Source organism: Echinicola salinicaeni, assembly GCF_014280965.1.
GTDB lineage: Bacteria > Bacteroidota > Bacteroidia > Cytophagales > Cyclobacteriaceae > Echinicola > Echinicola salinicaeni.
Window position 1 is genome coordinate 115,344 of sequence record NZ_JACODZ010000008.1, and the last position, 57,671, is coordinate 173,014.

General features: G+C 38.1%; 48 protein-coding genes (2 of these 48 cut by a window edge). 25 read left to right on the top strand and 23 right to left on the bottom strand.

Annotation, left to right across the window (positions count from 1 at the left end):
• From H7U17_RS16205 to H7U17_RS16240, 8 genes are all read left to right on the top strand, one after another.
• Window positions 1-2,468: the 3' portion of a PKD domain-containing protein gene (locus H7U17_RS16205; protein WP_186757806.1), read on the top strand. The gene continues 1,798 nt to the left of window position 1, outside the view; 2,468 of the gene's 4,266 nt are visible here — the last part of the coding sequence; its start codon lies off the left edge, out of view; its stop codon occupies window positions 2,466-2,468.
• A complete protein-coding gene (locus H7U17_RS16210; protein ID WP_222439222.1) occupies window positions 2,469-4,133 on the top strand; it encodes a contractile injection system tape measure protein in 1,665 nt (554 codons plus the stop codon).
• Between the two features lie 5 nt (window positions 4,134-4,138).
• Complete coding sequence (locus H7U17_RS16215; RefSeq protein ID WP_186757808.1) at window positions 4,139-5,620, top strand: eCIS core domain-containing protein; 1,482 nt, start codon at window positions 4,139-4,141, stop codon at window positions 5,618-5,620.
• Window positions 5,621-5,667: 47 nt separating this feature from the next.
• Complete coding sequence (locus tag H7U17_RS16220; protein WP_186757809.1) at window positions 5,668-9,246, top strand: eCIS core domain-containing protein; 3,579 nt, start codon at window positions 5,668-5,670, stop codon at window positions 9,244-9,246.
• 8 nt (window positions 9,247-9,254) lie between these two features.
• Entirely contained in the window at window positions 9,255-10,124 is an 870-nt protein-coding gene (locus H7U17_RS16225; RefSeq protein WP_186757810.1) for a tetratricopeptide repeat protein, read from the top strand.
• Window positions 10,125-10,128: 4 nt separating this feature from the next.
• Window positions 10,129-10,950 (top strand): N-acetylmuramidase domain-containing protein, encoded by an 822-nt coding sequence (locus H7U17_RS16230; protein WP_186757811.1) that lies wholly within the window; start codon window positions 10,129-10,131, stop codon window positions 10,948-10,950.
• A 70-nt stretch (window positions 10,951-11,020) separates the two neighbouring features.
• Window positions 11,021-12,328, top strand: a complete 1,308-nt coding sequence (locus H7U17_RS16235) for an ATP-binding protein (RefSeq protein ID WP_186757812.1) — start codon at window positions 11,021-11,023, stop codon at window positions 12,326-12,328.
• Between the two features lie 99 nt (window positions 12,329-12,427).
• On the top strand, window positions 12,428-12,808 hold the full coding sequence (locus tag H7U17_RS16240; protein WP_186757813.1) for an endonuclease domain-containing protein: 381 nt from the start codon (window positions 12,428-12,430) through the stop codon (window positions 12,806-12,808).
• Window positions 12,809-12,917: 109 nt separating this feature from the next.
• On the opposite strand, the gene H7U17_RS16245 is transcribed toward H7U17_RS16240, so the two are convergent.
• Complete coding sequence (locus H7U17_RS16245) at window positions 12,918-13,334, bottom strand: OsmC family peroxiredoxin (RefSeq protein WP_186757814.1); 417 nt, start codon at window positions 13,332-13,334, stop codon at window positions 12,918-12,920.
• A gap of 175 nt (window positions 13,335-13,509) precedes the next feature.
• On the opposite strand from H7U17_RS16245, the gene H7U17_RS16250 reads away from it, so the two are divergent.
• Window positions 13,510-13,905 carry a group III truncated hemoglobin gene (locus H7U17_RS16250; protein WP_186757815.1) on the top strand — a complete coding sequence of 132 codons (396 nt, stop codon included), beginning with the start codon at window positions 13,510-13,512 and terminating at the stop codon, window positions 13,903-13,905.
• A gap of 397 nt (window positions 13,906-14,302) precedes the next feature.
• On the opposite strand, the gene H7U17_RS16255 is transcribed toward H7U17_RS16250, so the two are convergent.
• From H7U17_RS16255 to H7U17_RS16275, 5 genes are all read right to left on the bottom strand, one after another.
• Window positions 14,303-15,769, bottom strand: coding sequence for an SLC13 family permease (locus H7U17_RS16255; protein ID WP_186757816.1), 1,467 nt, complete (start codon window positions 15,767-15,769; stop codon window positions 14,303-14,305).
• An 880-nt stretch (window positions 15,770-16,649) separates the two neighbouring features.
• Window positions 16,650-17,804 carry a DNA cytosine methyltransferase gene (locus H7U17_RS16260; RefSeq protein WP_186757817.1) on the bottom strand — a complete coding sequence of 385 codons (1,155 nt, stop codon included), beginning with the start codon at window positions 17,802-17,804 and terminating at the stop codon, window positions 16,650-16,652.
• Window positions 17,794-20,085 carry a hypothetical protein gene (locus tag H7U17_RS16265; protein WP_186757818.1) on the bottom strand — a complete coding sequence of 764 codons (2,292 nt, stop codon included), beginning with the start codon at window positions 20,083-20,085 and terminating at the stop codon, window positions 17,794-17,796. Before H7U17_RS16265 ends, H7U17_RS16260 begins: the two co-directional genes overlap by 11 nt.
• Entirely contained in the window at window positions 20,078-22,735 is a 2,658-nt protein-coding gene (locus tag H7U17_RS16270; RefSeq protein ID WP_186757819.1) for a sensor histidine kinase, read from the bottom strand. Before H7U17_RS16270 ends, H7U17_RS16265 begins: the two co-directional genes overlap by 8 nt.
• Before the next feature lie 1,195 nt (window positions 22,736-23,930).
• Complete coding sequence (locus H7U17_RS16275) at window positions 23,931-24,953, bottom strand: HEPN domain-containing protein (protein ID WP_186757820.1); 1,023 nt, start codon at window positions 24,951-24,953, stop codon at window positions 23,931-23,933.
• 784 nt (window positions 24,954-25,737) lie between these two features.
• On the opposite strand from H7U17_RS16275, the gene H7U17_RS16280 reads away from it, so the two are divergent.
• From H7U17_RS16280 to H7U17_RS16295, 4 genes are all read left to right on the top strand, one after another.
• A complete protein-coding gene (locus H7U17_RS16280; protein ID WP_186757821.1) occupies window positions 25,738-26,166 on the top strand; it encodes a helix-turn-helix domain-containing protein in 429 nt (142 codons plus the stop codon).
• 847 nt (window positions 26,167-27,013) lie between these two features.
• Entirely contained in the window at window positions 27,014-27,478 is a 465-nt protein-coding gene (locus H7U17_RS16285; RefSeq protein WP_186757822.1) for a hypothetical protein, read from the top strand.
• Window positions 27,479-28,595: 1,117 nt separating this feature from the next.
• Window positions 28,596-29,360, top strand: a complete 765-nt coding sequence (locus H7U17_RS16290; RefSeq protein ID WP_186757823.1) for a hypothetical protein — start codon at window positions 28,596-28,598, stop codon at window positions 29,358-29,360.
• A gap of 215 nt (window positions 29,361-29,575) precedes the next feature.
• Window positions 29,576-30,331: a sulfite exporter TauE/SafE family protein gene (locus tag H7U17_RS16295; RefSeq protein ID WP_186757824.1), complete on the top strand. Its 756-nt coding sequence runs from the start codon at window positions 29,576-29,578 to the stop codon at window positions 30,329-30,331.
• Between the two features lie 132 nt (window positions 30,332-30,463).
• Here H7U17_RS16295 and H7U17_RS16300 read toward each other — a convergent pair whose 3' ends face one another.
• A complete protein-coding gene (locus H7U17_RS16300; RefSeq protein ID WP_317172753.1) occupies window positions 30,464-30,925 on the bottom strand; it encodes a carboxymuconolactone decarboxylase family protein in 462 nt (153 codons plus the stop codon).
• 62 nt (window positions 30,926-30,987) lie between these two features.
• The gene (locus H7U17_RS16305) at window positions 30,988-31,584 is read right to left on the bottom strand and encodes a Crp/Fnr family transcriptional regulator (protein ID WP_222439223.1); all 597 of its coding nucleotides are present in this window, start codon (window positions 31,582-31,584) and stop codon (window positions 30,988-30,990) included.
• Window positions 31,585-31,837: 253 nt separating this feature from the next.
• On the opposite strand from H7U17_RS16305, the gene H7U17_RS16310 reads away from it, so the two are divergent.
• Window positions 31,838-33,130, top strand: coding sequence for a lamin tail domain-containing protein (locus H7U17_RS16310; RefSeq protein WP_186757825.1), 1,293 nt, complete (start codon window positions 31,838-31,840; stop codon window positions 33,128-33,130).
• A gap of 189 nt (window positions 33,131-33,319) precedes the next feature.
• Here the strand turns inward: H7U17_RS16310 and H7U17_RS16315 are convergent, their stop codons facing one another.
• Complete coding sequence (locus H7U17_RS16315) at window positions 33,320-34,741, bottom strand: hypothetical protein (RefSeq protein ID WP_186757826.1); 1,422 nt, start codon at window positions 34,739-34,741, stop codon at window positions 33,320-33,322.
• Between the two features lie 495 nt (window positions 34,742-35,236).
• Here H7U17_RS16315 and H7U17_RS16320 point away from each other — a divergent pair, with 495 nt between their 5' ends.
• Both H7U17_RS16320 and H7U17_RS16325 read left to right on the top strand, forming a co-directional pair.
• Window positions 35,237-36,109 carry an alpha/beta hydrolase family esterase gene (locus tag H7U17_RS16320; RefSeq protein WP_186757827.1) on the top strand — a complete coding sequence of 291 codons (873 nt, stop codon included), beginning with the start codon at window positions 35,237-35,239 and terminating at the stop codon, window positions 36,107-36,109.
• A 169-nt stretch (window positions 36,110-36,278) separates the two neighbouring features.
• A complete protein-coding gene (locus H7U17_RS16325; RefSeq protein WP_186757828.1) occupies window positions 36,279-37,298 on the top strand; it encodes a zinc-dependent alcohol dehydrogenase in 1,020 nt (339 codons plus the stop codon).
• A 184-nt stretch (window positions 37,299-37,482) separates the two neighbouring features.
• Here the strand turns inward: H7U17_RS16325 and H7U17_RS16330 are convergent, their stop codons facing one another.
• Entirely contained in the window at window positions 37,483-37,749 is a 267-nt protein-coding gene (locus tag H7U17_RS16330; protein WP_186757829.1) for a hypothetical protein, read from the bottom strand.
• 197 nt (window positions 37,750-37,946) lie between these two features.
• Between H7U17_RS16330 and H7U17_RS16335 the strand changes: the two genes are divergently transcribed.
• Window positions 37,947-38,285 carry a zinc ribbon domain-containing protein YjdM gene (locus H7U17_RS16335; protein ID WP_186757830.1) on the top strand — a complete coding sequence of 113 codons (339 nt, stop codon included), beginning with the start codon at window positions 37,947-37,949 and terminating at the stop codon, window positions 38,283-38,285.
• Window positions 38,286-38,357: 72 nt separating this feature from the next.
• Here the strand turns inward: H7U17_RS16335 and H7U17_RS16340 are convergent, their stop codons facing one another.
• Window positions 38,358-38,861, bottom strand: coding sequence for a hypothetical protein (locus H7U17_RS16340; protein ID WP_186757831.1), 504 nt, complete (start codon window positions 38,859-38,861; stop codon window positions 38,358-38,360).
• 314 nt (window positions 38,862-39,175) lie between these two features.
• Between H7U17_RS16340 and H7U17_RS16345 the strand changes: the two genes are divergently transcribed.
• From H7U17_RS16345 to H7U17_RS16355, 3 genes are all read left to right on the top strand, one after another.
• The gene (locus H7U17_RS16345) at window positions 39,176-39,526 is read left to right on the top strand and encodes a hypothetical protein (RefSeq protein WP_186757832.1); all 351 of its coding nucleotides are present in this window, start codon (window positions 39,176-39,178) and stop codon (window positions 39,524-39,526) included.
• Between the two features lie 509 nt (window positions 39,527-40,035).
• Complete coding sequence (locus H7U17_RS16350) at window positions 40,036-41,184, top strand: Gfo/Idh/MocA family protein (RefSeq protein WP_186757833.1); 1,149 nt, start codon at window positions 40,036-40,038, stop codon at window positions 41,182-41,184.
• Window positions 41,185-41,260: 76 nt separating this feature from the next.
• A complete protein-coding gene (locus tag H7U17_RS16355) occupies window positions 41,261-41,968 on the top strand; it encodes a pseudouridine synthase (RefSeq protein ID WP_186757834.1) in 708 nt (235 codons plus the stop codon).
• A gap of 67 nt (window positions 41,969-42,035) precedes the next feature.
• On the opposite strand, the gene H7U17_RS16360 is transcribed toward H7U17_RS16355, so the two are convergent.
• The 4 genes from H7U17_RS16360 to H7U17_RS16375 form a co-directional block, all read right to left on the bottom strand.
• On the bottom strand, window positions 42,036-42,758 hold the full coding sequence (locus H7U17_RS16360) for a hypothetical protein (protein WP_186757835.1): 723 nt from the start codon (window positions 42,756-42,758) through the stop codon (window positions 42,036-42,038).
• Window positions 42,759-42,907: 149 nt separating this feature from the next.
• On the bottom strand, window positions 42,908-43,396 hold the full coding sequence (locus tag H7U17_RS16365) for a DUF4625 domain-containing protein (protein ID WP_186757836.1): 489 nt from the start codon (window positions 43,394-43,396) through the stop codon (window positions 42,908-42,910).
• 8 nt (window positions 43,397-43,404) lie between these two features.
• Complete coding sequence (locus tag H7U17_RS16370; RefSeq protein ID WP_186757837.1) at window positions 43,405-43,833, bottom strand: DUF4625 domain-containing protein; 429 nt, start codon at window positions 43,831-43,833, stop codon at window positions 43,405-43,407.
• 7 nt (window positions 43,834-43,840) lie between these two features.
• Complete coding sequence (locus tag H7U17_RS16375) at window positions 43,841-46,072, bottom strand: TonB-dependent receptor (RefSeq protein WP_230981456.1); 2,232 nt, start codon at window positions 46,070-46,072, stop codon at window positions 43,841-43,843.
• Window positions 46,073-46,286: 214 nt separating this feature from the next.
• Here H7U17_RS16375 and H7U17_RS16380 point away from each other — a divergent pair, with 214 nt between their 5' ends.
• A complete protein-coding gene (locus H7U17_RS16380) occupies window positions 46,287-47,777 on the top strand; it encodes a M28 family peptidase (protein WP_186757838.1) in 1,491 nt (496 codons plus the stop codon).
• Window positions 47,778-47,858: 81 nt separating this feature from the next.
• Here the strand turns inward: H7U17_RS16380 and H7U17_RS16385 are convergent, their stop codons facing one another.
• The 4 genes from H7U17_RS16385 to H7U17_RS16400 form a co-directional block, all read right to left on the bottom strand.
• Entirely contained in the window at window positions 47,859-48,131 is a 273-nt protein-coding gene (locus tag H7U17_RS16385; RefSeq protein ID WP_186757839.1) for a GlsB/YeaQ/YmgE family stress response membrane protein, read from the bottom strand.
• Window positions 48,132-48,359: 228 nt separating this feature from the next.
• Window positions 48,360-49,310: a DUF4097 family beta strand repeat-containing protein gene (locus H7U17_RS16390; RefSeq protein ID WP_186757840.1), complete on the bottom strand. Its 951-nt coding sequence runs from the start codon at window positions 49,308-49,310 to the stop codon at window positions 48,360-48,362.
• Entirely contained in the window at window positions 49,297-49,701 is a 405-nt protein-coding gene (locus H7U17_RS16395; RefSeq protein ID WP_186757841.1) for a TM2 domain-containing protein, read from the bottom strand. The genes H7U17_RS16390 and H7U17_RS16395 overlap by 14 nt, the downstream gene beginning before the upstream one ends.
• Window positions 49,694-50,029 carry a DUF2752 domain-containing protein gene (locus H7U17_RS16400; RefSeq protein ID WP_222439224.1) on the bottom strand — a complete coding sequence of 112 codons (336 nt, stop codon included), beginning with the start codon at window positions 50,027-50,029 and terminating at the stop codon, window positions 49,694-49,696. The genes H7U17_RS16395 and H7U17_RS16400 overlap by 8 nt, the downstream gene beginning before the upstream one ends.
• Window positions 50,030-50,238: 209 nt before the next feature.
• Here H7U17_RS16400 and H7U17_RS16405 point away from each other — a divergent pair, with 209 nt between their 5' ends.
• From H7U17_RS16405 to H7U17_RS16420, 4 genes are all read left to right on the top strand, one after another.
• The gene (locus H7U17_RS16405) at window positions 50,239-51,150 is read left to right on the top strand and encodes a TolB-like translocation protein (protein ID WP_230981457.1); all 912 of its coding nucleotides are present in this window, start codon (window positions 50,239-50,241) and stop codon (window positions 51,148-51,150) included.
• Window positions 51,151-51,281: 131 nt separating this feature from the next.
• Window positions 51,282-52,580, top strand: coding sequence for a tyrosine--tRNA ligase (gene tyrS, locus H7U17_RS16410; protein ID WP_186757842.1), 1,299 nt, complete (start codon window positions 51,282-51,284; stop codon window positions 52,578-52,580).
• A gap of 356 nt (window positions 52,581-52,936) precedes the next feature.
• The gene (locus tag H7U17_RS16415; protein WP_186757843.1) at window positions 52,937-53,638 is read left to right on the top strand and encodes a TetR/AcrR family transcriptional regulator; all 702 of its coding nucleotides are present in this window, start codon (window positions 52,937-52,939) and stop codon (window positions 53,636-53,638) included.
• A 227-nt stretch (window positions 53,639-53,865) separates the two neighbouring features.
• Window positions 53,866-54,633, top strand: coding sequence for an SDR family NAD(P)-dependent oxidoreductase (locus H7U17_RS16420; protein ID WP_186757844.1), 768 nt, complete (start codon window positions 53,866-53,868; stop codon window positions 54,631-54,633).
• 2 nt (window positions 54,634-54,635) lie between these two features.
• On the opposite strand, the gene H7U17_RS16425 is transcribed toward H7U17_RS16420, so the two are convergent.
• From H7U17_RS16425 to H7U17_RS16440, 4 genes are all read right to left on the bottom strand, one after another.
• On the bottom strand, window positions 54,636-55,559 hold the full coding sequence (locus H7U17_RS16425) for a YihY/virulence factor BrkB family protein (protein ID WP_186757845.1): 924 nt from the start codon (window positions 55,557-55,559) through the stop codon (window positions 54,636-54,638).
• Between the two features lie 281 nt (window positions 55,560-55,840).
• On the bottom strand, window positions 55,841-56,401 hold the full coding sequence (locus tag H7U17_RS16430) for a 1-acyl-sn-glycerol-3-phosphate acyltransferase (RefSeq protein WP_186757846.1): 561 nt from the start codon (window positions 56,399-56,401) through the stop codon (window positions 55,841-55,843).
• A complete protein-coding gene (locus H7U17_RS16435) occupies window positions 56,398-57,201 on the bottom strand; it encodes a patatin-like phospholipase family protein (protein WP_186757847.1) in 804 nt (267 codons plus the stop codon). The genes H7U17_RS16430 and H7U17_RS16435 overlap by 4 nt, the downstream gene beginning before the upstream one ends.
• On the bottom strand, window positions 57,191-57,671 hold the 3' portion of the coding sequence (locus H7U17_RS16440) for an MBL fold metallo-hydrolase (protein WP_186758022.1). The gene runs 362 nt beyond the window's last position; 481 of the gene's 843 nt are visible here — the last part of the coding sequence; the start codon falls outside the window, past its right edge; it ends in the stop codon at window positions 57,191-57,193. Before H7U17_RS16440 ends, H7U17_RS16435 begins: the two co-directional genes overlap by 11 nt.

Here is a 57,671-nt window from a genome sequence, read left to right on the forward strand (position 1 = left end):
ATAAAACTGAATCAAGGTCAAGTATTCAAGAAAGTATAAGTAAAAACATCAGTTCAGATTCAGAAAGTCTAGGCATTGTCTTTGACAGCACCATCAAAAAAGAGGATAATCCTTATTACAGCTATAATGATATCAAGGTAGCTGCAGAGAAAGAAGCAGTAAATTATATCAAGGATATAGAGATTTCAGAAGACTATAAAATGGCCTTTATAGATAAGCCCATAGAGATAATTGCTGCCTCCTATGATATATCAAATTATATCCCTGAGCGACTATTTGAATTGGATGATTTCTATATTGACCAATATGAAGCTTCCATTGAAAGTTTGTGTAAGAAGTTAGTAGAGTTTAGCAAAAGCCTTGAGAAATTGGATATAAGTGATCGATTAAAGTCCTACTATCAGTCACAAGCCCTTTTCTATTCATCCATTTGTTGTGCTGCCAATAAATTAAAAATCTTGCAAGCCGAGATCGATTCAAGAAAGCAAACCATTTTGGAAGGTCTTCAATTAAGTAATTTTTTCGAACACCATCCTGGATTGGATCATCAAGCTGGTGTAACAAAAGGTGGGACATTTGTTATGGTTTATTATAGCAGGGAACCTAGGAAAGTAGAAAAAGCTATATCCGGTCTGAGCATCATGGAAAAATGGGGCGGATATAAGGAGGCTGTTTATGAAAAGTCCGATTATAATAGTATCGCGGAAAAATATGAACTATTCAAGGATCCCACCAAATTAGAAGATGATTTAGCCACCCTAAAAAAAGCATTAGCTGGAGAGACAAGCATATCCAATATAGCAGTACCGAGCAAAGGTCAATTAAAAAGTAGCCTAAAAGATGGTACTGTAATGGCTGATTTTATGCTGCCATATAGATGTTGCTCTGATTGTTCACCTATCAATTTCGTAGTTCCACGTCCAGTAGTATATCTGAACCTAAGTGAAGACACCTATTGTCTAGGCTTGGAGCAAGCTCCTATTGGATTTGAGGTGATCCCTGTGGGAGGCACTATCAAAGTCGTAGATGAAATACCTGGTGTTATCGTTGGTGAAGATGCGATTAGTATTGATGCTAGTCTGTTTCCTGTTGAGCACTTAGGTCAAGCGATCAATTTTACGGTAAATGATGAACCTACTACAGCAGAAATTAGGGTTTTCCAAAGCCCTGTATTTGCTTTGAACTTACCTGATAATCCAGTTACCGATCCTTATTTATTGCTTTCTGCTTCTCCTGTCTTTGAGGATGCAGAATATTCCTGGGATTTCGGTGACGACAGACAGTCTACAGAAAAGAGTCCTCAAGTAAGTTATCAATTGCCTGTAAACGGTGAAAACAAGGTGACCGTTAGCCTCACTATTACACCTAAAAATGGCGCTTGTCCAGCTACGGTAACCGGAGAAATCATTTTTGAAGAAGCAGTAGAAGAGATTGACTTGGACCTTAAGCCAAGAGAGATATGTAGAGATGCTCAAGTCAGCCCAATACCTTTTACGGTAGTTCCCGAAAATGGAGTAGTCAGTGGGGAAGGGGTTCAAAACACAGCCAATGGTTATGTATTTAACCCACTATTGGTAAGTGATATCAATCTAGGAAAGGATTTGAATTTTAAAGTCAATGGTCAAGAAACAGATTTAACCGTAAGGGTATATGAAAGACCTACCATTAACTTTAGTTATACATTAGATGTTGATCCTGCCTCTGGTAACAAACTGCTTTCACTAAAAGTAGATACACCATTCCCAACGGGTACCCAATACCATTGGTTCTTGGACAACAAAGCCTTGGACCCAACGACGGCTACGGGCATGAAGCAAGAGCTTCCTGCTGAATTGGATAGCATATCAGTAAGGGTAATGGTGGAATTGGATAATGTCTGTAAACAAGGGAGTAGTGAAACCATAACGATTGATCTTAATGAAGGAGCAGGAAACTGTATAGATGAAGGAACTAGGTTTATCCAATCTGGAGCGGAAAGATTTAGTGCCTTTTTACAAACTGAAGAATTCAAAAAAGTAGATGATTGGGGCAAAGGCATTATCACCGACGCTATAAATACCATAAACTTGATTGCAAAGGATGCCCCGAATTTTGTTTCTGGTAAGCAAAATGGACAATTAGAAAAAATACTATTACCTCAAATTCAAGCCTTAACGGACTATATGGTAGAAATGAATAGTGGAAATGGTCCTGGAATGGCCCCTGCCAAAGAACTGTTTGAATTTTATATTCAATTATTTTATACCCTTATCAAGTGTCAAGATAGAAGCAATTATGATGAATTTAAAGCTGAATTTTCAAAAATTCTTCAAGTGATGACTTCAATGATGAAACGACTGGTTGAATTTAAAGTGATTTGGGATGCTGATAAAAGCATGCAGACTTACTATAAAAATTTAATCGTGGAATTTGATGGAGCGGACTATATACAGGCCGCTATTAAGGACCAATCTCAATTGATCACTTAATTGGAAAACAAGGCATCACATATTATCCATAAAATCTATTGCGAGGTACTTGACTCAAGTCCCGAAAGAAGCCAAATGCTCAAAAACAATTTGGCGGAATGGTTAAAGTCTGAATTATTGCCTTTGCTGGAGCGCTATCTGAATCAAATGGATAGAACCATAGACAATGCCCACTATCAAATTCCCAATTTGGAAATAAATATAAATAGTTCCTCAAAGGTGTTTGAAGGCTCCAAGGCTTCTATGGACCAGCTGGCAAAAGACCATCTTCTGTCACAGTTGAGAGAGCAATTGGAACAACAATTTCAGCAACTCGAAAACAAAGTCAGCCAAGCCAAATCGATTTCGAAAGCTAGCCGTGAACATGATAGTTTATCAAAGGATAATCATTTAGGCTTATCAAGTCTAGATAGGGAAATAAAAAGTATTATACAGATACTGGAAACAGGTGAAAAACCTTGGTGGCTAAGTGATCAGGAAAACATCGAGCTATTTAGTGATTGGACTCAAATAAACCCCGTCAAGCACATTCTTATCCATCCAAATTTTCACAAATTACTGGAAAGAAGTGGAAGAGAAGTTGATTTAAGAAGAAGATTTTTAAAGCAATTCAATTACCAGCAAATCAAATGCATCCTTTCTGCATATTATTCAAAACAAGCAATATTGACTAAAGGTCAAGATATATTATCACAGTGGCCAAAAGATATATCTAATCCACTGAAATCATTGATAATGGGTGATATATGGAGATTATTGCTTTCAGAAAGGACCGAATCAGAAATAGAGTCTTCTTTTACAAAATCAATCCATGCCATAAAAAGCATTGCGACTGCTGAACAGAAAAAGTTGCTTATCATCTATCAAACCAGCTTTAAGGTCGCATTCGAAAAATATAGCTATAAGGAAATAGGTAAATCCAATTGGTATAGCGAATTATCAAATGCCATCGAAAAACCTGAATCTTTCATTCATTCATTACTTAAAAAAGAAGGAGAAAATAAAGCTGGGCAAGTGAGAGCATCAAACAGTCCAGAAAAAGGTGTCTTGAATGATCTTGATAAAAAATCAAGCCCTCCAGAAAATGGTGATCGTCCAAATCTTGATAACCAAAGCAAACGTGCTTTGCTACCTCAGGAAAATGACCATTTATTGGATGACAAGTTTGCCGATAAGGAATTCCATCTAGATCAGGCAGGTTTGATTCTTTTGCACCCATTCTTTAAGGAACTTTTCACCAACTGTAAATTAATCAATCAGCAAAATGAGTTTATAGATCAAGAGAGGGCAGTTCATTTATTACATTACTTGGCCACCAAGGAAGAAATGGCATTTGACCATGATTTAATATTTGAAAAATATTGCTGTGGACTTCCTAAGGACCATATAGTAAGCAGAGAGATAATATTATCGAATAAATTGAAAGATCATGCAGATGAATTATTGAACGCTGTAATTGGTCATTGGAAAGCATTAAAAGGTACAGGGCTGGATACTTTGAGGGCAGAATTTCTATGTAGAAAAGGTAAGCTGGATACTCGAGGAAAGCATTCAAAACTGATCATTGAGAGAAAAACCCAAGATATATTATTGGAAAAATTGCCTTGGAGTATCGGAATGGCAAAGTTTCCATGGAAAAGAGGATTATTATTCATTGAATGGTAAGGGCTATGAGAGAATTAAAAAAAAGGAATAAACCAGGGCAATCCAACCAAGGGCTAATCAATAGAAAGGAAGAAGGCCAAAAAGATTTTTTTGGCGTGCAAGCCAAACTAGAAATGGGCAAACCGGGCGATAAATATGAGCAAGAAGCAGATGCCATAGCAGATCAAGTTGTCAACAATACTGCTGCTAAAAATGACCCGATTCAACAAAAAGGAACGGAGGAAGAATTACAGCAAAAACCTTTGGCCTCATCGATTAGTATGGTACAAAAACAAGATTTAAAAGAAGAGCAAGAACCCGTTCAAGGGAAATCCGGTGAAGAGGAACAAAAAGAGCCGCTTCAAAAAGCCGAGGAAGAGGAAGTTCAGGCGCAAGAAGAGGAAGAAGCCATGCAAACGAAACCTGAGGAGGAAGAAACTGTCCAATCCCAGGAAGAAGAGGAAGCCGCGCAGGCTAAAGCTGAGACTGCTTCCAGCAAGCAACAAGGTGCCAATCATATTGAACCTAGCCTCAATCAAAGTAAGGGTTCTGGCAGACAAATGGATGCAGATATCAAAAATGAAATGGAATCAGGCTTTGGAGCAGATTTCAGTCATATTAGGATCCATACCGATGAACGGGCAAATCATATGAATAAAGCCATAGGTGCCCAAGCATTCACCCATGGTAATGATATCTATTTTAAATCCGGAAAATACAGTCCTGAATCGTATAAAGGCAAACAGCTTTTGGCCCATGAACTCACACACACCGTACAGCAAAAAGGCATGGTACAAAAGAAAATTCAAAGAAACTGGAGCAAGAATGAAAACTATAAATCCTATGATGGCAAAACCATCAAAGCTGATCTAAAATTGAAATTTGAAGGAGCTGTACTCAATAAAAGCAGTAATGCCTCGCTTAATACTGCAGGTTTGGCCAGTGCTGCCAAAAGCCAAATTGAAAATAGCTTTAAAGGGAAATTAAGAAAAAGCATTTTTGGTATTGATGTAGTATATGATGTCAGCACCACTGCCAATGTCAGGGTGATCAATAAACTTACCGACCTCAATTTTATGTCTGAGCATTTGATAGTTGTGCTAGACGATAGCCATCCCAAGGTAAACGGCACTTATGGTAGGGGACCATTTTACGGCACCATAGTTTACTTAAATGAGAAACATACTCCAGGAATGATTTCAGGATCCGATAAAAACACCATTCCTCATGAGGTTGGACATACAGCAGGATTGAAGCACTTAATGGAAAAAAGTGACGAATCTGGAATGATAGGTAAGCTGATCAAGGAAATGCACCATCATCAAAATAAGGATAATATGATGTGGAGAGGAGGGGGCCATCCAAGTTATTCCATGGCCGATGCAGATCAAAAACTGGTAAATACCAATCCTGAACAATTGGATAAAGTCAGAAAAAACCTCAATAATAACGAGCTCAACAAGATCAATGTATTCAATTTCATCGATCTAATGAAATTGGGCAATTAGTTATCAACAGACTTTTTAGTATGTACCGTTAGAGCCAAATTTTACCAATGAAATCTTTCAACTCAAAAACCGATTCCAGCAAAGGAAAAGCTGCCCAAAGTCAAGCTGATAGCTTCTTTCAGGCTAAATTAAACATGGGTCAAGCAGGGGACAAGTATGAGTTGGAAGCAGATCAAATGGCGGATCACGTAGTTGAAGGTATCAATGATCCTTCAGCAAACCATGGTGCAGACACCGCTGTTCAAACACAACAAGAGGAAGAAGTTCAAACAAAGGAAACAGCAGAGGCTGAAGTTCAGGAAAAGCCCCTTGCAGAAACAGTAACACCAGTAGTACAAGCGCAGGTAGAAGAAGAACAGGTTCAGGAAAAAGAAGAGGAAGAAGAACTCCAAAAGCAAGAAGAAGAGGAAATACAAAAAAGCCCTGAAGCAAGCGATGAAGGGGAGGATGACAATTCTGAAGGTAATGTACAAGCCAAATCAGACCAGAGTAATACCGTTTCCCCAGGACTCGAAAGTCAAATTAAATCCAGTACTGGAGGAAGTCCCATGGATGCCCATACCCAATCCAATATGGAAAGTGGATTTGGGGCTGATTTCAGTGATGTCAAAGTCCATACGGACAGTACAGCAGTTCAAATGAGCCGAGACCTCGGTGCACAGGCTTTTACCCATGGCAACGATATCTATTTTAATGAAGGAAAGTATGACCCGGGAAGTACCTCTGGTCAGCACCTACTTGCCCACGAACTGACCCATACCATACAGCAGGGAAGCAGTTCTTCGGTACAGGGCAAGATGGTGCAGAAGGATGGGGAAGAGGAATCTTCATTCAGCCCAGACACTTTCACTATAAATGATGTAAGAGGTTTAAATCTTGAGGTCATTATATCAAATAGCGATACAATAGTAATTGATAAATTTCCTATGGGGGCATATAAAGTTCCTATCCATAATCGTCAACGCCCCTTTTCAAGACCTAAAAATTATAGAAGAGAATCTAACGAAGAAAACAATAGTCAAAGATCACTTTGGACAAATAATTTAAAATCTTCTTCAGCAATAGTTGACTTTGTTGAATCAAATGTAAGAACTCAGTTTAGAGAAGATATCAGAGATAGCAAAATTTATATATTTAAAGTTCCAGGGGGACAAGGTAATCAATATAGAAGAATTATAGGCCAACCTGAAGCCATCAAAGAAGAGCTTACTCTTCCTTCTTGGCGAAGCAATGGTAGTCGACGGTGGTTCCAAATAGATCATAAACAAGAATTACAACTAGGAGGTCAAAATGAAGTGAATAACTTAAATCTATTGAATGAGGATTCCAATAGAGCCTATGGTTTTTCAATCAATAACACTATCAGTATGATAGCTGGAAAAATAGGTGATCATGAAAAAGAAAATCCATCCGGACCAAGATCTAATTTGAAAAATGCCACAGTCGTAAAACAACATTGGAATTTAAGATTCAATAATGCTGTTAACGATCCCACATCAAGAGCTGACGCCAACCCAAGTCACTGGGATTATGATCAAATATATTCAGGTGAACACCTACAATCCACAAACGACATTAGTTTGGAGTCTATTGATTCCTTAGGAGATGAATCTAAAGTTTTTATTTTTCCATTTACTAACGGTGGTGTTGGAAAGCAATTCAACAATAATACTTCTTTAATACAAAATGAAAAATTATGGCTTAACCCTTGGGTAATTACATCCAAGACATTTAATACAACCCAAGGCAGTGAAAATACCGACACCTTAGGTGATTTTCACCTCGAGTTAAAAGAAAATGAAGTAGCTAATGCTGTAGATTCAACACCTCTGACTATTAATAGATACAGAGGTTCTCGTTTTGCTGGTTATTTAGATGTAAATAAATTTTTTCTCCAGCAATATTCAAACCGAGCCTTTAATATCAAAAAATTTAGTCCTGTTACTTTTACTGGAGCAAATTTTTATGGTAATAATGGCCCTGAAATTACAGGTAAAGTACACCCTACACTTTCTTTAATTGAAGGTACTGATTTGGATTTAAGTATTAGAGCTGGAGATATAGAAATAAGCAAGACTTTTGATATTGGCAGTTTCAATTTCCCCCGTCCATTCGAAATATCTGATTCTAGTTTATCATTATTTGTATCTACTGAAAGAGGACTTGGCATAGAAGGTCAGGTCAACTTCGGCATTGACCAAGTGGGAGAGGGCCATATCGGTGCGGCTGCTTCTACTTCAGGTGGATTTGAATTGGAAGGTGCCTTTAACTTTGATTCGGAACTATTTGATCCTGCAGAGATCAATGTAGAATATAAGGACAATATTTGGACCATTGGCGGTGAAATAGGCATTCCTGAAGGGAAGGTAAGAGGAGTCAAAAGTGCCACCATTACCGCATCCTATAGTGAAAATAATTTCACCGCAACCGGTGAGGCAGAACTAGACATCCCCGGTATTGAACGTGGGTCAATGACCGTGGAATATGGTGAAGAAGGCTTTTCCATTGGCGGTAATTTTGATTTGAGCTCAGATATTCCTGGCATCACTGGAGGTAATGTGGAAGCCCGCGTTTCCAAGGAATCAGGGGCAGAGGAGTATGATATTTTTGTTACAGGAACTGCCCAACCGGATATACCAGGCATTACGACTTCCCTGAGCGTTACCTATGAAAATGGGGCCTTGACCATTGAAGGATCGGCTTCCTACAGTCGGGGAATGCTGAGCGGAACCGTCAATGTAGGCGCTACCAATAGGGCCATTGGAGATGACGGGGAACCCACCGGAGAACCCGATGATACCATGCGGGTATATGGCGGTGGTAGCCTGACCTTACAACTCACTCCTTGGCTGGCAGCCACTGCAGGGGTGAATTTCACCCCTGAGGGAGAAATTGAGGTCACTGCCAGGCTCTCCTCAGATAGCTATGAAGTATTCAGAAGAAGGGAGATCAATAGGAACCTCTTCAGTGTTCCTACCATAGAAATACCACTTTTCGCCATTCCATTGGGCCCGAGAAGTATAGGCTTGGTAGCCCAAATAGGTGGTGGCTTGGACTTTACTGCAGGTTTTGGACCTGGGGAATTAAGAAACCTATCTGCAGAAATCACCTATAATCCAGAAAGGGAAGAGGAAACTACTGTAGCAGGCCATGGGGAATTTGCTATCCCTGCAGATGCTGGATTGACTCTTAGAGGGGATTTAAGTTTAGGGGTCAGTGTGGCTATTGCCAGCCTTAGTGGTGGCATTGAGTTAGCAGGAACCCTAGGACTGGAAGGCGAGGCTGCCGCCGAAGTAGACGTCAACTGGAGCCCTCAAACTGGTCTGGCATTGGATGCTGAAGGCAGGATAACGGTCAATCCAAAATTCACCTTTGACATCAATGCTTTTGCAAGAGCCAGCTTAGGTATCGGTTGGTTTTCCATTTCCGAAACATGGAGGCATAATCTTGCCTCTTATGAATGGGGACCGGGCATTCAGTTTGGAGTGGTATTCCCTGTCCATTACAGGGAAGGAGAACCCTTCGATATGTCCTTTGATGATATAGAGGTGATTTATCCGGATTTGGATGTCATCGATATGGCCAAAGGATTAGCCAGAGATGTTAAAAACGATTTATTTGATTAAATTATAAAATGGAAAAAGACAAAGCTATATCACTCAATAACCAGGGCGTAAAGCATTTTCTCAACCAAGATTTTGAGCAGGCAGTAACATGCTATAAAGCTGCTTTTGAGCTTGATCCTAATAATGCCTCATTATTAAACAACCTCGGACTGTATCACCATCAGCAAAAAGATTTTGAAAAGGCCATTGAGTATTTTGAATTGGCCATCAAACAAGAAAGAAAGCCCAATTTTTTAATCAATGTAGGGAACTCTATGGCCATGATGGGTAAAAACCAGCAAGCCAAAAAAAACTATTTAGCTGCAGCTGAAAAAGATCCCAAACATGCCAATGCCTGGCTTTCTTTGGCGAAATTGGCCAATTATGAGGGGAACTTGGAGGAAGCTGCCCATTATTGGGAAACATTGCTGAGCATAAGCCCCCAGGAAAGCTATCTGATCGAGCTAGCGAAAACCCTGATCTTGAAGAAGGAATATGAAAATGCCTTGAACCTATTGTACCAACAGGGAAAAGATAGCGATTCAGGAGCCCTTTGGTTTCAAATTGGTAGATGCGAATTTCAATTAAGAAATCATGGCTTGGCAGAAAAGGCCTTAAAAAAAGCTTTGGCTGCAGCTCCTGACCAACAAGATTACAGGTACTATTTGGCCATCAATTATTTGGCTACAGGTAATGTGGAAGAGGGCTTAAAGCATATTAACCTGCTTTTAAAGCTAAACCCAGAAAATGCACAAATATTAACCGAGAAGGGCATTATCCTTTGTAGTCTTCATCAATATGAAGAAGCCTTAAAGCTTTTTGACAGTGCGCTGAAAATTCAGCCAGAAAATAAAAAAGCCCAGCATTACAAAAATCTAGTGGAGAACCAAACATCCTAACATCATGCAAACCCTAAGATACCGTTCCAGAGGACCTGAAGTCCAATATTTAGAGGAAATTTTATCAGGCCTGGGATATGATATTATTGTTTCCAATTATTTCGATTTGAAAACCCATCATGCCGTCATGGATTACCAAAAAAAGAATGATTTGGTGGTGGATGGGATTGTAGGTATTAAAACATGGACCAAATTACTGGCCAAAAACCCAACTGTACTGGGACAGCACAGCAAACTATTGTCCGAACAAGATTTAGTGAACTTTGCCAAGGAATATGATCTCGAACTGCCAGCAGTAAAAGCTGTGAACGAGGTAGAAAGTAGCGGAAAAGGATTTTTACCAGATGGCAGGGCCAAAATCCTATTTGAAGGCCATGTTTTCTGGAGGCAACTGAAAAAGTTAGGTATAGATCCGAGCAATTATGCCAATGAAGAAACCAAGGATGTTTTATACTCCAAATGGACGAGAAGCCATTATAAAGGTGGTGCAGGCGAATACCTAAGACTACAAAAAGCAGCTGAAATCAACCATAATCCCGGCTTTAAGGAGGCAGCTTATAAATCCGCCTCCTGGGGCGCATTCCAAATAATGGGCTACCACTGCGATAGCTTAGGTTATTCCTCCATAGATGATTTTGTGGCTAAAATGCAATTACATGAGAGAGAGCATTTAAAAGCCTTTGGGAAATTCTTAGCTGTCAATAATTTGATCAAATACTTAAAAGAAAAAAACTGGGCCAAATTTGCCAGAGGCTATAACGGACCGGGTTATGCCCAAAATAAATATGATATCAAAATGCAAAAAGCTTACGAAAAATATAGTTGATAGTATGGAGTCTTGAGTCTTACTTAAGGCAGCAGACGGGACACTAGAGTTTTACAAAACGAGGCCACAGATGAACGAGTTATTACAGTTTTTAAATATCGCTATTCGGTCCAGGTTGGATTTTGAATTGGGCAAAAGCAAAGCATTGGAAAAGCCCCAGATGGACCTTCATTTGAATAAGGAAGCCTCCCTGGGTAAATTTATATTTGAGCATGATATAAAAAACCAAGACCTCTTATTGCTTATCTTAGCGCTCGTTCCCCATATTGATCCAGGTTTTTTCAATAGGATCATACAGGATTATTTTCCAAAAGGAGGGGAGTTTCCAGAATTTGGTGGGGTAAAAGCCAAGCACCATAGGGGGATTATACCCACCGGAGAAACAGCCCTTTATATATTAGCGGGCAATGATCCTGAGACCCGAAAGAAATATTTTCCCTTATTCCATCAATCCAAATTATTCCAAAAAGGGATTCTATATTTAGATGAATGCGACAGAAATGAGCCCCTATGGTCTACAGCCCTGCTAATGGATAATGAATATGCAGAACTATTTACCACCGAGCATATCAATAAGCCCAAATTGAGCAATAATTTCCCTGCCCAATTGATCAGCACTGACCTGGAATGGGAGGATATTGTGCTCAACAGCAAAACCTTGAACCAAATTCAAGAAATAGAAGAATGGCTCAAACATGAACAAACCTTATTGCATGATTGGGGAATGAAAAACAGGCTTAAACCTGGTTATCGGGTCATGTTTTTTGGTGTTCCAGGAACAGGCAAAACCCTTACAGCTAGCTTATTGGGTAAATACACCAATAAGGATGTCTATAGAATAGATTTATCCTTGGTCACCTCCAAATACATTGGGGAAACCGAAAAAAATCTGTCATCCCTATTTGATAAGGCTGCCAATAAGGATTGGATCTTATTCTTCGATGAAGCTGATGCTATCTTTGGCAAAAGGACCAATGTCCGCGATGCCCATGACAAATATGCCAACCAGGAAGTTTCCTACTTACTCCAAAGAATTGAAAGTCATCCTGGCCTTGTGATCTTGGCCTCCAATTTCAAAAGCAATATAGATGCTGCCTTCACCCGAAGATTCCAAAGTATCATTGAATTTCCAATGCCAGTGGCTGCCGAGCGATTGGTACTTTGGGAAAAGAACATCCCTCCAAAAGCCGCACTGGCAGAAGGACTCGACCTTAATACTTTAGCAAAAAAGTACGAATTGTCAGGAGCCAATATTGTTAATGTCATCCAATTCGCCAGCCTCAAAGCCTTGGCCAAAGAGCAGCAGGTTTTAGAACACGAAGACCTACTTGCCGGAATCAAAAAAGAGTTGGTTAAGGAAGGGAAGATGGTGAATTAATTTCCCGTTCTTTTCAAATACTGGGCGTAGCATATGCTACGCCCAGTGTTTGGTATATGTAAATTTAATACTCGTTTAATGTAATTAAATCTATGGCAAATGGGGTTTAAAAAAATCATATATAATGTACCATACTTAAAAGCAAAAAGAAAAGTTCTCAGAAACAATGGAACGCCCGCCGAGGCTACTTTATGGAAAGCACTAAGCAATAAAAAACTAAAAGGAAGGAAATTTAGAAGACAGTACAGCGCAGGTAATTATATATTAGATTTTTACTGCCCATCCGAAAGATTGTGTATTGAATTAGATGGAGCTTATCATTTTACTGAGGCAGGATATGAATATGATAAGGAAAGAACAAAATATTTAGAAAACCTAAATATTAGCGTAATAAGGTTCAGAAATGAGGAAGTATTCAATTCACTTGAAAGCGTTTTATCCGAAATCAAACGAAATTTCACCACCCCTGACCCCTCCTAAAATTTAGGAGGGGAACTTAATCATTATATTTATATAAATCATATTTTGAAAGATAATCTATGCTCCCCTTTATTTAAGGGGAGCTGTCCAAAGGACTGAGGGGTTAATTTCATACCAGCTTCGCATCCAGGGTGATTTCTGTATCCAGGGATTTGGAGATGGGGCATTCTTCTTTGGCTTCTTTGGCGGCTTTTTGGAAGTCAGCATCGCTCATCCCTTCAACAGAAGCACTTAATTTTAGATGGATATTGCTGATTTTGCCATCTTCAAAAGTCACTTTTGCCTCTGTATCTATATTGGATGCAGTAAATCCCTTCTCATTGATCACAAAGGCCAGCTTCATGCTAAAACAGCCAGCATGAGCAGCACCTACCAGTTCTTCCGGATTGGTACCTTTTGCGTCGGCAAATCTGGCATCGGTCGAGTATTTTGCTTCGGATAAAACACCGCTTTGGGTACTGATGGTGCCTAAACCATCTTCTCCTTTTCCTTTCCAGTTGGCGGATGCTCTTCTTGTAAATTTCATATTATGGTCATTTTTTAGGTTGTAAAACTATAATTTACGCTTAAGTATCGACCTTAACAAGACTTTACTTTTTTTAAAGTAAGAAGTACAAGGTACAAAGTAGGAAGAAGGGAACAAATCTGTCTCCCATCTCATATCTCATGTCTGACGTCTAAATAATCACTAACTTTACACCATGGCAAAACACGATATCCGAAATAGGGAAGATGTAGAAAAGCTGGTGCATACTTTCTACGCACAAGTAAGGGAGCATCCTAATCTGGGACCTATCTTTAATGGCATTGTCACCAATTGGCCTGAGCACTTGGAGCGACTCTCTGATTTCTGGGAAATGATTTTACTACAAAGCGGACCAGGTAAAAACAAATTCAACCCACTCAAGGCCCATAAGGAAGTTGACCAGAAAACAGGGCAGGGGCTTAGCCAGGTTCATTTTGGCAATTGGCTGGAACTCTGGTTCACCACCTTGGATAGGCTTTTTGAAGGCAAAGTAGCCGACCATGCCAAGGAACATGCCAGGAATATGGCAAGTATACTTTTTCTGAGGATTTATGAAGCAAGAGACAATTGAGATATTAGACGCTAGATGTTAGACGTTAGATTTAAGAGTAAAGAACAAAGATTTAAAATGTCCCTGATAGTCCTCGGGGCAGGCTATGCTGACAAAGGAAGGATTTCTTTAGTTAATAGTTACTGGAAGAGATGCTTTCCCGATAATCGGGACAGGCTCTATCGTCAGCATGACATCGATATATATAGAAAAGGCTCCGTATTAATGATCTGTACCCATCTGTTACCTTATTTTTCCCCTTGGTCAGATTATTTTCAACGAAATCAAATATCAACCGAAATCCAGTCTTTTATCTTTTGTCTAGCTTCTTTTATCTTTTTTATCTTGTCGCAAGCTCTTCGTGATGACCTAACCTGACTCCAATCTCAATACTCAGGAATCATGACTAAATACTAACTTAAAAGGGATAAACCTTCAAATCCAATCCCCATAATACCGGCATCAGGTAATAGACAAACAGGCTGATAAAGATAATCGACAATATATTCATCCAGAGTCCAGCCTTGGCCATGGCTGGGATAGTGAGATAGCCCGATCCAAAGACCACCGCATTGGGTGGAGTGGCTACAGGAAGCATAAAGGCACAACTTGCTGCCATGGTGGCACCGACCATCAGACCATAGGGATGGACACCCAAAGCCAAGGCTACCGAACCTAAAATCGGCAATAGCATGGATGCCGTGGCTACATTAGAGGTGATTTCAGTTAGGAAATTCACGGAGGCTACAATAACAAAAAGGAAAATCAGGAAATGGATGTTTTGTAGCGCCTCAAAATGCCCTCCCAACCAAGCTGCCAAACCGGTCTCTTTAAAGCCTGCTGCCAAGGAAAGTCCACCGCCAAAAAGCAATAAGATGCCCCAGGGGATATTTTCGGCTGTTTTCCAATCCAATAATCGCTTGTTTCCCTGACCAGAAGGAATGATAAACAATAATAAAACACCGCCCAAGGCAATAATGGTATCATTTAGAAAGGGGAGGAGCCCCTGCAATAAAAACACCCTAGTGATCCAACAAAAACTCACCAAACTAAAGACCGCCAAGACCCTTTGTTCTTGTTTTGATATTTTTCCCAAAGCCTGGAGTTGCCTTTGAATTTCATCCTTACCGCCAGATAGGGACATATTAGCTGGAAAAGGATAAGCAATTTTTACCAAATACCACCAACAAATCCCCAATAGTATCAAGGATACTGGCAATCCAATCATCATCCATTCCGCAAATCCAATTTCAATACCATAAAGTTCCTTTATGATTCCCACAAAAACGATATTGGTAGGTGTCCCTATAATCGTAGCCACTCCGCCGATAGAAGCACTATAGGCAATTCCCAACATCAGGGCTTGTCCGATCATGGTTTCGTTAATTTTTGTACCGGAAATCCCTTCCGACAACTGATGGACCACCGCCACCGCAATGGGCAGCATCATTAAGGAGGTGGCCGTATTAGAAATCCACATGGACAAAAATGCCGTGGCCAGCATAAATCCTAAAACGATCAAACGCATATCTGTACCAATAAAAGCGATGATGGACAGTGCAATACGCTTGTGTAGGTTCCATTTTTCTATGGTGACGGCGATCATAAAGCCGCCCATATAAAGTAATACTTTAGGGTCAGCATAAGGACTGGCCGTATCATCCATGGACAATGCACCGGTAAGGGGAAATATCAATAGCGGCAATAGGGCCGTTGCTGCAATGGGAATGGCTTCAGAAATCCACCAAATCGCCATCCAAATGGCCAGTGCCATCACCGCCCGGGCATCGGCCGATAAACCCTGTGGATGAAAAAATAAAAGAATCAATGTAAAAGCCAGCGGTCCCAGAATTAATCCGACACGCCTCCAAATAGGGTTATTCATAAAGATTGATTGCTAACAAGACAAAGTAAAGTCCCAATAATAAGGATTATTGTCGGTATTTGGTAATCGGTAATCAGTAATCGGTAATCAGTAAACGGTAATCAGTAAACGGTAATCAGTAAACGGTAATCAGTAAACGGTAATCAGTAAACGGTAATCAGTAATCAGTAATCGGTAATCGGTAATCGGTAATCGGTAATCTGTAGTCAGTACACGCTGTCATTCCGACTGAGGAGGAATCTCTTTTACTAATCGTTTAACCACAGATGAATTGGGGTAGATGAATTGGATAAACACAGATATTTCCACGTCATTACGATCCCGGTTAGGCAGGAGAAGCAATCTTATCTAAAGGATATGAAATGATCAGTAAACGGTAATCTGTAATCGGTAATCTGTAGTCAGGACACGCTGTCATTCCGACGAAGGAGGAATCTCTTTTTCTAGGCGCGTCATTGCGAACGTAGTGAAGCAATCTCGTTCTATGAGTTACCAGATCGAACCATCAAAAGGGGAGCAAACCACAAATCAGCAGAAAGCTTGCAGCATAGGGCTATGGATCAAAATATAGGAGGTGTTGAATTCTTTATTTAACATAATGTAAATTATATAACTATTAGAATGATTTGCGACCAGCTCTGCTGATTAACATAAAACCAGTTATGACTATTCCTGTGACATAACGTTAAAGATTTTATGTTAAAGCCAATCATGGATTGGTAAAAACAAACGCTGATATTGAGAGTCTAATTTTTTAGGCCAACACATAATAGAGTTTCTCTCCAACCGAACACACAACAGATTTGCCAGGCTCTGTGATTCGTTATTTTGAAGTATTCAGCACCAATGGTCAGATTGTTTCAAATATTGAATTCTTCAATTATAAATTATAATAGTTCATTAAGGTCCGCTTTATCTCACTTGCAATTAACTCTGCCTTTGCTGTTGGAACACCATTGCTGATTAGTTTAAATTTAGGTGTAAGTGGCATTTCTGAAGGTAATTCGTACTCGTCTGGAACTGTTTGCAACCTTAATCCTTCTCTAACAGTTAATCTTCTTGCTTTTGTAGGATGTAAATGAACTTCATTATTTCCATACGCAACTGTAGGGCTATATCTGAATCTATGTAAACGCTTAAAAGATTTCCTATCTGTATCACCTTCTGGTACAATCTGAAATCTATTTGATCTTGGAATAAAATATTCATTTTGATTAGGATGATTTGTAGTTAAATCCGCTAAAACATAGTTAGTGCATAATTCAGAATGACCATTTAGAGCATAACTAGTAATTTTGTTACCAAAATCCCATTTCTTTGGAAAATCTAATTTTTTTGGATTTTTATATTTAGGTTCTGGCCATCTGAAAACCTGTTTGTCATGATGGTTGTATTTCAGCAATTCATTGTCTACTTCAATATTATACCCAGCTTTTTTTAGTGAGTTGATAATAGTTTTTTTAAAAGCCACTAACGCAATTCGTGGCCTGTCTTGAGGATAACCATACTCTAAAACATTTAATAAATCGTGCCAGACATAATAACCAGATTTTTCAATATCCTTGACGAATTCATTAAATGATTTTCTGTGCCTTTTAGTCTTATAAAGACCTTCAACATTTTCAAAAAACAAAAAATCGGGTTTAATTTTTTTGACTATACTGAGATAACTATATATGAGCCTTCCCCTCTCCCCTTCTATTCCTCCATTTTTACCTCCTACTGAATAATCTTGGCAAGGTGGCCCTCCAATTATACCAGTTATCCCTTTATGTTCATTTTTTAGTCGCAATTGTTCTTTGCTACTGGATGCATCAACACTTCTTAGAATTTCATTATGAGAAACAATTTTATTTTGAATATAATAATTCTTTGAATTTTCGAAATACTTTTTCAAGCCATGATTATACGCTTCAATAAAGTATGACTCAATTTCAACTGCTTCATTTATCTGAAAACCTTGATTTATAAAACCAATATCAAGAAATCCGCCTCCTGAAAAAAGTGATAAAATTTCAAACGTTTTATTCTTCATATCGTTCTCTTTCTAATACTCCATTTACAAGTTGAAGTTTTACTTTTTTATCAAATATTTTAACACCTAATTTTAATTCTTGAACTGTTAATTTCCTGGTTGCATAACCTGCTTCATTAACAAAGGAATGAACACAATCACTATTCAATATTTGAAAATTACCATCCTCACTCGGTTTAACTTCTCCAAATAAATCTTTAAAGCTAAACTCCTGTTTTTGAACATAGTTATTATCACCAAAGCGATATTTATGAGTCAAATGATATTCTAACTGAGACTCTTTAACAAGTATATATTGATTAGTTTCCTTTGAAGTCAACCTATCATTGATACAAAAGGACAACAAGTTCTTATAATCACTAAGGGCATCTTGAATATCAGAAAGCCTAAAATACTCATTACCATTTGCAGCCCATAATTCAAAGTTATCGAGTACCCTAGTAGACTCCACGTCACCTGGTAAATCAAATGTCAACTTTACCTGTCTTATAAGCTCTGGAGAATTATCTATTAGATTTAAATCAATCCTCCCCTTGTTATTGAGGTAATTATTATATAACGAATCGAAGTATCTACCTTTCAATCTGGATACTCTATTCAATCCATAACTATACTTATCACCTAATTTTTTAAATTTGGTTTTAGAAAATTCAATGGGATCATTAAATCTCATTGCAGTGTACAACTGCATCACTTTAACTTCTCCTAATTTTTGGTAGTCACTTCTTAATTCATCATAGTATTTGTCATTATTTTCAGGTAGAATAAACTTGATATGATCTCTTAAATCTTCATTTGGATCAATCTCACACTCTCCATTATCATTGTACATACACAAATCTAAAACTGATAAATCAGCATAGTATATATTCGGTGTTGATATTTCTACCCTGATTGGTTTATAATAACCATCTGTTTTATCTCTAAAATTATTTATATAAACATATTTATTTTCTCCCACCAATTTTATTTCATATTTTGTTTTTGGAGTCTCAGGTGCTAATTCTATTTTAAATAATTCAGCAATTTTAGCCTTTCTTGTATTATTCTTTCTCAGTAACAAATCACAGAGTTGTCCCACAAGTATAAAATATGATCCATCCTTCTCCCATATATCACCAGGAGCTATTGGCATATGTTTTTTATTGACATTATAATCAAAAAGCTCAAAAGTATTTATCTCTAAAAGTTCATCTCCTATTTCTGATGTTTTTGGATGATCATCTAAATACCCGTGCTTAAAAAATGCTGATAATCCAGCAATTAATTTGTAATCAGCAACTTCAATGTCATCAAATTTTTTTTGTTTAGCTAAATCGAACCAATATTTCGTTGCATCATATGATGGTATACCCTCATTATGTGATTCGGATATTATGTATTTAATATTTTTCTGGTTTCGTAAAGCTAACTTAAATGCTTCTTCAGAACTATCAATTTTCTTTTTTCGTAATGAATTAAAAACTTCAGCAAATGCAGACTGAGCAAGACTTTTCGTCATTTTATCAATAATCTGATCAGAACCCTTAGTAATTTCTTCAATGAAAAAATCTTCATATTTTATTAGTTCTTTTTCGTCTGGATCTGGCCTACTTGTATATAAGCAAGCTATAAATCGTAATTCACTATTATCCTTATATGCACCAACTAAATCATCAATAATGAATTCCTTTCCAACTTCATTCGCACTACCAGTGCTTAGTGATTTATCAACTATAGCCAAACAAAAATTACTAGATGTTCTTTCAACACTTTTCAGTATATCGGCATAAAAAGAATCTTTATTAGAGCCAGGTGTTTGTTTATAGTATAAAATCTGCACTCCCTCTATTCCATTTAATTCAGATAGCAATTGTCTATAGTGAGCGTCATTTATATTCAAATAAATTCCATATTTTGCAAATATTGCCTTTATGGATTCAGTTTCTTTATCCTTTTCCAATGCTGCATTGAATTGATCAAATACTACATCTTTTAATAATTCTTCTTTCCCGAATTTCTTTAAGAATCTATCTAAATAACCTCCTGTAAGAAAATTATTAACTTCTTTCCTATTACTAAGAAGAGGGGTAAATTCAGTATTAAAATCCTCTATTGCCTGACTAAGGGTATTGAAGTTAATCGTGTTTAAATCTTCTATAATAGCCTCTTTTACCCGATTATCTGCCTGGCAAAATCTTATCAATAATTTTACGGGATCATCTATATAAGTAATCTCATCCTCTATGATAAGAATTGAGTATGCCTTAAGGCTTTTTATAAGATCTTGCAACTTACTCATCTTCCTCTAACCTGTTTTGCATCCTTAATTCAAAAATGTATCGATTACCATAACTATTGGTAATCGGAAGAAGCTCTATTTCACCTCCAAAGGACTTTAAAAATTGTCTAACTATATACAACCCCATACCTCTTCCATTGTCACGTCCTGAGACAAGTTCATTAAAAAGTGTATGCTGATATTTTTCTAATACACCTGTTCCCGTATCTTCAACTTGTAAGGTATTGGGAGATGTTGTTTTTATTACGATTTTGTCGATCCCTTCATGAATATATGTATTGTCTTTTTTGGCAAACTTTTGACGTTGTCTAATCCAGTAGATTGAATTATCAATTAAATTATAAAACACGTGTAAAAGAGCTCCTTTTGGCACTTCCCAAGTATTGTTAACTGAACTTAAATCAACTTCAACATTGTGTCTATTTAATCTAAATTTGAATCGATCCACAATGATTTCTAATTCCTCTTTAACATTCGCTGGATTCAATGCTCTGTTTCCTTCGCTAGTGATAAAAGTCTTTTCTAAGAAAGAATAAAACTTATCTAAGTCTCCCATTCGTTTGTATAAGTGATCAAACTTGTCTTTAATTGGTAGGAAATGAGAATTATTTATGTCGAATTCTTCGTTATCTAGAAAATGGTTTTCAATGGTAGTAAAATGCTTCTCGTACTTTTCTGCTTCTTCTTCTGAACTGCTTAATAAGGAATGTAATTCATGTGTGATAATTTCAGTCACCAATCCATTTGCCATCAACTTATAATTATTATAAGCCTCAGTCTTAATTCTAATCTGTTCTTGTTTCGCAACTTCAAGTAATTGGTTGGCACTTTTCAAAGATCTTTGAGTATCATCCAAATTTTGTTCAAAATTCAGCGTTACTGGTTCTAATTTTCCGAATACTTTTTTAACCGAATTTATTTTGTCCTCTGTATCTAAATCAATGTTATCTTTTATTGCAGTTATAGCTTCTTGAATCGCAGCAAGATTCTTTTTGGCGGCAGCAAGTATCTCTTTGGATTTATCAACTTCTTCTTTAATTTGTTCGTCAGTATTCTCCGGCAACCACCCTTCTTGGTCCAAAAAATTCTTTGTTAATTCTACCGCTGTTTTCGTATATCCTGGAGAAAAAATATCCAAGACTTCACTTAAAGCTATTTGAAGAGAATCAACATATTCATTCTGGGTTAAATGTTCACGTGAACTTGTTTCATATATATATCGCTGTTTTGGATCATTGATTTTTATGAAGCCAATAACATTACCTAATTCGAAACGATAAAACTGTTGTCCAACCGTTCTTTTCTGTTGAAACTGCAACCAATCATTGTCTTTATTTCCGATAGTTGCTATCCTAAATGAATTCCGGTATAATTTTATTCCATTGTGTGCTTCCAGAAAAGGTCTGATATCGAAATTAATTCTAGTCGTATTGTCAATATATTTATTGTCAATTGCCGACCTTCTGGCCATACTCATCAAAGTATTATCCCTTTTAAATGTATGGATTTCACCTTTTATTGGAGCAACTTTCAAAAGAGCATTGACAAAATTATCAGGAAATAGCTCACGCTTCTTAATCCACTTTTCTTTCCACTTTTCTTCTACTTCTGACAATAAAAAAGAATCTTTTAAATTGGCATCATAGTAGTCCTTATACTTGTTATAGAACTCTTTATATTCTGTTGGAGATTTTTTCCAATCCTGATAAAGTACATTTCCCAGTTCTCGATGATGAATACGTTCAAGAAACCAAGGACGTAATTTCATTTCTAAAGTAAATTTTAAGTCTTTTGGATTTCCTTCATCATCTAAAATAGTCTCAGTCTTAAATGAATGAATTGACTCAGCTACTTTTAAAGCCTGATAATTAAAATCTAGTGTTATTTGTTCTCCATTAGCCGATATATCTAAATTGATTGTACTCTTTTTTTCTTCAAATGGAGAATACAAAAAACTAAGAGCTGTTTGCAAATCATCTTTAACAAAAAGTGAATTGCCAAGGCTCTTACCTGGGTTGCCAAACAAATCCTCAATTTCGAAAACTTCACGTTTTTCGTAATACTTGTCAATCTGAACTGGTATGTCAGGAGTCCCAAGGAGCCATAACCTAGTATACGAACCTTGTTCGGTACGGTCAGGAGTCCATTCCGGAGCATCAAACTCTTTATTGTTAATAAACTCCTCCCACGTAACTTTTACTATATTAACCTTTGTATTATTCTCAGTTATAGATTCAACAATTAATATAGGTGCTATTCGTTGAGCAGCTAGCCTTCCGATACCTTTATCTCCTAATATTATATTATCATCTGTTTCTTCAGACTTTTCTTTTTCCTCTTTTTTAACCGTGGTTCCTACTTCAAAAAATCCCTTTTGAAGTTCAGTATATGTCATGCCTTTACCATCATCTTCGATTACTACCAAACCCGGAATGGGATTCTCATTCAATTGTTCAGATAGAATCTCAGGGATAGGTTGAGTTAATTTTGAAAGGTCCAAATTATCCAATCCTGATAAGAATTGAATCGTCACATTAGGTGCTTTAGCATCATAGGAGTTTTTAATAAGCTCTGTTATAGCAACTTCATCTGAGGTAATTAATTCATACCCTAAATGCCTAATAATTCTTGGATTGTAGGTAAATTTCATTTAATCCTGTTATTCGTATTTTTTAATTTCACTTCTTTCAAGACTTCAAAATGGCTCTACATTCATAGTCAAAGCAATTTAGATAAAGTTTATCAGGTCTAAGTTTGGTTCTAGTATTATTTGAAAGCTCACTCAATCTGATTTTACTAATACCCGTTTTTCTAGAAACATCAGATCGTTTGACCGACTTTTTTGGAAAAAGCTTTCATAAGTCTGTCATTAATTATTCTACAAAATTTATCCGAAAATATATATTTATCATCCGAAAATCTAAAATTATTGAAATAAGTGATAAAATTAATTTTGCACACAATTATGATTATATAAGGTGAATTTTACTAACTAGAAGAGTAAATGATACTAATTTTTAGTATTCCTTGAAATATGAACCATTAACTAATTTTTTTAATTGCCATAATTATTTCGGTTTACGTTTAGTTAACTAAATCTCAAAACTATCCAATACAACCCCATCCCACAATACCCCATCTAGGGTATTTTTTAAGTAAAAAGGTGAAAAATAACCTATGTATTCACTATAGTGCAAGCAATCAAATTCGTTAAGTTTTTATTTCTGTCCTTTTCCATTGATGAAAAGGACCAAAAATCTAGTCCTGTGGTATGATTTTTAAATTGGGAATAACAAGTACTATAAAGAAGACAAAACATTACCCAATTTAATTTAAGTGAACTGTTCCGGTCTAAAAATGAATGGATCTCGCTGTTTCACTACGCGAGCTAATTCATTTTCTTAACGACCTACTCATTTCACTTAAACTAATCATACCAAGGGACATCCTTATCTATTAAAATCATTCTTTGCTTTTTTTTTAGTTAAAACCTGTGGTAGTCAGATTGTTTTAGTACCCTTAATGTCTATTCTAATGTGTTTGTAGGCTATTCTATAACTAGATAAATTATTAACTGTGATTCAGTATGTTGTCCTAATCTCTCTATGTAGCGTTGTGTAAACGCTAGGATTTAAAGAGTCCTCGTTGCAAACGAGGACTAGGGATTGCACAAACGAGGGCTAGATTGCGAAGCAATCTTGTCTTAAATTACCACAACAAACACATCCTTTTTATGAGATTCCCACGGCTTTCCTCCCGCAATCCTTCTCCAAGCCTCGGAATGACGTATTTATTAAACCGGCCTGAAATTACAAGATATTAGAACCGAAAGTATAGATCGTAACCTATAACCGATCAAAAATGGGTTGCAGGGTTTTATCGTGATGGCTTTGGCAGAGTTGGTGGATGCGCTCTGCCCGCTCGAAAAGGATATTGGCCATTTCTTCTTCTACCACAAAATTCACTTGATAGCGGGCCTTGCAGTAGGCATCTTCCAGGGTCTGGAGCAGTTTGACCTCATCTGGACTGTCCTGAGGGAATACTCCTGCCAACTCTGGAATGTATTTGCGGCAGGTGCGTAGCAAGATCCTGATTTCATGGGTTTTCTTGGCATGGTTCTCCCAACCGTGCACCAAGGACCTGAGCCAAAGCTCCAATGCCTGATGGATAAAGAAGGCCGAAAGTGTCCATTCCCTTTGCTTTCTTAATACCTTTACCTGTTCCCAAAAGCTGTCCCCAGTCTCCCATCCCACCAAGATGCGTTCCCGGGCTTCCCAAATGGCATTCTTAAGGGTTTCTTCCTCAATTATGGGTAGTTCCATACTGCCTTCTCTAAGATAGATCAATCGGTCTTGGTTCAGGAAATACTGGAAAAACAGGTTGCCATTCCTCAATTCCTGCTTCAAGTAGGAACGGTTGATCGGAAATATATACAGTTCCTGCTTTCCCAAGGCCAAAAAGCTCAGCAGTCCTTTGTAGATTTCCATGACTTGTGCATTGGTACTGCGGATCATGATATAGATTTCCTTGCGGTTGATCTCTTCGCTTCCATCCATGGCAGGTAAATCGAACAGGTAGATCCGGTCTGGTTCCAAAATGATCTTGATGGCAGTCACCAATTGCTTAAAGTATTCATCAGGCGCCTGGACCTTTGGTTGATTTTTATAGTCGCCTTCCTCCTTTTCCCTGATGGCTTGATTACCGAGGAAGTCACATAAGCTTTCATAAAAATCCAGCATGTCCTTATCCTCTTGATTATCGGTGGATCGGTATGGGGAAATGTTCCAGTGCTTGTACAATTCCCAGAGTTTGGCTTTGCTGGCTTCAAGATGGGAAGGGGTTTCGAGAAGTTCTTTTGTTGTGGTCATAAAAAGTAGGGTTTGGTTTTATGTTAAGGTTATAGAGAACTTTTGTTTTAAATAAGCTCTTTTCTTAGCTATCTTCTTCTACTTTTTTCCATTGATGAAAAAAGTAGGCAAACCTGCCTGCCGGCAGGCAGGAAATCTAGGCCCCGATAGTGATCGGGGCAGGCTCTGTGGAGACTTCTTCAAATTGAGCTGATTACGGTTTCGATAACATTCCTATTACCCAATTTGATTTTGAAAAATTGCTTCAGGTTAAAAATGAGTGGATCTTGCTCGCCCGCTTCGCAAGCTAACTCATTTTCTTAACACCTTCCACAATTGTTCAAAACCGGATATTCCAAGGGCCGACTTTTTGGTTCCAGTATAAATATTCTAACTGGCTATGTTTACTTGCATGATTCCAGATAGTCAAAGTGAACTGTTACGTTCTAAAAATGAATGGATCTTTTTGTTTCACGACGCGAGCTAATTCATTTTCTTAACTCCCTCCGCAACCATTCCAAAACCGAATGCTCCAAGGGCCGGAATTTTTATTATTATAGCTCATCATTTCCTCAAGATCCATTGTATTATGCTTCTAGCCTATTCTATAACTGGATAAATTATTCGCTATTTATCAGTATGTTATGATAGTCACCCTATATAGCGTTGTGTCAACGCAGTGATTTAGAAGTCCTCGGTACAAAGGAGGACTAGCGATTGCTTTTATTTGTTCATCTTCTTTTTCTGCTTTCCAAATTCGGGCTTTTTGTTTAACTTGTAGTTTAGTTTTTTAGTAACCAAGATTATGACAAATTCAAGTTCCCGAACTATCCACCAAGGACGAAATATCAAGCGTTTCCGTGAAATGCTGGGCATCAAGCAGGATGCGCTGGCCCATGAACTGGGTGATGACTGGTCCCAAAAGAAAATCTCTTTGCTGGAGCAAAAGGAAACCATAGAGGAAGATATTCTGCGTCAGGTATCTGACATCCTACATATCCCTGTGGAAGCCTTCCAAAATTTTGATGAGGAACAGGCAGTGAATATTATTTCGAATACTTTTAATGATCGAGCTTTTGAAAATGCTTTTGCTAACAATTGTACTTTCAACATAAATCCTATAGAAGAAATGAAGAAACTCCACGAGGAGAAAATTGCTCTTTATGAAAGGATGTTGAAGGAGAAAGATGAGATGATGGCGAGGTTAGAGAGGTTGATTGAAGTTAAAAGATAAAGGGTTTAAGCAGCTATATTTCATTTAATCTGTTGCTCTAGTTCTAATTTTGATAAATCCTATTTTTGAAATAATATTTCAAAATCTAGTAATAGAAAGTATTTTCTGATCTTAACTCTTCATTTCTTTTATTCAGAGTATATGTTTATTAAAGGCCTTCATGAATGCTACGCATTTATCTTAGATGAAAAGAAACGAAGCAAAGAAAAATCAAGACACAGCTAAAGCTTCTTCCCACAAGGCCCACGCTGGCCCGCAGCTGTGTCGACCTCCCCGCAATAAAACATCTTTCAAAAAATCCTACTTAACTAACTATCACATCGATTTAGCTCAATTTTCTTAAAACCGGCCCCAGCCAAGGGCCACCTTTCCATACTGGCCCCACATTCTATTAATTAATCTATTAAAGATCGCAATAATTTTTCTTCATTATTAATCAGGACAAACATCATTCAAAGAGGACTTTTCAGGAAGAGTATAGATAGTTTTTGAGGAAATATAATGTGCAATATGATGAAAGGTATGTTTGGGACTGAGTTGGTCCCTTTGCTCTCGCCCCTTTGGAGCTTTGTCGTAGGAATGAATCTCTATCGCAGGGCTTTGCCCTCCGCTAGGGATTTCGCTCCTTTGGAGCTATGCCTATAAATTAGAGATTTTCTATTTATGGAAAAGGGGAAAATGATATCCCTCCATCGCACTTATGGAATTAAAATTGATAATTTTAATGAGTTATCAGCATTAACCGCATCTAATCAACTCTCTTCCTAAATTCTAAAACATCCCTTTTTAGAATACTTTATCCCACAGTCAGTTAAGATCTTCATAGCCTATACTAAAATCTACCGCTATGAAAAAGAAGAAATCTAAAGTAAAACTTGTGGAGCAATATGCTGAGTATGCAGAGATCGGTGATAGGTATACTTCCAGATGGAGAAAGTTGGACCTGTTGATCCCCAGTAATTTTAGGATGCTATGTGCCATCCTCCAAGTCAAACCTGAAAAGATACTGATGGATTTTATGTGGATGTTGTGCTATAGTAATAAGGATGCGACGGAAAAGCAGATAAAACCTGCACAGCAGTTTTTTCTTTCCTGCCGTTTTGGCCAGCCCTCCTATTCCAAGAAGGATATCAAGCAGCTATTTGCAGAGTTAAAGGCTGTCCGGACGGTCTATAATACCACGAAGAAAATGGATATGGAAGACAAGGAATTGTTTTGGAAAAGTAACCATATGTATATCGAGTTCTGGTTTAAGCGTTGGTTTGAGAAGAATGCCCGAAAGGATGATATTTCTGTTTTGGAGGAGTATTGATTTTTATACTCCGATCAAGGAGGCTAAGCCTCTAGTTTATTTGGTCCCGCAGTGCAACTGGCGGGACAATAGAGAAGCAATTCCGTCTTTCGAATATGAGATTGCCGCGCCCTCCTCCGGTCGGGCTCGCAATGACGTAATTAAATTCATCCCACTTTATATTTGCGCGTGCTGGTTCCCCCTTTAGGGGGTTAGGGGTGTATTTGGAATAGTGATGTAGGTATCCTTTGTTTAAGGTGATAGGTAAAGAAGAGGCTAAGCCTCTAGTTTAATTTGGTCCCGCAGTGGAACTGACGGGACAACGGAGAGGGTGAAATCTTACTTAGAGTTAAGTTTGAATCTTGCGAGTAGATTGTGTCTTCCGTTAAGATGAGATCACTTCGCGCTGCTCGTGATGACGTAGTTTATTGAATTTCAGCACTTATTAAATTAGTTGGAACATCGTGTTATAAAAACAGAGCGGTTCCCCCTTCAGGGGGTTAGTGGGTATTTGGAAAGTGATGTAGGTATCCTATGTTTAAGGTGATAGGTAAAGAAGAGGCTAAGCCTCTAGTTTATTTGGTCCCCCAGTGGAACTGGCGGGACAATGGAGAGGGTGAAATCTTACTTAGAGTTAAGTTTGAATCTTGCGAGTAGATTGTGTCTTCCGTTAAGATGAGATCACTTCGCGCTGCTCGTGATGACGTAGTTTATTGAATTTCAGCACTTATTAAATTAGTTGGAACATCGTGTTATAAAAACAGAGCGCTTCCCCCTTCAGGGGGTTAGGGGGTAATTGGAGTAGTGATGTAGGTATCCTTTGTTTAAGGTGATAGGTAAAGAAGAGGCTAAGCCTCTAGTTTATTTGGTCCCGCTGTGGAACTGGCGGGACAACGGGGATGAGATCACTTCGCGCTGCTCGTGATGACGTAGTTTATTGAATTATTCAAACAACTTATAATCAAAACATTAAAAGGTATATACCTTTGGTTTTCTAAGACTTTAGGAGTAGATTACCCTAACTCTTTAATAAAAGAAACACGGCTTAAACACGGGATAAACACGGCTTTAGCTGGGGTTAAATACGGGTTAAACGATAGCCGTTAAAAATGTTAAATTTTATAATTTTTTGAAGATCATGGGAAAATTAACAGGTATTTTGAAATTTGTGGGCTCCTTGAGCGATATCACCGTAGTGAAGCGAGGTGATGAATTTATTGTTAGAAAGAAGAAGCCCAAGATTGGCAAAAAGAAGTACAAAAAGGATCCGTCTTATGCTGAGAGCCGAAAGATGAACGATGAATTCGGCAGGGCTTCCCAACTGGCCTCGGCCTTTCGAAGGGCCTTGGAACCAGAATGTGATGGACTTATGCTCGGTTATCTCCACTCCCGCCTTTCGGCCGCTTTTAGGAAGGTCATGCTTTCAGATCAGGTGAATATACCAGGTAAGCGGAAGTTTTTGGAAGGGGAAATCGAACGTTTACAAGGCTTTGAAATAGCACAAACTCATCAGGTCCGTAGCTGCTATTATGCGCTTCCAAAAACCAATTTAGCCAATGATAGCCCCATGATGAGGTTTGATTTTAGTAAAAGTACAGCACTGATCAAAGATAAAGTTCCCAAGGCAGCCAGTCACTTTGAATTGGTTCCCATGGTCCTAGCTCTGGATGAAAAAATTCCTAGAAATACTCATTTAACCAAAGTAGACCTGGCCTTCCATCGAATGGACAGTAACTTGTCACAGCTTGGAGAGGTCTTTGTCCCCTATCGTCCTCATAAAAACCCAGTGGCCTTGTTTTCTTTACTGAAGCTTACTTTCTTCCAAAAGGTCAATAATGGCTATAATGTGCTGTATGAAGACAGTGGCTGTAGGGTGCTAGGCGTGGATTTTTTGAAGTCGTAAAACATCGGTTGAAAAAGATAGGATTCAATATTTTCCATTCCTGGGTGTAGTATATACTACACCCAGGAATCGTCCCAGGAATCGTCTTCCTCCTTCGAATACGAGATTCCAATTAATTTCCGATTTAAGCTAGCTAAGTTCGCCGGTCTTCCGGCTCTTTTTTTTTATGTTTGCGGGATTGAATAGATTTTGTCATTCCCTTTTGACCACCATTTATGTTTTTATCCCTTATCTCAGAAATAAGTACCGCTTCATGGATTCTAAGTTTTTTAGCCGCTTTTGTGATCGGATTGTCCAAAGCCGGAATCAAAGGAATAGCGGTCATCAATGTGATTTTTATGGCCATCGCCTTCGAAGCTAAACAATCCACTGGCATCGTATTGCCCCTTTTGATAGTGGCAGATGTATTTGCGGTGATCTATTATAATCGACATACCCAATGGAAATACGTGGCCAAATTTCTTCCCTGGATGATATTGGGAATTGTGCTGGGAAGCTGGTTCGGTATGGACCTTCCTGAGCAAACCTTTAAAATCATTATGGCCATTATCATCTTCCTTACCGTAATCTTTATCGTCTGGTGGGATCAAAAAAAGGTAAAAGATGTACCCACTCACTGGGCTTTCGCAAGTGGTGTTGGGACCTTGGCTGGCTTTACTACCATGGTCGGTAACTTGGCCGGCCCAATATCCAATATTTACTTTTTAGCCATGCGACTGCCCAAAAATCAATTTATAGGAACCGCTGCCTGGCTTTTTATGATTATCAATGTGTTCAAATTACCCTTTCACTTCTTTGTCTGGAATACCATTACAGCAGAAACACTCCTACTCGATCTGAAATTGATCCCAGGAATAATTCTCGGATTTATATTAGGAATCAAGATCGTTAAAATAATCGACGAGGCCTTTTTTAGAAAAATGATTTTGGTATTAACAGCCTTGGGAGCTATTGTTATTTTGTTTAAATAAGCGATGCTGGTTAGAAAAGGTTACAAGGTGTAGTAAATACTACTCCTAGTAAAAGTTTAGCATATGCCGTTATACTGGTTGTAGCATATGCTACAACCAGTAATAATAAATCACTATACCCAGTATTGGCTTTTAAACTGGAAAATTATATTCCTCCATAATAGACTTTGAAGTGCTTACTGAAATCCTATTCCACGCATTAATGGTAACCACAGCCATAATTATCTGCGCTATATAATTCCCATCAAACCGTTCAATGGCTTTCTCATAGGTTTCATCTGTAAGGCCTTTCTGATGGATCAGGGTAACTTCCTCTGTCATTTTAAGAATCAGTTTTTCCTCCTCGCTAAAGAGATCAGACTCGTTCCAGGCATTGAGTAGAAATAGCCTCTGAGCTGTCTCTCCATCGCGCAATGCTTCTTTGGTATGCATATCTATACAAAAGGCACAGCCATTGAGTTGCGAAGCCCTAACATAAATCAAATGCTTGTGACGGACATTTAAACTACTCACTTTTAGATAGTTTTCCAACCTGAACATGCCTTTATAAGCATCAGGTTCTATTGATTCAATTTGAATTCTGCTTTTCATCATATCTTTTGTTTTTGTCTATGACAAAGCTATGGGGCATGATGGTGATAAGTCCTTAAACTGGTTTAAGAAAGTTGTTTCCTGCGTATTTCGCTCACATATTCCGGTGTTAATCCCAAATAGGAAGCAATGAGGTATTGGGGTACCCGTTGTTCGAAATCAGGAAAATTTCTAGTAAAATGTAAATAGATTTCTTCCTTTGACAGTCCAAATTGGTATTTTATTCGCATTAATGAGGCTCCATAGGCTATCTGAAGCATTTTTCTAAAATACTTTTCCATTTTTGGAAACTTTAGGAGGAGTTGTTCCTGGCTTGAATGATCAATGCTGAGTACGGTAGCGGGTTCTACCGATTGGATAAAAAACTCCGTTTTTTGGCCCTTACCTAAAGCCAAATAATCCGTCATCCACCAGTTTTCTATGGCCAACTGAACGGTTTGCTTAGCCCCACATGTATCGATAAAGTACATATTCAAACAGCCATGAATGACAAAAAAATGCTGATCGCATAATGTATTGGCAAGCATCAAATGCTCCTTTTTCTTTACTTTGAGGGTTTTGAATGCCTGCAGGATTTCTTCAAAATCATCATTACTCATATCGGTGAACCGATTTATATGGCGCAATAAAGGGTGCATGGTATGGGGATTATTCTGATTCATCAATTATAAATTTAAGCACGAACCTATAGATTATATACATTTTCATTCCCAAATAATTCTTGACCTCTCCCCTTTCCTAGCTGGCTATTAAAATTTCGAAAACTATTTTGCTTAAACCAAAACTAAAACAGTTATATGAAAGGCTAAAAGTAAAAATCAAGCAGATTGCCTGTATATTACTCCCTGAGAATTGGGAGAATTAAGCCCAAAGACTTAACTTAATTATGTTCAAAATGGATTAAAAACTTTTGCCATGAAGACCACACTTACTTTTATCTTGTTCTTGTTCGCCACCTACACTTTTGCCCAGGACTTAAGCGTATACCATATAGACGTGAATCAGGCATCAGCCACCTTATTTGTTACCGATACTGGGGAAAGCCTCTTGATAGATTGCGGGCTATCCGGTGGGGCCGAAGCGGTATTTGCAGCCATGCAGGCAGCTGGCATCAGCCAAATTGATCAATATATCACCACCCATTACCATGATGATCATTATGGAGGGATTGACAACCTGATTCTTGACTATCAGGTACCTGTCATTCAAGCTTATGACCGGGGAGATAAAGGGCTATTGGGTGCTGACAAATTGAGCTCAAATTCTTATCAAGCTTATGATTTGGCCATTGGAAACAGGGCCACTCCACTACGTGCTGGTCAGGAATTCCAATTGTCAGATCTCCGTGTCCTTTGTGTAGCATCCGGAGGATCCGTTATTGGGGATAATCAAAGCATTGGTACGGATGAAAATGACCTTAGTATTGCCCTATTGATCAATTTTAGGGGTTTTATGTATTTTGTTGGTGGCGATATCCATGATACCGTAGAAAACCGTCTGGCCGAATTGAACTTGGTTCAAGATGTTGATGTATACTTGGCCAACCACCATGGTTCAAAAACCAGTTCCTCCTCTTCCTTGCTTGATGATATGAAACCTTCGGTCATCGTTATCTCCAACGGAAATAACAATAGGTATGGCCACCCGCAGCAAAGTTCCTTGGATAGGATGCAATCCATGAACCCAGCTCCTGAAATCTTTCAGATCAATAAGTTCTTGGGCAATAAGGAAGGTGGTACCAATATTTCGGATGAATTCATCGCTGATTTGGATCCAGATGGTTATGAAGGCACCATTAAAATCATTTTGGAGGGTGATGAATATACCCTTTCATTTGGAAATACCCAGCATGAATTCAATGTAAAAAATCCCCTTGAGGCTGTTGGAAGCCCAGCGCTGTTTATCCATAGCCTTATTCCTGATCCATTGGGCAATGACCTGGAAAATGAATCCGTTACCCTTCTGAACGCCTCTCCAAACACCGTGGACCTTGAGGGCTGGCGGCTTAGGGATGCCAGCAGCAGAAATTGGTTGCTCAATGGAAGTATCGCCTCAGGTCAACAGCTGACCATAAGTAGGAACGGCCAATCCATGAGTCTGAACAATGAAGGCGACCTAATAGAACTCATCAACCCCATTGGAGACATTGTGGATTCCTTTCGGTATTTGGGTGCCGTACCAAATGCTACCATTCAAACTGGCCATTGAATTTAAGTCGATTAGTTATTTAAGCAGTAGCCAATTGCTTTTTGGTTGAAGCCTTGAAAACGCTAGGATCAAAAAGTCATGATAGTAATCAAATACTGGGTGTAGCATATGCTACACCCAGTAATCGATTTAAAACCCAGTAATCGGTTCAAAACTAGTAGTAATTATCCCCATATGTCCAAATCAATACTATTGTTGTTCTAGATAGGCCTTAATACCAGTGGTATCCACATTCCCCTGAATAGACCAAGCAAAGTCAAGCAATAATTGTCCATCAAATATTTTATCTGATCGGCTCACATAAGAATTGCCCACATAAGGTGTTTTGGAGATGGAAGAAGTTGATAGTCCATCAGGGTTTACTGAAGCCATTCGGTGACAACTCATACAGTTGGTCCTTACCCCAGCATAAGTATCTATTTTGCCTCCTTCAGTATCAACAAAGCTGATGGCATCATCAAAAACCTTTGGTCCAAAACCTGCCTCCAAATAGGGGTTAAAAGCATAATTGGGAGTTCCAGAGATATTTTGTCCTGAATAAGGTTCATTTGGGTCTACCATATAATAGGCCACAGACATCGCATAATGGCGGGCTGCCCCCTCCAATTCATCGGGCCTTGCATCAGCAATAGATTTTGAACTGGGAGCTGATGGATTATCAGGCTCTGGACTCCACCAAAATGTCTGCCAGGTCCAATTGGTAATTTCTCTAGAAGTTACATGCATCCCTACTAATATAGCTATATCACCGGGCTTAGCATTGAACTGATTTCCAGTATTTTCCGAAAACTCTTCATTTAGAAAATAAGCATCTTCATCATTTAATTTAAAGTGAATAAAATCCTCCAAAGGGTAAACATCATTTTCCCCGTTTACATTATTGTCCACATCAACGGTTACATAGCTTCCCCAGTCTTTTTCAGGAAAAGCAGCCAATGAATCTATGGTACCAGGCCAAGTAGCTATGTCAAACTGCCTTTCTCCCCCGGATGTAGGTAGCAGCTTAAATACAGGTTTGATGGTAATGGCATCTGTCGGAAAAAAAGGAATCTCCGTTCTGTTTTCCTTTTTGGCCATATCGTACAAGGTGGTGGCCATAAAGATCTTGTTTTCGATAGCGAATTTGGCTGCTCCTGGGCTATAAGAAACAGATTCGAAAATGCTATCATTCACGGTTTTTTGCTTTGAGGCAAAATGGGTGAATTGATTGGGGACATTCAGATTTGACCGGTTTGACCTTTTGATGGGCTTGTTCTTAATTGAGTCAATCATTTCTTCCGGTGTGAGCCAAGTCTCAAAAACACGCAAATTTCTGGTGTCTCCAGGAATTTTCTGTGATGTCAAAGCAGTGAGACCAGCCCAAATTCCCCAACCATGTAAGTAGATTTTCTCCGTATCCATTTCATGAATCCATTGGTTTAAAATAGTTGAATCTTCCGGAAAGTTAAAACCAGGAATGTTTAACTTGGGAAAATCGGCAGGCACCACATTATCATAAGAAAAACGCATCATGATATTGTCAGAAACATCCTGTTTTTTCTTTTGCTCTTTGCAGGAAAAAAGGATGAGCAGCAAAGCCGCCATTAGGTAATTAGGTAAATTATTTTTCATGGTTATTGTATTTGGTGTAAAAAATTGAATTATATCTTTAAACATATCTCTTCTCCTAGCCTATTCCAACATGACTAAGGAAAGTAACACAAGCTTATGCGTAATAAAATCCCGATGAATATGGGTCCAATTATAATATGACTTATACTAGGTTGGCGCTAATCTCAAAATACCCAATAGCAAAAGCCACTACTGCAAATACTCTACTAAAAAAGGCCTTATTGCTAAGGGTCTTTCACCTTGATAATCAATAGTTTTAAACAAATTTATTATAAAGCTATACAATAAAATTGCTTATTGATATTTTTTTCTAAGTTTTTTACCTTCAAATAACTACCATTGATTTACAGAAATCATTTACTCATTTCATTTCGCTCCATTTTGATGCTTATTAATTTTTTACTTATCTAAGCTATAAGTGTTACTTGCCAATGAATAAAATTTAAATCTAGCCAGTTATAAAATGTCTAAATTATATACCAAATTATATATTCGATGAGCATGTTATTGCAAATAAGTCTCCTATTGATCCTTCAACTTTTTATTCCAACTGATACCAAGCAAAACACGATTTTGATCGATAATATCAGTCGTAGCTATATATTGGACTTGCCCAAAGTTCCTGCTGAAAACATGCCCCTCCTAATCGTCCTCCATGGAGGTTTTGGCAGAGGAAAGCAAGCAGCAGCATCCTATCAACTAAGTCCTATTGCCCATCAAAATAACTATGCGGTGGTCTATCCGGACGGTATTGATCGTAAGGGAAGACTATTGAATATCCGAACTTGGAATGCAGGAGGCTGTTGTGGCTATGCTGCCAAATCAGCTATCAACGATGTAAAATTTATCAGCTTGCTAATCGATAAGTTGGTAAAAGAAGAACATATAAACCCCAATAGGGTTTTCGTTACAGGCATGTCCAATGGAGCAATGATGGCTTATCGATTGGCCTGTGAAATTCCAGAAAAGATCAGGGCCATTGCTCCTGTGGCAGGAGTAATCCTTCCTATCAAAAGCTGTGGATCAGCAGTGCCCATTATCCATTTTCATTCAAAACAAGACCAAAATGTTCCGATTGAGGGAGGAAAAGGAAAAGGACCATCAGGCTTTGAATTTCCTTCTTTGGAAGAAGTCATATCAACTTGGGAAGCTATCAATCAGTGCGAAGAAAGAGAAAACATACAAAATAATGGTTATTCCTTATACCAATGGAATAAAGGTACCGTCCCCATGAAGTATTATATTACAGATGATGGTGGTCATTCATGGCCAGGTGCTGAAGAGAAGTCTTGGAGAAGGGCTGATAATCCCTCTCAAATTTTAGATGCCAACAAGCTAATGTTTGAATTTTTTAATGCACTGCAGTAATTAATAGTACACTTGGAATTATATTGACTCATGTTCAAGCCAAATGCAATCATATTAATGATCTACCAAAACTACTGATATCCAGTAAATAATATATCTATCGTTACAACTCCCCCTCCTCATAATCGTTAATAACGTAATATTTCTTTTAACGTAACCCCTATCGAAAATGAAAAATTCTAATCCCTCAGGAGTATTCCATGCAATACATGATATAAGAGTTGAAGAAATGGACCAACCAGAAATAAGTGCTAATAGTGTTATTGTCAAAGTAGCCAAGACTGGAATTTGTGGTACCGATTTACATATTTATCATGAAGGGCTCGTCCCCAAAGGGTCTGTATTAGGGCATGAATTTTCCGGTGAACTGATAGAAATCGGAAAAGATGTAAAAGATTTAAAAATTGGGGACAGAGTGGTCATAAACCCCATGTATAATGGTGTAGGTTTAGGACTCGCCCCTGGTGGCTTTGCGAATTTTGTTAAAATTGATGGAGCCAAACTGAACCAAAATATATTTAAGATTCCCGATAATATTGATAGTGAAAAAGGAGCATTGATTGAACCCTTATCAGTGGGGCTGGCAGCGATCAATATTACTGATGTTCATCCCCATGACAAAGTACTAGTAACTGGCTGTGGTACCATCGGTTTAGTTACAATTGCGGGGCTAAAAAGCAAAGGCATAGAAAATATTATTGCATCGGATATTAGTTCTAAGCGGCTTGAATTAGCTAAAAAAATGGGAGCAAAACATACCTTCAATCCCACTACGGATGGTGATATAAAAACCTTTGTCAGCCAGACATATGGAGAAGTAGATTCATTAAATTATGCAGGGAAATTACCAAATTTAACAGTGGCATTTGAGTGTTCCGGCGTAAGTGCGTTACTGGCACAAAGTATGGATTTATTGGCTCCAGATGGCAAGCTTACCGTATTGGCTATTTACAGTAAAGATTTAGTCGTGGATCCGAACTTGGTGGTGTACAAACGACTTACTGTAAAGGGATCATTATTCTATAAACCTGAAGATTTTTTGGAGGCAATTGAACTCAGTAGCAAGGGTAAGCTGGATATCTCTCCTCTTGTCACCCATCAATTTCCATTGGCTGAGCTACCAAAAGCATTTGAAACACAAGCCGATGGCTCCAAGTCCGTAAAAGTCCTGGTAGACTGTCAGGAATAATTAATTTTAAAAGATACCATAAAATCCAAACAACAAAACCCGCGTTTAATAGCAGGTTTTGTTGTTATATTTCATAGTTGGAATATTGATCTAATGAAATTTATTCTGAGGCTCAATTAATGAATGGTCAGTCCAAACTCACATCCATCTTTGCTCTTTTTTTATCAGGTCTAATGTCTCAAATCTAATGTCTATTTTCTAAGGCTATCCTGGATTCCGAATACAAATCATATACTGCCACCAATCCTTCCTGTCCAGTATTATTCGGATAGGGCTCATAACCATTAAATTCCTCACGATTTTCTACATAATGAGGCTTATAGGCTTCATCCACCACATTCCAAATAATTAACATATAATTATACCTGATCTTTTTTGCCCGTCCTTCCTCTAACCAATTTTCAAAAAGTTCCTCACTAAGGGCTTTGGGATAATCTGAACCTTCAAACATATGATTTATTGTTGGATATAAAATTTAAACGAAGTTAGTCATCAAAACTTCCATTGCAAAGTAAAATAGTATCAAGTAGGAAGTCTAGCGTATTGAGCAAGAAATGGGTTAAGATGTTTGCTATGTACATCATCAGTTTGCAGGATAAAAACCCAAGATTTCCGTACCTTTGTGGCTCATTAAAACGATACACAAAAATGTCTGAAATAATCCCTTGCCCAAAATGTGGCTGTGAATATACCTATCCAATGGATGCTTTGATGGTTTGTCCAGAATGTGCCCATGAGTGGAATCCTGATGAAAAACAAGAGGAAGAGGCCGGATTGGTCGTGAAAGATGCCAACGGAAACCAATTGAATGATGGTGATAGTATAGTGGTGCTCAGGAATTTGCCAGTTAAAGGTTATCCACAACCGATAAAGGCCGGAACGAAGGTAAAAAATATTCGACTTACTGATGGTGACCATAATATTGATTGTAAGATTGATGGTTTCGGCAGTATGGCCCTGAAGTCAGAATTTGTTAAAAAGGCTTAGTTTAGCCTTGGGTATTGAGTATTGAGAGAGAAGTAACTTGAAACTTACTTGAGATATTAAATGAGATAGCTCTTACTTAGTACTCCGTACTTGATACTCAATATCCATTAACTCCTCCAAAACACTTTGATAATCGTATTGTAAGTCTTCATGGAGGCCAGAAATGAGCTTTTGAATCTTGTTCAACTGCAATTGGTAAAGGTTGCCAATAACCGGATGTTTAAAGTCCAGGTAGCCGTTTTCTTTTAGGCCTCGACAGAAGAACCCAATCAGTTCAATTTGTATCGTTTTATCCTTGGTGAACTTCAGGTATTTGTTCAGCTTTCTTCGGATAGCCTGCGCCGACTTCTTGGCAAAATGGGCATGATCCAGATTGGCATTTTCAAATGCCTGCTGGAGTTCTTCTTCTACCATTTCCTGAAAAAATCCTGGATTCTCCCTTCCATAAACCTTAAAAAATAAAAACTGCTTATTATCCGTAGTGAACTTTGCAGTATCCATCAATAAGGCAATCAAGTCATCCTCTGAAAGATGAGAAAGTTCTTTTTTTATCTGAGCTAGGCTGGGTAGTTTCATGACTTGAATATCAATATTTGACTGCTTATCTGGAAACAAAACTATTGATTATTGATTTAAAGTTTTAATTATGAAGCCATCTTCCAATCTATAAATAATCAAAAGCTTACTCCCTTAATGGTTAAGAACAATAAACCATGTAGACATGAAGAAGTGAAGAACATGAAGAAACTTTTTCCACAACAAAAACTCTAAACCTTATTGCCTCTTAACTTCTTAATGTTTAAAAAATATAAACATGGATACAAGATGAGTTTAAAGACTAAATCAGCATTTTTTTTTTAACTTTAACACTGTCGCTTAACAATAATACCATGCAGGAATCCTGGAAATTCAAATTGCACAATCTCCATTCTGATCAAAAAGATCTGATTAGGGAAATCATCGTTAAAGAGCAAAAGGAATGGGGTATTTTTATTTCCATGTATGCAAAACTGGATGGAGCCATTGCCGAAGATATTTCTTTAGAAGAAATAAAGTCTCTTGGTAAAGAACTCTCAGGAACAATAAAAGTAGGGTTTAATAAGGTATACTATAATGCCTGCCTTAATATTCATGAGCAAGACAAGGACAAAATCAAACTCGATTATCAAATAGATACTGAAAAAGAAGAAATTGTTTTCACAGGTCCTCTGATACCAGAAAGAGGGATGGATGATATTTAGAGGTTAGACACAAGACATTAGACGAAAGACAATAGACTTAATTGGTCACTTTTCAACTCAAAAATCCCATTTCATACTTCTCACCTCGTTCTTTCTACATACATGGTGCTCTTTGCGCAAGCTTTGTGATCTTTGTGGTAAATAAAGTATTGAGTATAAAGTCTTGAGTATTTGGGCCTCAATAATTAACCGGAGAGGGCGCTGAGTTGTCGCAGAGTACACTAAGTTGTGCTGTTTGATATTAGATTATAAAACTATAAACAGCTAAACTTGTTCCCCTATTCCTACTTTGTACCTTAAACCTTGTACTTCGTACTACCACCTTCTTATCTCCATAGGCTCTTTGTGCAAGGTTTGTGACCTTTGTGGTAGATTAAACAATAAACTATTGACCTTAAATAGCCCAATACTCCAATTGCTCATAAAGCAGCCCATTAATTTGAAAATCCGTTTCTTGCTCCTATCTTTAATCCCCAACTTTTAATACAACCTATAGAAAACCTTATAACATGACCAAGAAAATTAATGTGGCCATTGTGGGCACAGGATTTATCGGACCAGCCCATCTTGAGGCTTTACGCAGAATTCCCAATATCGAAGTTACCGCATTATGCGAAGTCAATATTGAATTGGCCAAGGAAAAGGCCGATTTGCTAGGTATTCCAAATGCCTATCTTTTTGATGATATGTTGAAGCAAGATGATATTGATGTTGTTCATATCTGTACTCCTAACTTCCTTCACTATTCACAGTCAAAGGCAGCCTTATTAGCTGGCAAGCATGTAGTTTGTGAAAAGCCATTGGCAACTAAAATAGAAGAAGCTGAAGAATTGGTAGCCTTGGCCAATGAAAAAGGCCTTGTCAATGCAGTTCACTTCAATCTTCGTTATTACCCAATGGTTCGTCAAATGAAGACCATGAGAGAAAATGGTGAATTGGGAGATATTTATAGCATCATGGGTTCTTACCTTCAGGACTGGTTGTTTTTGAAAACTGACTATAATTGGAGATTGGAGCCAGACAAATCTGGTGATTCCAGAGCAATTGCAGATATTGGTTCCCACTTGTTGGATTTGACTGAATACGTAACAGGACTAAAGGTTACTGAGGTAATGGCTGATTTCTCAACGGTTCATAAAACTCGCTTGAAGCCGCTAAAAGCCATCGAAACCTATTCAGGTAAAATGCTTCAGGAATCTGATTATGAAGAGGTGCCAATTGATACTGAGGATCATGCTACTGTAATGCTAAGGTTTGACAATGGCAATAAAGGTTCTGTGACGGTAAGTCAAGTCAATGCAGGTAGAAAGAATAGATTGAATATAGAAATAGCGGGTTCCAAGTCAAATTTTGAATGGTGCTCTGAAAAGCCAAATGAGATGTGGATCGGTAAACGTGAAACGGCCAACCAACAATTGATGAAGGATCCTTCCTTATTTACCCAAGAGGCTGCTGGTTTGATCAGTTTCCCTGGTGGTCATAATGAAGGCTTTCCAGATACCTCTAAGCAAATGTTCAAAGAAGTGTATGCGGCTGTTGCTGAAGGAAAGCAGCCAGAAGCGCCAAGCTTCCCTACTTTTGCTGATGGATACAGAGAATTGTTGATTTGTGAGCGAATCATAGAAAGTAATAAAAAGCAGGCTTGGGTGAAAATCTAGGATTTGCAGGAATATAAGATGCTAAAGGCCTTTCCTGTTTATTTTGGAGAGGCCTTTTTATTGAAACCCCTTTTGGATGGAACTGGAAATACTATACCAAGACGAGTATTATATTGCTGTCAATAAACCAGCAGGTATGATGGTACATAAATCCAATATTGCCATGGATGATGAACCTGTTTATGCTTTACAAACGCTTCGTGATCAAATAGGCATAAAAGTCTATCCGCTACATCGTATTGACCGGCCTACTTCGGGTATACTTTGGTTTGCCAAGTCATCAGAAGCGGTTGCCCCATTCCAGGAACTGTTTACCAACAATGAAATCAAAAAATACTATCTGACCATAGTGAGAGGCTATACCAAGGAAAAAGAAGCCCTTATAGATCATCCATTAAAAAAGAAGCTAAAAAAAGAGTTGCAGGAAGCCCAAACGGAATACCTCAGACTGGCAGAGGTTGAGATTCCTTTTGCAAGCTCCCCTATGCATGAGACAAGCCGATATTCTTTGGTAAGGGCCTACCCTCTCACCGGCAGAATGCACCAGATTCGTAGGCATATGGCGCATGAAAGAAACTATATTATTGGGGATAATACACATGGGGACAATCGTCAAAACAGATTTTTTCGGATGCATTTTCAAATGCACAATATGCTTTTGCATGCCTGGAAAACAGAATTTATCCACCCCATAACCAAAGAAGTCATTCGGGTGAAGGCAAACCCACCGGACTACTTTATGAAAATTGTTCAATCCTTTGGCTGGGAAAATATCATAGCGTAAATAAAAAAACCGACCCCCAATAAAAGCCGGCTTTTTATTCCACTAACCAAATCTATATTTGTTTTTCTTAGTGATCATGATCGTGATCATCTTCTTCTTCATGCTCTGCATGAATCTCAAACTTAAGGTCCAAGACATCTTCTCCTGCAAATCGCTCTTCATAGTCATCAGCATTCCAATCAATACGTTCAACATTAGCCTTGGTAGCTAAATCATCAAACTTCCTAAGCACATAAGAAACAGCTCTTGCCCCTCCCTCATTAGACTCTCCTACAATGAAATAGCTTAAAATGCCTGTCACTTCGTATTTGCCATCTACAGGTGAGCCATCACCATATTCCATGTCTCTTGGTTGAAAAATGGCTCCTGATTCATCGTCAGTATCAGGATTTAATATAAAATCACTTCCGATTAAAAATGCTTTATATTGGTCTGCTGTAGCTTTATTGCTGATAAAGTCTTCCTCAACACGATTTCCTTGATAGTCCCAAGCCTGTAACTCTACCTTATAGATTACTTCAGGATCCAAGTGAAGGTGTCCACCACCTATCGCATTTCCCTCTGCATCAAATTCAACGGAAACAGACTCCCCTTCAGTAGCCCCATCAATTCCATGGAAGTGATCCCCATGGGCACTTAGATGGTCATCCCCGGAAAGTGCTGTAAAAACCAAATGGGCTTTTTCAATTCCTTCCTTGGGAATCATTGGCTCATCATCTTCTGTGCATGAAAAACCTAGCAATACAGCGAACAAAACAGGAAAAAACGATCTTTTGATAAACTGTGTCATAAATAGTTTGTTTTAAGAAATTAAAATTGATTTATAGTGTAATGCATTAAATGCAATATTGTTGCAAAATGAAATAAGACATACTCATCCTAACTAATGAGTGTTTTACCCAATAGATGATTGGTGTAATCCAAATTATTGAATGTTGGTCAATCTAGCTTTATACTTATTCCCTTAAGGGTTTGCCAGCCTTCCTTATCGGTAACTTTAATCATAAAATGATAATCTCCTGGATCTACATCTTCTGGAACAGTAATTTCCATGATTGCCTCATAGGTTTTTAATCCTTCAGGAATAGGTAAACTTTCAATTAACAAAAATGGATTTTCGGCCGTCTTTACCGGATCCATATTGCAGTCATTCACTTCAGTACTGTGGGAATGATGGTCAAAATTGTGGTGCACATCCAGACTGTAACTACCTAATTCCACCTTATCCTTGAATACAGCTCTAAAAACAAATGTTTCTCCTCTTTTGATCACTGCACATTGCCTTGGAAAAGCCCCTAAAAAACTATTATCAATCTCAGGTGAAATCAAGTCTTGCTCATCTTCACTGATTTGACAACTGGCTATCAAGAAAACAAAAATGGAAAGCAAGCAAGTACTAAAAATGCCATTATGATTTATATACTTCATATTATTCTTTAGCTGATAATGTATAATTCTTCCTTAATTTTTATTTGGACTCCATTGGTATCTACCACAGTAAAAATAAAATCATAGATACCTATTGGAGCATTTTCAGGAATGGTAAAATGTTTATGCACATTAGTGTTTTTCAACCCCTTATATTCATTCCATTCCACAAAATATTCCCATTCTTCAGTGTATGACTGATCCTGTTTCTGTAGTATTTGAACGGTTAGGGTTTCGATTTTTTCCCCTGCCACAATATCTGCATTGAAATGAAAATCCTCCCCTACTATTCCTTCTTTCTGATTATCATAACCAATCTCAATATTGGTAATCTGGGGATCGACTAAATCTGGCTGTACATCATCTTCAGAGCAGGACGATATTGCCCAGCCAAAGCATAAAGCCAATAGGATGCATACATAGTTTTGTTTCTTCATTTTATTTTTAAATATCTAATTGAAAAGAAATATTAAAACTTCTTCCTTGTTCTGGAAGGTCAATTAATCTATAGAAACTGGTATGGTTCAAATACCTGGTATTGAAAAGGTTTCTGACTTGAAAATCTAATTGGAGGGGCGAATCGAACACATTAAACTCAGCCCCAAACCTCAAATCCACCAGTTGGTATCCAGGAGTCATTTTCTCCGGTGGTACAATCTGATTCTGACTAGCGGTCAACCTATAGTCCACGGCTAAATATGGTTTTCCCAGACCCAAGGTCCATAATGGTTTGTAAGTAGTATTTAGTAAGACTGAGGGCGGTGGTGAGAATGGCAATGTGTATCCTTTTTTATCTCCAGAAACCTGTTCACTATAAACATATTCACCCAATAACTCAACATCCAGGGATTTATTGATTTGGTGAATTACAGAAAGTTCACCACCAAAACGGACTACTTCTGACTGGGAATAATTAAACACCTGATTGCCTGCCCCGTATAGATAATCATATTTAGCAGATGGACTGAGGTAAATATAATTGGAGAAGTAATTAAAAAATGGACTGAAAGTTACCAGCCATTGATCTTCTTTTAATGTTCCACCCAAATCCAATTGATAGGATCGTTCAGGAGACAATTCAGCATTTCCTCTCTCATATCGATAATAGTGATAATTCACCCCATTTGCACCCAATTCTTTTGCTATAGGCACCCTAAAACCCGTACCTAAATTCCCTTTAAAACTGTACTTTCCGGGATTATAATTAAAGCCCAGAGCCCAAACCTTACTATTGAATGTTCTAGTGGTGGCTTGAGAGCGGTACAAATAGTCGGAAGGCTGCTCTTCCTGCTCTTCAGTGGATGGAAACCAATCCTGATACGCCTCAATGGCTATTCGGCTATGATCATATCGCAAAGCGCCTTGTATTTGCCACTCTTCATTAATCTTGAACTTGTCTAAGGCATAAAGTCCAAAACCAACTTTCTGATAAGCGGGTATTAAAAATCCCCATCCTCCAATCTCATTAATCTCCCACTCTCCACTTAGCCCAAACTGTAATTGATGTTTATTAAGGAACCATTCATCTCTGAGCTGCATCCTGAAGACTTTTTTGTCAAATGAACGCTCCAATGTGGAGGAATAGCTCAATTCATCGGGGTAATTAGGCGGCATAAAACCATGGTTGACATATTGACTCCACTCTTTCCTTTCATTTAGCTGGAAGCCGAAATCAGCTTCTATGAGATGTTTTTCAAATCTATAGGAAAACTGATCAATGAGTTTAAAATGTCCCACTTCCTGATGGGGCAAAAGTATGTCCCTATTGGCGCTATCATGTAGTTCCTCATTGACATTGCGCGGCTCTAATCCATGGGCATTGGCAAAAAAACCTGATTTCATATATACCCTTCCGGCGGTCAGGGTATTTTTCAAGGAACCTTCCACATATCCCAGCTTAACAGACCAATCAAATTCTTTTCCTGCAGTATTCCGCACCTTGCCCTGATCTAAGGCGACCCCAAAGTCATAAACATAAACGGTATCAGCGGGCACCTTAAAATCCCCGTAGGAAGCATAGCTGAGACGCATATCATAAAACCATTTTTCCCTTCGTCCATAAACATTAGCCGAAGCCCCGAGCCAAGCTGTATTGGATTTGGCATTCAAAATAAGGCTCCCTCCCTGGCTTCCCCTGTCTGAAATGGATTTGTCCTTTATATCTATCACCCCAGCAATTGCATCTGAGCCATAACTTATAGATGCAGGGCCTTTTATTATCTGCACTTGATCAACATTATATTGGTCCAATTCCAATCCATGATCGGCCCCCCATTGCTGTCCTTCATGCTTAATACCGTTCGTGAGCACAACAACTTGATTAAAGCCCAATCCTCTTATCAATGGCTTGGAAGTACCTGAGCCAATTCCGACCGTATTTATTCCTGGCAATCTTTCCATTGTCTTCATTAGGCTATTTCCCCTATTTTTCCGGAGAAAATCCTTTCTTACAAAAGAGATATTGGAGGATTCCTCTTTTATCATTTGCTCTAAATGATCAGAAACTGTCACTTGGCCCAATTCATAGGTCTTAATTGTTTCTTTATTGATAGTAGAATCTTTCTGCTGCTGAAGTTGAGCATAGATTGGAGAAGCGTCCATCTGTACATTGGTGCTATTCTCTCCACTTGGAACAGGATTTATCAAGGATAATAATAAGATGCTTTCTATAAACATAATCAAAACCATAAACGCAACATAGTTGCAAAAGTAATAATATTAAACAAAAATGAAACAATGTTGCATATAAAAAATAGTCCATATTCACCATAATTTTATTAATGACCTCATTTTCATCCACTAATAGGTTGAAGAAGACCTAAGTATCCAATCAGGAACTAACTCTGCTATAAATCAATTATATTTAGCCATCTAATTTTAAATAAAGCTCATGAAGAAAAACCTACTTTATTCATTTTTGGCAGGATTGGCATTTATGCCCACTTATACTGATGCACAGCAAAATAAAATAGACCAATCCATCAGGGAAAAGGAAGCGATCTCCCATTTCAGGTATTTAGCTTCAGATGAACTAAAAGGCCGGGATGCTGCTCGATCTGAAATAGATATTGCGGCGAGATATATCGCGGAGCAATTCTGGAAATATGATGCACAGCCTATTGATAGAGCTGAAAATTATTTTCAGGAAGTTCCTTTCAGGATTTCCAACCCACCTAATGAAGGGTCTATTATATACGGAGACGAAACCTTGACTCAAGGTCAAGAAATTCTAGTTTTGGACGGTAAGGCTATTGAAGGGAAATATGAAACTGTTGTAGCTGGTTATGGATTAGAAGAAGATTTGGAAGGTAAAGATATAGAAGGTAAAATTTTGATTGTAAGAGTTGGCGGACCTGAGCAAATGGGCCCCTCACAACTGTTTGCAGCAGGAAGAAAGAAACTGGCCCTGGCTGAAGAAAAAGGAGCACTTGCCTTGATAGAGATGTACAATCTCCCCACTACTCCATGGAGTCTATTGACCAACTATCTGAACAAACCACAAATGACCATTGCCCAAGGTGATCCAAAGGAAGCTGGAATTCCTTATATATGGACCAAAGACCTTAATGGTAGTTTGATTAAATCCATTGACCAATCCCCTGGTTCAGAAATTGACCTCAACATTAAAGGAAAGAAAAACCTATCCATAACCGGCAAAAATGTAATTGCTACAATTGAAGGAACAGATCCAAACTTAAAAGATGAGTATGTCATGCTTTCCGCCCACTACGATCATATAGGTGTGGGTAAGCCAGATGCAGAAGGAGACAGTATTTATAATGGCGCTAGAGATAATGCAGTAGGAACTGTAGCCATCATCAATGCTGCTAAATATTTTGCTGAAAATCCACCTAAGCGCTCCATCCTACTTTGTGCTTGGACAGCCGAGGAAAAAGGACTATTGGGGTCTGCTTATTATTCTGAAAATCCAATGGTTCCTTTGGACAAAGTGGTCTATAATTTAAATATTGATAATGGTGGATATAATGACACCGAGATTATAACAGTCATTGGATTTGGAAGAACTTCTGCTGACCATTTGATCAAGGAAGCTGTTGATGCTTATGGATTGAGGGTAACTGCTGATCCATCACCTGAACAGGGATTATATGACAGATCAGATAATGTGAACTTTGCCAAAAAAGGTATCCCTGCTCCCACTTTCAGTTTAGGTTTCACAGCTTTTGATGCTGAAATTATGAAATATTATCATCAAGCAGCAGATGAAGTGGACAATTTCGATTTGGATTATGCAATGAAATATTGGAAATCCTATCTACTCACTGCAGAAAATATTGCCAATGCTCCTGATCAACCAAAATGGATAGAAGGCGATAAATATGAAGAAGCCGGAAAAGCTTTATACGCAACAGAAGAGTAGAGATACCGTGGATTTCAAAGCCTATGTAATAAAAAAGGGATTTCTGTCGGAAATCCCTTTTTTATTCACATTCTGATATGGCTATTTTTTAGAGACATTTGGGCCAATCAGTTTTTTCCAGACATAAAGTATGATCAATGCTCCAATTACCGCCCAAATCAAGCCCCAGCCCATCCCAGTTCCACCGGCACTCTCAAAACCCAAAGCCTGACCGATAAAACCTCCTACAAAGGCTCCTCCTATTCCAATCAAGATTGTAACAATAAAACCTCCAGGATCTTTTCCAGGCATTATCCATTTTGCTAAAAGACCGGCTATCAGGCCGAAAATAATCCACCATATGATATACCCCATATTATTTGTTGTTTAATGGTTTATAATGCAATCAAAATACTAAATTTCAGCCAAGTATTTAGCAATTATCCCAAACTATCTTGTATCCACCTTCCGTTAGCCCACCTAGCCAATTTCTCTATAAGTGATAATTATTTCCATAACTTTATATAAAGTTCCTATTGCCAAAAAACAAAAAAGGAATTCCCCAATTGGGAATTCCTGGTCCAGAAAAAATAAAATCAGTTGTTAATTATTTATCACAATACTTCCGGAACTTACGGCACCCCGTACTGTATTTTCCGCATTATTGTTGATTTGTAAACTTTTATCCTTGCTTTGATCGCCCACCTTAATTCGTCCGCTACTGGCCACCAAATCAAAATTATAATCCTCTAAGTTGCTATTGGTGATCAGCTTTATAGATCCTGAAGAGCATTTCAAATTTGTGGCAGCCCCTAAGCCTACATCATTTCCACTAATTGAACCAGAAGAACTAGTAAGGTTGGCCACTTCAGCAATATCCTCCAAGACAACCTTTCCAGAACTCACGACAGCGCTTACTTCACCATTGACATCTTCTAAGCTCAACTTGCCACTGCTAGCCACCACATTGATATTTCCTTCGATATCTTCCAGCTCTGCATGACCGGAAGAAACCTTACAGTCTATATTTCCTACAATATCCCTACCCTCAATATGTCCTGATCCAACAGAAAGGTAAACTTGATTGACATCCAAGTCATTAACTTCTATATGGCCAGATCCAGCAGAAACTGTTAGTTCTTCTGATTCAATATTAGAAACAAAAGCCTTTCCAGAACCACTTGATACTTCCAATTGGATTGCTTTAGGTCCAGTCAAACTGATATAGCCTTCGTGTCTAAAATTTCCCCAAGAACTTGATCTTTCACTTTGATCCCATTTAACGATCAGTTTATTCCCATCAACTTCATAGCTAATTTTCACTCCATTATCCCTATTGGTTTCCAAGTAGGCGCTCAATGAAACATCGCTGAGGCCATCCTTCCCCTCATAGGACAGCTCCAAAGGACCACCATACAGCTCCACCTCATTGATCCCTGAAAATGATTCCTCAATATCAGCAACCACAGTCATTTGGGAATAGCCACAGCCTGGAAGAAATACTGCCCAAGTGAAAACAGCCAGGGATAATAAAATTCGATTAAGCTTCATCATTTTTATCATTTTGTTCCTTTTCCTGACTAAATGTTTGGCCCATTCCATTGCTCATTACAGATAAAGTTTCGTGAGCCACTTTTATATTATATTCATAGGCCAAGCTTTTATAATTCACCAAGTCCACAATGGTTCCTATAAAACAAAGTCCCACGGTAAAGAAATACAATATCCCGAGGCCTATTTGCCCTAAAATAAACCGATGAAGGCCAGCAAAGCCGAAAAAGCCTAGTAGAGCCAAAATCAAAACCATTTGACTATCTTTTCTTCTTGCCCTATAAACCTGGGCAAAAAGGTTAGCCTGTTCATCATCCATGTTTTTAAGGATTCCTTGGATATATCCAAGTTCCATTCCTTCCAATTCCGGAAGGTGCTTCAATACATTAGCCATAATTACTTGTTGTTTTTAATAGTTTCACCAATTCACTTATCCGAAAAGCAATGATTAGCCAAGCTATGCCTCCCAAAGGATGCATTTCAAAAGATGCTAAAAATTCACCTGTAGCAAAGAGTTTCATGCTCCTTCCCAATCCACAACCCGGGCACCAATCAATCCCAAGGATATCTAGTGGACAAATACTAAAATGTGTCTGCGAATGGGGATCAATCATTAAAATAGCCACTATCGCCAAACACCAAAATAGCAGTTCGGTTGGAAATCTTCTGAAGTGATTAACTTTACTTTTCATCTGAAAATCAAAATACGAAAAGGATGCCATATCTTAAAAAGTGCCTCAATATAAATTAAGCCCCTTTTTCAAAAATCCATTGCTACGTAAACGTACAAAAAATGACCGTTTTCGAACACTTATTTTTAACTTTTTATATAAAATACCCTTGACCACTGTAGGATTAGCTGGCAAGAAATTCTTCATTCTAGATTCCTTTTGTAATTTTAGAGCAACTATCATAAATAATGGTCATTTATATGTTTAGACTGAAGAAAATCGCTGTCCTTGCGATGATAATTATATTCAAATTAGCTACTCATTCCATTCATGCACAGGAATCTTTTGATCTTATAAGCCTAGAATCCAAAAAGTTTTTCGGGAAATTCAGCATAGTCCCTGGGAGTGCTAAAAAGCTTACTGACAGGCCGGGATATGATAATCAACCCTTTTTCATCAATAACGAGCAAGTAGCTTTTTCTTCCATAGCCGATGAAGGTAATAGTGATATCATACTTTATAGTTATGATAAGGATAGCTTTACCAATATGACCCGTACTGACACAAAGAGTGAGTTTTCACCAAAACTAACGGATTGTGGCCAGTATATTTCTGCTGTCACTGTGGAGGAAGATAGTATTCAAAGACTTTGGTTATACCCTATCAATTTTGGTGAACCTGAGCTCTTATATGACGATATAGCACCTGTGGGATATTATACTTGGTATAATAATATTGCTGCTATGTTTGTGCTTGGAGAGCCAAATAAACTAATATATCCACTTAGTCGTGAGAACATACTTCCCATCGCTGAAAACATCGGTAGAAGTATCCAAAAAAGACCAAATACCAGTGAAATCACTTATATCGATAAAAGTGCCAGTGTGGTCTTAAATGGCAAACCCACATTTGAGATCAAGTCCTTTGACATTGAAGAAAAAGTTGTAGGAAACTATGGAACTGCATTGACTGACAGTGAAGATTTTATCTGGATTGACAAAAACACGATGTTAATGGCCCAAGGCCAGCATCTATACGTGAAAAGAGTCAATAAAAGCCAGGATTGGGAAAAAATCGCCAAAGTCACCTTTCCGGGGTATGGTAATATTTCTAGAATGGCTATAAGTCCAAAGGCTGATAAACTTGTCCTGGTCATGGAGCGACTGGACTAAACTCCCTTAAAAAATTAATTAATCCAATTTACATTTATTGATAAGGTCAAATATCAAGGCTTTCCTTTAATTCTAAATCGGCAAAACCTATATTTGCAGCTCGTTTAGATTATTAGTAGCAAAACATAAATATGAACAACTTTATAGAAGAATTGCGTTGGAGAGGCATGGTTCAGGACATGACTCCGGAATTGGAAGAGCACCTAAACAAAGGCATAACTTCTGCCTATCTAGGCTTTGACCCAACTGCCGATTCTTTGCACATTGGACATATGGTAGGTGTAATGACACTTTTACACTTCCAACGTTCAGGACATAAGCCAATCGCCCTTGTCGGCGGGGCTACTGGTATGATCGGTGACCCTTCCTTCAAGTCTGCTGAAAGGAATCTCTTGGACAAAGAAACCCTTGATCATAATATTGCCAGTATCAAAAAGCAATTGGGGAAATTCTTGAATTTTGCTGAAGACAAAGAAAATAAAGCAGAATTGGTCAATAACCATGACTGGATGTCCCAATTTTCGTTCCTTGACTTTATCCGTGATGTGGGCAAGCATATTACAGTAAATTATATGATGGCCAAGGACAGTGTAAAAAGAAGATTGGAAGAAGGAAATGGACTTTCCTTTACCGAGTTTTCATACCAGTTGATCCAAGGATATGACTTTTACCACCTTTGGAAGAATAAAAACTGTACCATGCAGCTGGGGGGCTCTGACCAATGGGGAAATATAGTAACCGGAACAGAACTGATCAGAAGAATGGATGGTGGCAGTGCATTTGCGCTTACTGTCCCGTTGATCACCAAGGCAGATGGATCTAAGTTTGGTAAAACGGAAGGAGGAAGTGTATGGCTAGATCCTGAAAAGACTTCACCATACGCCTTCTATCAATTTTGGCTCAATGTTTCGGATGAAGATGCCACCAAATATATCCGAATATTCACGACTTTAGATAAAGACACCATCGAAGGTTTGGAGAAAGAGCATGCCGAAGCTCCTCATTTGAGAATCCTTCAAAAAGAGATTGCAAAGCAAATAACCATTATGGTGCATTCCGAGGCTGATTATGAAATGGCAGTAAAGGCTTCTTCGATTCTCTTTGGTAAATCTTCTACTGAAGACTTGGCATCCTTGGATGAAAGAACTTTCCTTCAAGTATTTGATGGTGTGCCACAAGTAGAAATAAGCCAATCTGAGTTCGACGCAATAGAAGGTATTTTAGATTTGTTAGGCGATAAGGGCCAAGACGTGATCTTTAAATCCAAAGGGGAAGCAAGAAAAATGATCCAAGGTGGAGGCGTAAGTATCAATAAAGTTAAACTTAATGATCCTCAAGCAAACATGGATGGCTTAGAGTTATTACAAGGAAAATACTTACTTGTTCAAAAGGGAAAAAAGAATTACTTCATTATTAAAGTAAATGGTTAAAAGCCAAGAGGCTGTCTCATAATCCAGATTTTTGTAAGCTGCTTATCCACATTGATCGACGGATATAAAGGAGCATCTCTCTGAATTAATTTAGAGAATAAATAACTCAAGAGACTTATTTATAATAACAAAATGACAGGTATGAGACAGTCTCTCCTATTTAAAATCAATATTTTTTTATTTAAACAAACCACTCAAACAACAACACTTAAACAATTATAAATCAGTATATTATTTTTTAACACTTCTATTATTCATCTAGCTTATCACTGTTTTATTTTTTATATTTTCCTACAATTATTAAATAAAGTTCAATAACTTTAAACCTCATTTAAAACCAGCCTATTCATATTGCAATGGGGAAGTACGAAAGACAAAAAAAAGAGAAAGAGATTTTAGATTCAGCCATTGGGCTTTTTGCTGAAAAGGGTTACCATAATACCAAAATGGATGAGGTAGCCAAAAAGGCCAAAATGAGTAAAGGTCTTATTTATTTTTACTACAAAAATAAGGAAGACTTATACATGGCTGTTACCCGTAAAGCCTTTGAAGAATTAAAAGATGTCTTTAGGGATGCCCAAAAAAGTAAGGGTAAATCCGGATCAGAAATGATCAACATCCTAATAGAGAGCTTTATTGAATTTACGGAGAACAATAAGATGTATCAGGATGCCATCCTGAATTTTATGGGAATTATGGATCAATACAATGATCCAGAGAAAAGGAAACAAATAGACCCGCTTATTATAGAAAGTCCAAATTTCACAGAATTACTCGAAGTACAACATGATCCTGCCAAAATAGGCATTCAGATTATTTCCCATGGTGTGAGAGATGGTAGTATGAGGCCAGATTTACAACCTGAAATCACGTTTTACACCATATGGACCATGTTATTAGGGTTTGAGCGGTTAAGAGGCCCAATCAATTACGAGAACAAAGAAGTTAAAATCAGTAATGAAAACTGGCAGAATGGTTTCATAAAACTGATCCAGGATATGTTAAAGGGAACGGTACAAGCTCAAAGACCTAAAGCCGTTCAAGGATCTTTATTTTAAATTTCGAATTTCTAAATCTGATATATTACCTCATCAAAAGGCCTGCTTCACTGAAGCGGGCTTTTTGCATTTATTTACAAATGTTATTTTCACACCTATTTTATTAAGGGTCAAACAGTTCTACTGATAGGATTTTTAATAAAATAAAACTATAAATTAAGACCAATTGCCATAGATTTTTTTAAATTAAGTTGTTTTTTTGAAAGCCTTATAAAATTTTAAAATCAATGGATTTATCATCGTTATTTGCTTTGAACAACAAAGTAGCAGTAATTACTGGAGCTAGTAAAGGTATTGGGCTCAGCATTGCCGAATTTTTTGCTGCAGCAGGTGCAAAAGTAGTCATTAGCAGTAGAAATCAAGAAGCCTTGGATGAGGTTGCTACAAGGCTAAATGATAAAGGCTATGACGTTATAGGTGTGGCTTGCAATGTCAGCCATCCCGATGAGTTAGAATTGCTCGTAAATAAAACCATAGAGGTTTATGGACAAATAGATATCTTGGTCAATAATGCAGGTATAAACCCATTTTGTGGCCCAGTACATGAGACGAGCATGGAGTTATTTGATAAAATCATGGCGGTTAATGTCAGGGCTCCGTTTGAACTTTCCAAACTTTGCTTGCCACATTTAAGGAAGTCTTCAAATGCTTCCATCATCAATATTAGTTCCATTGGAGCCATCACCCCGGAACCTCAATTGGGAATTTACAGTGTCAGTAAATCTGCCTTGCACTCACTTACAAAAGTTTGTGCGAAAGAATGGGGCAATCATAAAGTCAGGGTCAATGCCATTTGCCCTGGTGTAGTAAAAACAAAATTCAGCCAAGTTTTATGGTCCAATGACCAAGTAATGGATAGTATCATGAAAAGATTAGCGATCAAGCGACTGGGCAAGGTGGAAGAAATAGGGGCATTGGCTTTATTTTTGGCCTCTCCTGCTGCCTCCTACACCACAGGGTCTATTTTCACGGTAGATGGAGGCTATACCAGTTAATATTAATTTTCCCGCTCATCTTCATCTACTTCTACAATCTCAACCTTTACAGCTTCTTTGATAGGCCGAATGCCTCGACCTGTTTTTTCAGCTATATAGTACGTAATACTGGCCCCAAACAGAAAGATAATCACAGAATAGTAAACCCATACCAATATCACAACCAAAGAACCGGCAGTGCCATAGGCGCTGCCTATTTCACTGTTTCCCAAATAAAAGCCGATAAGGTATTTTCCTAGGGCAAATAAGATCATGGTAACCACTGCACCCATCCAAACTGACCGCCATTTAACCTTGGCATCTGGAAGGATTTTATACATCAATCCAAAAATAACCACCATCAAGGCTTGAGTAAGTACAAAGTTGGTAATGGTGGTAAGATAGAAGGAAGCACCTTGAAATATTTCAGAAAGATGATTAAAGAAAACCACAATTAGCGCATCCACCACTAGAGAAACCAAAAGAATGAAGCCTATAGAGGCCACCATTGAAAAACTCAAAAGCCGATTGATAATGAACTTTACCAAGCCTTTTTCTGGTTTGGATTTGATATGCCAGATATGGTTGATGCTATTCTGCAAGCTTACAAAAACCGTGGTCGCACTAAAAGCCAAAACCGCTATGGCGATTGACTTGCCAATAATACCATCACTATCCACCGTGGCATTATAAATAATGCTATCTATGGTTGCGGCACTTTCTGCACCACTTAATTTAGAAATTTGGGCCAATAATTCTTCCCTTACAGTCCCCTCATTATAAAAAGTAGCCCCTATATTGATTAAAATAATCAATACTGCCGGCATGGAAAAGATCGTATAGAAAGCCGTGCTAGCCGCAAAGGTCATAGAATCACTATTGCCGAACGTCTGAATACTGTCTTTCAATATTCTAAAAACCGTAAGCTTTTTTATTTTCTGGATCATGTTTTAAAAATATAATATGATTATCCGTTATTACACCAGTAAACTTGTTTCTCACAACCTGTCCAGATTTATCGGGAGATTCCACAGATCTACCTGGCGAAAGACAGGTTTGCACGGAATAAAATATCGTTTCTTTGGACATTTGTGTTCTTACTGAAAGAATATCTTATTTACAAAAAGCTACTGGTGTCTTTGCGGATATACAGAAAATATAAACAGAAAAAAGCCGGTACAAAAGAGGTACCGGCATTAATATAAAAATAATTTCAAATGACTGGTTCTTATCGAATGCCTTGATCTGGGTATTTACCCGTAACGGTACGGCCATAGGCCTTCATTTCTTCGATCTGTTCATCCATATTACCATTCGGTTGGATTACAGGGCCTATACCTGCTTGTTTCTTTTTATAGTCCAAAAAACCGATTACCACTGGGACATTTGCTCCCATGGCCACATGATAAAATCCTGATTTCCATCTTTTAGCATAGCTTCTTGTACCTTCAGGTGTCACCATTACTACCAATTCATCCGCATTATTCAACATGTCCACCATTGCTTCAGTATAGGTTTGTTTTCTCTTACCTGCCACCTTCTTCCTATCTATGGATATGCCTCCTAAAGCTCCAATAAACCAACCCAATGGACCTACCATAACTTCTTTCTTGATAGTGAACCTTACAGGAACATCCATAATATAAAAGGCAGCTCGTGCATAAAGTAAATCCCAATTACTGGTATGGGGAATCGCAATCATTACCGCTTTCTTAAGACCTTTTGGCCAAGCACCTGCTACTTTCCAACCAGTAATCCAGAATACAAAACGGGCCAGTTGTTTCATCATTTGTTACGAATAATTTTTTCCGCTTGACCCAAATCGGCCAAACTCGGATGGTTAATAATATAATTTTTGGCAGCCTCATAACCTGCTGTAAATAATTCCTTAGCTTTCTTAAGATCAAAAACCCCATATTGGGCCAAACCTTCTGCTTCTATAAAATAATCACATTTAGATTTTCTATTATATACATTATAGTTCATCGACATGATCACTGTTCTTTCTATCAGTCTTTTGACATTGCTTATATTGGCTACATCAGGTAAATGATTACAGTTAACGCCTATCAACCAATCGCTGGTATCAATCAGTGGCTCTACTGGCAGATTATTTAATACGCCTCCATCAATATAATACTCACCAGCCATCTCAATGGGTTCAAACATGCCCGGAATACAGGTTGAGGCCATTAAAGGTCTAATAAAATCTCCCTCTGAAAAGTACTCTACCCTGCTTTTTTTAATATTCGTTGTCGCTATACTTAGTCTTCTTTCCAAGTTGGAGAAATTAGTATTTGGCATATGTACTCTATACAATTCTTCCAGGACATCCATCTTAAGCAACCCTTTTCGGCTTATCGCTGGACGGACAAACTTAAAATAGTTGGTGTTGATAATAATCTCGAAAATTTCATCAGGAGAATAGCCATAGCAATACATGGCGCCCACAATGGCACCTGCACTGGTTCCAGATACCAGATCAGGTTGAATCCCTGATTCCTCCAAAGCCTTTAAAACGCCTAAATGAGAAATCCCCCTTACTCCGCCACCGGACAAAGCTATAGCAATTCTAATTTTAGATTTCACTCAATGAAAATGTTTGGTCAAGCCTAACCCCTTTTTCAGTCATTTTTACTGTGCAGCATTCATGTACAGGATCATGTTCCAAAAAAAGGATATATTCTTTTTCTGCTGCTTCCTCCAAAAAGGCCTTTTTTTCTTCCAAGGTCTTTAGTGGTCTTGTATCATAGCCCATCACATATGGCAAAGGGATATGGCCTACTGAGGGGAGCAAATCTGCTGCAAAGATAATGGTTTTTCCTTTGTACTTTATTTTTGGAATCATCTGTTTGTCAGTATGTCCATCAGCAGTAATAAAATCAAAACCATCAAACAAGCTAGGACTATCCAAATCCAAATAAGAAAGCTGTCCGCTTTCTTCCATCGGTAAAATATTTTCCTTTAAAAAAGAGGCTTTTTCCCTTGCATTGGGCATAGTAGCCCAGTTCCAATGATCCTTATTGCTCCAATACTGGGCATTGGGAAAAACCATTTCC

What these genes read in the sequence shown, in the direction of transcription:
- H7U17_RS16405 (WP_230981457.1), top strand. Translation starts at nt 50,239, where the DNA reads ATGTTTAGACTGAAGAAAATCGCTGTCCTTGCGATGATAATTATATTC.
- H7U17_RS16385 (WP_186757839.1), bottom strand. Translation starts at nt 48,131, where the DNA reads ATGGGGTATATCATATGGTGGATTATTTTCGGCCTGATAGCCGGTCTT.
- H7U17_RS16225 (WP_186757810.1), top strand. Translation starts at nt 9,255, where the DNA reads ATGGAAAAAGACAAAGCTATATCACTCAATAACCAGGGCGTAAAGCAT.
- H7U17_RS16275 (WP_186757820.1), bottom strand. Translation starts at nt 24,953, where the DNA reads ATGACCACAACAAAAGAACTTCTCGAAACCCCTTCCCATCTTGAAGCC.
- H7U17_RS16350 (WP_186757833.1), top strand. Translation starts at nt 40,036, where the DNA reads ATGACCAAGAAAATTAATGTGGCCATTGTGGGCACAGGATTTATCGGA.
- H7U17_RS16310 (WP_186757825.1), top strand. Translation starts at nt 31,838, where the DNA reads ATGAAGACCACACTTACTTTTATCTTGTTCTTGTTCGCCACCTACACT.
- H7U17_RS16290 (WP_186757823.1), top strand. Translation starts at nt 28,596, where the DNA reads ATGGGAAAATTAACAGGTATTTTGAAATTTGTGGGCTCCTTGAGCGAT.
- H7U17_RS16370 (WP_186757837.1), bottom strand. Translation starts at nt 43,833, where the DNA reads ATGAAGAAACAAAACTATGTATGCATCCTATTGGCTTTATGCTTTGGC.
- H7U17_RS16215 (WP_186757808.1), top strand. Translation starts at nt 4,139, where the DNA reads ATGAGAGAATTAAAAAAAAGGAATAAACCAGGGCAATCCAACCAAGGG.
- H7U17_RS16340 (WP_186757831.1), bottom strand. Translation starts at nt 38,861, where the DNA reads ATGAAACTACCCAGCCTAGCTCAGATAAAAAAAGAACTTTCTCATCTT.
- H7U17_RS16395 (WP_186757841.1), bottom strand. Translation starts at nt 49,701, where the DNA reads ATGGCTAATGTATTGAAGCACCTTCCGGAATTGGAAGGAATGGAACTT.
- H7U17_RS16255 (WP_186757816.1), bottom strand. Translation starts at nt 15,769, where the DNA reads ATGAATAACCCTATTTGGAGGCGTGTCGGATTAATTCTGGGACCGCTG.
- H7U17_RS16360 (WP_186757835.1), bottom strand. Translation starts at nt 42,758, where the DNA reads ATGACACAGTTTATCAAAAGATCGTTTTTTCCTGTTTTGTTCGCTGTA.
- H7U17_RS16220 (WP_186757809.1), top strand. Translation starts at nt 5,668, where the DNA reads ATGAAATCTTTCAACTCAAAAACCGATTCCAGCAAAGGAAAAGCTGCC.
- H7U17_RS16235 (WP_186757812.1), top strand. Translation starts at nt 11,021, where the DNA reads ATGAACGAGTTATTACAGTTTTTAAATATCGCTATTCGGTCCAGGTTG.
- H7U17_RS16425 (WP_186757845.1), bottom strand. Translation starts at nt 55,559, where the DNA reads ATGATCCAGAAAATAAAAAAGCTTACGGTTTTTAGAATATTGAAAGAC.
- H7U17_RS16270 (WP_186757819.1), bottom strand. Translation starts at nt 22,735, where the DNA reads ATGAAATTTACCTACAATCCAAGAATTATTAGGCATTTAGGGTATGAA.
- H7U17_RS16430 (WP_186757846.1), bottom strand. Translation starts at nt 56,401, where the DNA reads ATGATGAAACAACTGGCCCGTTTTGTATTCTGGATTACTGGTTGGAAA.
- H7U17_RS16375 (WP_230981456.1), bottom strand. Translation starts at nt 46,072, where the DNA reads ATGTTTATAGAAAGCATCTTATTATTATCCTTGATAAATCCTGTTCCA.
- H7U17_RS16295 (WP_186757824.1), top strand. Translation starts at nt 29,576, where the DNA reads ATGTTTTTATCCCTTATCTCAGAAATAAGTACCGCTTCATGGATTCTA.
- H7U17_RS16285 (WP_186757822.1), top strand. Translation starts at nt 27,014, where the DNA reads ATGAAAAAGAAGAAATCTAAAGTAAAACTTGTGGAGCAATATGCTGAG.
- H7U17_RS16280 (WP_186757821.1), top strand. Translation starts at nt 25,738, where the DNA reads ATGACAAATTCAAGTTCCCGAACTATCCACCAAGGACGAAATATCAAG.
- H7U17_RS16305 (WP_222439223.1), bottom strand. Translation starts at nt 31,584, where the DNA reads ATGAATCAGAATAATCCCCATACCATGCACCCTTTATTGCGCCATATA.
- H7U17_RS16380 (WP_186757838.1), top strand. Translation starts at nt 46,287, where the DNA reads ATGAAGAAAAACCTACTTTATTCATTTTTGGCAGGATTGGCATTTATG.
- H7U17_RS16345 (WP_186757832.1), top strand. Translation starts at nt 39,176, where the DNA reads ATGCAGGAATCCTGGAAATTCAAATTGCACAATCTCCATTCTGATCAA.
- H7U17_RS16330 (WP_186757829.1), bottom strand. Translation starts at nt 37,749, where the DNA reads ATGTTTGAAGGTTCAGATTATCCCAAAGCCCTTAGTGAGGAACTTTTT.
- H7U17_RS16265 (WP_186757818.1), bottom strand. Translation starts at nt 20,085, where the DNA reads ATGAGTAAGTTGCAAGATCTTATAAAAAGCCTTAAGGCATACTCAATT.
- H7U17_RS16415 (WP_186757843.1), top strand. Translation starts at nt 52,937, where the DNA reads ATGGGGAAGTACGAAAGACAAAAAAAAGAGAAAGAGATTTTAGATTCA.
- H7U17_RS16400 (WP_222439224.1), bottom strand. Translation starts at nt 50,029, where the DNA reads ATGGCATCCTTTTCGTATTTTGATTTTCAGATGAAAAGTAAAGTTAAT.
- H7U17_RS16420 (WP_186757844.1), top strand. Translation starts at nt 53,866, where the DNA reads ATGGATTTATCATCGTTATTTGCTTTGAACAACAAAGTAGCAGTAATT.
- H7U17_RS16300 (WP_317172753.1), bottom strand. Translation starts at nt 30,925, where the DNA reads ATGATGAAAAGCAGAATTCAAATTGAATCAATAGAACCTGATGCTTAT.
- H7U17_RS16250 (WP_186757815.1), top strand. Translation starts at nt 13,510, where the DNA reads ATGGCAAAACACGATATCCGAAATAGGGAAGATGTAGAAAAGCTGGTG.
- H7U17_RS16240 (WP_186757813.1), top strand. Translation starts at nt 12,428, where the DNA reads ATGGGGTTTAAAAAAATCATATATAATGTACCATACTTAAAAGCAAAA.
- H7U17_RS16245 (WP_186757814.1), bottom strand. Translation starts at nt 13,334, where the DNA reads ATGAAATTTACAAGAAGAGCATCCGCCAACTGGAAAGGAAAAGGAGAA.
- H7U17_RS16260 (WP_186757817.1), bottom strand. Translation starts at nt 17,804, where the DNA reads ATGAAGAATAAAACGTTTGAAATTTTATCACTTTTTTCAGGAGGCGGA.
- H7U17_RS16335 (WP_186757830.1), top strand. Translation starts at nt 37,947, where the DNA reads ATGTCTGAAATAATCCCTTGCCCAAAATGTGGCTGTGAATATACCTAT.
- H7U17_RS16325 (WP_186757828.1), top strand. Translation starts at nt 36,279, where the DNA reads ATGAAAAATTCTAATCCCTCAGGAGTATTCCATGCAATACATGATATA.
- H7U17_RS16365 (WP_186757836.1), bottom strand. Translation starts at nt 43,396, where the DNA reads ATGAAGTATATAAATCATAATGGCATTTTTAGTACTTGCTTGCTTTCC.
- H7U17_RS16355 (WP_186757834.1), top strand. Translation starts at nt 41,261, where the DNA reads ATGGAACTGGAAATACTATACCAAGACGAGTATTATATTGCTGTCAAT.
- H7U17_RS16315 (WP_186757826.1), bottom strand. Translation starts at nt 34,741, where the DNA reads ATGAAAAATAATTTACCTAATTACCTAATGGCGGCTTTGCTGCTCATC.
- H7U17_RS16320 (WP_186757827.1), top strand. Translation starts at nt 35,237, where the DNA reads ATGAGCATGTTATTGCAAATAAGTCTCCTATTGATCCTTCAACTTTTT.
- tyrS (WP_186757842.1), top strand. Translation starts at nt 51,282, where the DNA reads ATGAACAACTTTATAGAAGAATTGCGTTGGAGAGGCATGGTTCAGGAC.
- H7U17_RS16390 (WP_186757840.1), bottom strand. Translation starts at nt 49,310, where the DNA reads ATGATGAAGCTTAATCGAATTTTATTATCCCTGGCTGTTTTCACTTGG.
- H7U17_RS16230 (WP_186757811.1), top strand. Translation starts at nt 10,129, where the DNA reads ATGCAAACCCTAAGATACCGTTCCAGAGGACCTGAAGTCCAATATTTA.